We start from the raw sequence: 57,671 nt of genomic DNA, 5'->3' as shown, positions 1-57,671 counted from the left end.
CCAGAACGTCGCCCAAGGGTTGGGGAGCTGACCGACCCGATCGAAGACGGATACTGGACGGCAGCGAGTGTAGTTCCAGTATCATAATCATTATAATCTGGTGTGGGATGACTCAACGTATGACCGGGCAAGCAGCGACCGATGAGTCGTCGGACTGGCGGGAAGCTGTCACTACAATGTTGGATTGGGTTGGAAGGATCGCCCGTCGGATCACACCCGAGTTCGTCCGCCGACGGTACGCCGCGAAGTTCGCCATCTCGATGCTCGTTGTCGTCGTCGTTATCGCCGGGCTCGGCGGCGCGAGCTACGCCGAGATCCAGTCCGAGCTCCACGAGGAGACACAGAACCAACTCCAGTCGCAGGCGTCGATGCAGGCCTCAGCCGTCGGGAGCTGGGTCAGGGAGATGCAGGTCCAGACACGATTCATTTCCGACGCCGAACCGGTACGGACGGGTGACAAACGGGCGGTCGACGGCTATCTCACTACCGCCCAGAACCATGGCACCCTCGATATTGCCGCGGTGCACATCGTAGACACCGAAGCCGGGCAACTCCTGAGCAGCACCGAGTTCGAACTGGATGGGGAGTCGATCGCGGGGGTCGACCGGCCCTGGGCCGATCAGGTGGACTCGGTCGACTGGTACAGTTCGTCGATGGTCACCATCGGCAACACGACCTACGAACAGGACAACGAGACTGTGCTCGCGTTTGTCAGTCCCGTCCCCGACAGCGACCGCGCTGTCGTGGTCGTCGGCTCGATCGAACGCCGAATAACCGGATTCGCCGGGAGCGAAACCGGCTCCCGGATGACCATCGTCGATAAGACGGGTGAGGTGGTGCTCGCACCCGACGGAACCGGGGGGAACGCGGTGTCGAACGGTTCGGCCTTCACCGCGGCTGTCGAGGACGGGAGGGTGGAGTCGCTCGAAACCGACCGAGATGTCCGTGCGTACGCCCCGATCAAACAGACCGACTGGGTCGTCGCAGTCAGCCTCGGAACCCGGGAGGCCTACGCCATCGGACGCTCCGTCGGCACGAACGTGTTGGTCATCATCACCGGGAGCGTCCTCGCGTTGGGTCTCGTGGCTACGGCGCTCGGCCGCCAGACGGTCAGGCCGCTCAAACAGCTCCGACGGCGGGCCGAAGGGATCCAGGATGGCGATCTCGAAACCGAGCTCTCGACGCCACGGGACGACGAGATCGGACGGCTATTCGATCGGTTCGACGACATGCGGCAGTCGCTTCGCGAGCAGTTCACGGAGACGGAGTCAGCGCTGGCCGATGCGCGTGACGCACGCGAAGATGCTGAGAGCGCACGAAACGAGGCGCGAGCACTCTCACAGACGCTTGAAGACCGTGCCAGTCAGTTCGGGTCGACGATGCGTGCCTGTGCGGATGGTGAACTTCACCACCGCCTCGACGAGACCGTCGACAACGAGTCGATGGCCGAGATCGCCGTCGCGTTCAACGAGATGATCGACGACTTCGAGTCGACGATCGCCGATGTCCGGGGGTTCGCCGACGACGTGGCGGCGGCCAGTATCGATGTCGCCGAGCGTGCCGAGGACGTCGAAGCACGCAGCAACCGCGTCAGCCAACGGGTCGACGGGATCTCGGATGCTGCCAGCGAGCAAAGCCAGCGTCTCGATCGGATGACCGAAGAGACCGCAGCGCTCTCGGGGAACATCGAGGAGGTGGCCGCCAGCGCCAGCGAGGTGGCCGACGCCACACAGCGGTCGGTCGACCGCGGCACCGAGGGGCGGGCGGCCACGGAGGACGCCCTCGAAAAGATGGAGGCGTTACGAACTCAGGCGACCGAAACCGTCGATCAGATGAATAGCCTCGACGAACAGGTACGCGCCATCGGTGATGTCGCGGACCTCATCGCCGAGATCGCCGAGCAGACGAACCTGCTGGCGCTGAATGCCAACATCGAGGCCGCCGCGGCCAACGGCGAGGACGACGGGTTCGGCGTCGTCGCCGACGAGGTCAAGCAACTCGCGGCCGAAACCGCCGACGCGACCGACGATATTGCCGACCGGATCGAGGCCGTGCAGACCCAGACAGATCACACTGCCACCGAGATGACCGAGATGCGGGAGGCCGTCGGCGAAGCGTCCTCGACTGTCACCGAGGTGCAGAACGCCCTCGACGAGATCGTCGACAGCGTCGAATCGGCCGACCACAGTGCGGCGGAGATCGATCGGGCGACCGGCGAACAGGCCCGGACCACACAAGAGGTAGCGAGTGACATCGACGACGTCGCCGAGATCAGCCGGACAGTCACCGACCGCGCCCAAGCCGTTGCCGAGACCGCAAGCGAACAGAGTCGGACGATGTCGACGGTGACCGCCCGTGCGGAGGCGTTACGGGACCGTGCGACGACGCTTTCCGAGCGGCTCGCAACGTTCGAAACCGACCGAACCGACGCGACACCGACAGACACGGACGAATCGGCCAGGTAAGGATCCAGTCAGCGTAGCCACACCGGCATCCAAAATTATAATTGAGTGGTGGTCATTGTGACTTTCATGAACCTTTCGGGAACAGTCGTTCCTATGGCGACGCCTACCCACGGCTCCCAGCGATCAATCGATACCGACGCGCTCACACAGTTTACGAACAGGCTCGTGGATGGTGGCGTCCACGGTCTGTTCCCCGGCAGCTCGATCGGTGAGTTTTCGAGCTTGACGACTGCACAGAACCGTCGTGTCGTCGAAACCGTCGTCGAGGCCGCTGCCGACGAGACAACCGTAATGGCGGGCTGTTGCGACACGAGCGTCGACGACGTCTTGGACAACATCGAAGCAGTAGACGATGCTGGTGCCGATGCCGCGGTGGTCGTCTCGCCGTACTATCTCGGGACGACCCAACCGGGCCTTGAACGATTCTTCACCGGGATCGCCGATGGCTCGTCGCTCCCGGTACTGTTGTACAACATTCCGCAGTTGACGGGGAACGAACTCGGTGTCGACCTCGTCAGGAAGCTGGCAGCCCACGACGATATCGTCGGGCTGAAAGACACCTCCGGAGATCTCACCTACCACCACCGGATCGTCACCGAAACGGCGGAGGAGTTCGCCGTCTTCCAAGGTGCAACGGGGTTGGCAACTGCCTCGCTCGAAGTGGGTGCTGACGGTCTCATTGCTGGCCCGGCCAACGTGTTTCCGGGTGCAATGAGGGAACTCTACGAGGCGTACACACGTGAGTCCTTGGGAGAGGCCCAGCGACTGATGCGCGAGGTCGTCACGCCGTTCGTCACCGCCATCAGTGACGTTCCCACCGCAGCGGCGATGAAACATCTCGTCGACCAACACGGGCTAGACATCGGCGAGCCGCTGCCGCCGCTGCCGCAGTTGACCGACGACGAACGGGCCGCACTGACTACCGCCTACCGCGATATCTCCGAGCGGATCACCAAACGGACCGCCTAACAACCAGTCGACGAACGAACTGCCTCACAATCAGTCGACGAACGGTTGCTACTCGTCCGTACGCGTCTGTGAACACCAGCAACGTTCCACGTAATGAATCAGCTCGGTATACAGCGACAGCGCCGTCTCGGCGATCGGACGATGTAAAATCAGGTAGGGATGAGGGATACCGGTCGGTGACCCCGCCGTGCTCTCAGGCGTTGTTGACGTCGCTATCGATCTCTTCTTGGGCGTCGTTGAGCGCCTCCTCGGGGGTTTTGTCCTGAACGAGGGCTGCGTTACAGTTCGAGTAGACGATCTCCGAGAACGTCGAGTACTGCGCCGACGCCGGTCGTGCGCTGGTCTGGTCGACGATCTCCGCGAACGTCTCCAGATGCTCGGCCTGCTCGTAGTACTCGTCGCTGTACAGCTCCTCCCGAACTGGGAGTCGGCTGTGTTCCAGCGCCATGTTCTCCTGGGCCTCCATCGAGGCCATGTAGCTGGCGAACTGCTGGGCGGCCTCGGGGTTCTCCGAGTTGGCGTTGATGAACAGGTTCCAGCCGCCGAGACAGGAGTTGTTCGCGTCGGGATTGCCCTCGGCTTTCGGCAGCGGCGCGACGTCGAAGTTACCCTGCACGGCCGAGCCGTCCTCGTTCATCAGCGAGACCGCGTACGGCCAGTTGCGCATGAAGATCGTATTCCCCTGCTGGAACGTCTGCCGGTTCTGGTCGGTCGCAGACGCTGGGACGGACTCGGGGGTAACCTCGTACTCGTGGATCAGGTCGACGGCGTGCTGCAGTGCGTCGATTCCCTCCTGGGAGTTGACGACGAGGTCGCCGTCCTGCCGGATCGACCCTCCCATCCCCCACAGCCAGTTGAGCCACATGATCGTCAGCCCCTCGTTGGAGCCGCCCTGCCAGATGTAGCCGTTGAGGTCCTCGTCGGACTGGTCCATAATGTCTTGGGCCATGTTAACGAGCTCCATGTAGGTCTCCGGCGGGCTGTCGTAGCCGTACTCCGAGAGCAGGTCGGTCCGGTAGTACAGTGCGTTGGCGTCCGTGTGGATCGGCATCCCGTACATCGTCCCGTCGATGGTCACCGAATCGATGGGTGTCTGGACCATGTTGTCCGTGTGGCCCTGTGGATCCTCGACCTCGGCCGCCCAGCCGTTGTCGACGAACTCGCCGGGCCAGATCACGTCCATGTTCCCGACATCGAACGACGAGGAGCCCGAGACGAACTGGTTGATGTAGTACTCCCGGGTCGAGGACGCATCCGACGGCGTCTGCTGGGAATCGAGGGTGATGTTCTCGGCCTGCTCCTCGAACATCGGAACGAGATCGGAGGCGTCGTTGCTGAAGTAGCCCGGGTAGACGTACGTCATCTCCGCGGATCCGCCACCGCCATCGCCACCCGAACTCGAGCCGTTGTCGGTACAGCCAGCCAGTAGTGCGATACTACCAGTGGCCACTGTTTTAAGCACTCCACGCCTACGTCTATCACTGACATCATCTGTCATACGTGAAACTGTCTATCACATACCCTATTAATTGTTATCGTTTTTCATCGATATTATGATAAATAAAATCAGGTTGGCTCCGTTCGAACGGGTTTCGGAGGGTGCCTCGTTAGGATGGGTTCGACGACTGCACACGTGGACAGTCGTCGTCACCCGGTTGTCTGACCTCGACGGCATTGACGGTTTCAGTCGGCCGTCAAGGGTCGTTCAGTCGCCGTCAGCGAGCGACTGAATCTCTGCCCAGAGGTCGTCCTCGATCTCGACGCGGGTCGCCGTCCGGTCGCGTTCTATCGAGCGTTGCCCGGGTAGACGGATCTCGTCGACGTGGGCAGCCGGTTCTCCCTCGACCAGTCCGGTGAGGAACTCCGAAGCCCGCTGTCCGAACTCGGGAACACCAAGTGCCTCGGGATCGATGACCACGAAAAGGTCCCCTTTCGTACAGGGATCTTCGGTGTGGTAGGTTCCTGTGACGTCGGTCCCCATTGCGGCACCGACGAGCCCCCCCGCAAGCACCTCGACGGCGATGGCTAACCCGGAGCCTTTCGTCCCACCGAAGGGGAGTATCGTTCCATCGAGTGCGGCTTCAGGGTCGGTTGTCGGCTGTCCCTCGGCATCGAGCGCAACGCCCTCAGGCAGTTGTTGGTCAGTCTCCTGGTAGTGCAGCACAGTCCCGCGTGCGATGCCCGAGGTCGACATATCGAGATTGAACGCCGGATCGGTCGGTAGCCCGATAGCGATCGGGTTCGTTCCCAACACCGGTTCGGTGCCGCCGTAGGGCGGCATCGCTGGCTCCGTATTCGTGAGACCGATCCCCACGAACCCCTCTTGGAGCACCTGGTCGGTGTAGTAGCCCAACATCCCGAGGTGGTTCGAGTCGTGGACGCCGACGGCACCGACGCCGAACTCCGCGGCGCGGTCCATCGCCTCGGCGACCGCCACGCTGGCGACGACCGGCCCGAGCCGCGAGCCGCCGCTGAGCGTTGCTGCGCCGCCGTGCTCGGCGACCACCTCGATGCTCCCGTCGGGGTCGACGTTCCCGTGTTCGATACCGCGGACGAACCGTGGGAGTCGGAGCAACCCGTGTGAATGCTTGCCGCGTGCATCGGCACTGACGAGGGCCTCGGCGGTCTGTGTCGCATCGGCCTCGGAGATCCCGTGTGCGCGGAAGGCATCGGCGGCGACCTCGACCGCGCGGTTCCGGTCGACCCGCATTACGTCGAGGGACCGATGCGGTGGATGGCGAACTGACTCTCGCCCATCGTCTCGCTGAGGGTCAGCTTGCCGTTGATGACATCGGTCAGCTCCTCCCACAGCTCGTCGGTGGCCCAGTCGATGGACTCGTCGCCGACCAGCGCCTCGCTGACGTCGACGTCAGTCTGTTCGGGCACTCGCTCGGCGCTGTGTGGGTTGCCGGTGATCTTGATCGTCGGCATCACGGCGTTCGAAAGCGTGTGGCCCTGACCGGTCGAGATAACCATGAAGTGGGCACCGCCGGCACCGATGCCGGTAACCGACTCCGCGCCGTGGCCCGGCGTATCCATGATGTACATCCCTGATTTATCGGGGATCTTCTCACCGTAGTCGATGATGTCCTGGATAGGACCGTCGCCGGATTTCACGAGCGCACCGAGAGACTTCTCCTCGATGGTGGTGAGTCCACCGTCCATGTTGTCCGGGGTCGGCTGGGCACCGCGAACGTCGTATCCGGTCGCCTGCAAGCGGTTGTCCCAGTGTTCGACGCGGTCGAGGATCTCCTGTCTGACCTCGTCGTCGACCGCCCGCTCGGAGAGTTCGTTCTCGCCGCCGAAGAACTCCGGCGTCTCGGCGAAACAACCCCGGCCGCCGTGGTTGTCGATGAGCCGCCAGACCGCACCCGCGGTGGCCTTGTGCTGGCAGAGCCCGCTGGTCGTATCCGAAGTCGCACAGTTGATCCCGAAAGTGAGTTTGGACATGTCGGCCGGCACCCGACGCTGGGCGCTGGCGTCCTGGACCATCTCCTGGGCGGCGTCGACCGCCGAATCCAGCGCGTTCATCACACCCTTCTCCTCGTGGATGTTGATCGAGGCGCTCGGGCGGCCGGTTGCGGCGATGTCTTCGGCCAGCTCGTCGCCGTCGACGATTTCGCCCGCGTGGGCGACGACGACCGCGCCGTAGGTGTTCGGGTGGGTCGCATACCCAAGCAGCGTCCGATAGGTCTGGAACACGTCGGGTTTGGTCTGACACCGACCCAGCGGATGGGTGATCGGAATCGCGTCGTCGACGATGTCCGCCGTGCGCTCGACCGTGTCGTTGGCGTACGGTGCCGTCGAGATGATTACGGTGTGGTTTCGGATGCCGATACTGCCGTCGTCGCGTTCGTAGCCTAGGAATTCGGACATGGATTACTCGCTGATTGCCTCTACGTCTGATTCTTCTGCCAGGTCGCCGCGCCCGTAGTTCGATTCGACGTTGTGGACGTGGACGAAGGAGCCAGCCGGGATCGCTTCGGTGGCGTTCCCGATGGACTTGCCGTACTTCGTGATCGTCTCGCCGTCCGTGATATCCTCGATGGCGATCTTGTGGCCGAATCCGACGTCTTCGGATATTTCGATGGTTCGTTCCTCGTCACCGACGGCGACCGTAACGGTCTCGCCGGCTGTAACGTCACGAAGCGCGGTCGCGACGTTATCTACTGGTTCGACTACCTCTAGGTATCTGTCCGCCATACAGTTTGGATAACGAAAGCCCGTGTTTATAATGCTTTCTCAAATGGACACGATACCCGGTTGTTCGCTCACGACCACGAGGCAAGTATCGGTTCGTGACAGAGACGGGAGTCAGTTCGTGACAGAACAGGACGATCCGCTTACAGCAGCACGGAGACCGCACCGAGGGTCAGCAGGCTGACGGTCACGAGCTGTGCGAGGACGACCAACAGCGGACGCATCCCGGTCGACCGGAGCCGCCGGGGGTTGAGCTCGAAGCCGAGACCGACGAACGCCAGCGCGAACAACCAGTCGCCGACTGTCCCGATGGCCGATTGCGCAGCCGAATCGATGACGCCGAGGTTGGCGAACAGCGCGACGGCGAGGAAGCCGACGAGGAACTTGGGGAACCGATACCAGATTTCGCTGGCACCGGTCTGCTCGTCGCCACTCGTGTAGTAGAGCGCGTAGGCGACCGCCAGCACGCCGATGAACGTGTTCCGGATGAGTTTGGTGATCGTCGCCCACTGGCCCGCGGTCTCGGAGACCGCGAAGCCGACCGCCGCGGCTGGCCCAGTCGAAAAGAGGCTCAACCCGGCCCAGACGCCGAACACGCGGTCACCCAACCCGAGGGCGGTTCCAATGATCGGGAAGGCCACGAGGGTGATCGCATCGAACAGCAGCACTGTCCCCGCCGCGTAGCTGATCTCGGCCTCGTCGCCGTCGATGCTCCCGGCCACCGCGAGGACAGCCGAGACCCCACACACGCTCGCGCCCGCGGCCAACAGCGAGCGCGTTCGGGATTCGATACCGACCTGTCGACCGACGAGCTCGACGAACAGCACACCCACGACGACGACGACGATCGCCAATCCCACGACCAGCGGCCCGGTGGTCACCAACTGCCCGACGGTGAGTTGGGCACCGAGCAGGACGATCCCGGTCTCCAAGAGGAGTTTGTGTCGGTCGACGCCGGGTTCGGCCCACCCGGGAACGCCGACCACGCCCGCGACGACGACACCGATCCCGATCGCGGCGATCAGCGGACTCAGCGGTGTCGCTGCACCCACGGCCTGTGCGACCGCAGCCAGCCCCAGCAGGACCACGATCCCCGGCAACAGCGTTCGGATCGCGGTCATTAGAGGACCATCGACAGGGAGAGAACGATCAGGAGACCGAGGGCAGTCGCCTTCCAGCCCCGATCCGCGGTCATCACGACTCGTCGACAGCGAGTCGACAGGCTATCGGTCCGACTGCGCGAACGGATGCCGATCATCTATGGATGATTCTGCCGGGTAGACGATTAAAAACATACCGGAACGACCGACGAGCCGATACGTCCGCACCCCCGTAGTTTTATAATGAAAGACCACGGCGTTTGAGGTGAATGGCAGAAACAGCAGAGAGTTCGTCCAGATCACCCGACACCGAGGGATCAGGGCGACAGAACAGATTACAGCGGTATCGTGACCTCCAGTTCTCAGAGGAGGAGCTGGCGGTAATCCTGCTGACACCGGTGGTGTCGTTCCTGTTTGCGGTGTCGTTTTATCCGATCTTCGACACCATCGTTGGGAGCCTCCACACGGGCTACGTGTTGGAAATGAACCCGAGACAGTTCGTCGGCCTCGAAAACTACCGGAATCTGTTCGGCGAGGGGCCGTACCTCGATCAGTTGCTCAATGGTGGCGGGATCTGGAACGCGCTGCGTGTCTCGCTCATCTACACGTTCGTCAGCGTGCCGATCGAACTCGCATTGGGGCTGGGGATCGCACTCCTGCTCAATCGGGATTTCAAGGGGAAGTACTTCGCACAGGCGGCGATCCTGTTCCCGTGGGCGATCCCGACGGTGATCAACGCCCGCATCTGGGCGTGGATGTTCAACGGGCAGTACGGCGTCATCAACGACCTGTTGATGCGGGTCGGTATCCTCGAGACGCAGTTCCCGTTTCTGGCGAAGCCGGATACGGCACTGATCGCCATGCTGTTTATCACCATCTGGAAGACGAGTTCGTTCATGGCACTCATCCTGCTGGCTGGCCTCCAGTCGATCCCCGACCACCTCTACGAAGCCGCCCGGATGGACGGTGCCTCGCGTCTCCGGCAGTTCCGGGACATCACGCTCCCGCTACTGAAGCCGACGCTGCTGGTCGCGCTCATCTTCCGGACGCTGCCGGCGTTTCAGGCGTTCGGCCTCCCGTTCGGACTCACCGGCGGCGGCCCGTCGTCGGCGACAACAACGCTCGTCCTGTTCGACCACCAACTGACGTTCAACCGACTCAACTTCGGCGAGGGTGCGGCGACGGCAACGCTCATCACCCTCATCGCGGCCGCAATCGCAATGATATACGTGCAAACACTCTACGAACCGGAGGTACGCTGAGATGAGCAACGATTCGGACGGCTTCGAAATAGAGCGGTTCCAGTGGGTCGGCAAGAAGGTCGGCTTCTACGGAAGCATCTTCATCATCGCCCTGATTTCGGTGTTCCCCATCCTCTGGATGCTGATCACGTCGCTCAAACAGCCGGGTAACGTCGTGGCGTTCCCCGTCGAGTACATCCCTCGCGATCCGACGCTCGAAAACTACCGTGCGGCGATCGAAGGAGCCCCGTTCTTCCGGTACATGCTCAATAGTGCGATCGTGGCCACCGGAACGGCTATCGTCGACGTCTTTTTGGGTGCGTTGGCTGGCTACGCGCTCTCTCGGCTCCGGTTCCGGTTCAAGCTCCCGGTGCTGCTGCTCATCCTCGGGACGGCGATGCTGCCGTTCATCGCCCGGCTGATCCCGCTTTTCAGCCTCGCCCGTTCGTGGGGCCTGTTGAACAGCTATCTGGGGCTGATCATCCCGTACGCCGCCTTCCAGCTACCCTTCGCGGTCTGGATCTTCCAGGCCTACTTCAAGGAGTTACCCGACTCCCTGGAGGAGGCAGGCCTGATGGACGGGCTCTCGCGGGTCGGCGTCCTGTTCCGCATCATCCTTCCGGTCTCGGCACCGGCGATGGCGACAGCGGCTATCATCGTCTTCATCTACGCCTGGAACGAGTTCCTCTTCGCGCTGACGTTCATGACCGAGGACTCGATGCGGACGATCACCGTCGGGATCGCCCTCTACCAGGGTGAGTTCCAGTACCCGTGGGGAACCATCTCCGCGGCCGTCTTCATGTCGGTGATTCCACTGATCCTGTTCATGCTGTTCTTCCAGCGGAAAGTCGTCGAAGGGCTGACTGCCACGGGTAAGGCCTGAATTCGCGCTGATCGTCGTCGTTCCTTTTTTCCCTGATTCAAGTACAAGCACCGGAGCTGTGAGCGGTCTATATTAAAAGTCGACCCAACAGCTGGCGGCTGGCTTCCCTGTGATCCGTAGACAGACGACTACACAACGGATGTCGAACGCCGACAAAAAGGGAGTCGACTACTCGTTGACGACGTTCGTCGGCTCGCCGCCTTCGAGGACGGTCCGCACGATCTCGGTGACGGTACGGCGGCGCTGATCGTTGGCCTCCTCGCTGTACCACGCGACGTGTGGGGTCGTCAGCACCTTGGGGTGGTCACGGAGCGGATCGTCGGCTGCGGGCGGTTCGTCGGGGAAGACGTCGAGGCCCGCACCGGCGATTTTGCCCGCATCGAGTGCCTCGGCGAGCGCCTCGCCGTCGACGATCGGGCCACGGGCGACGTTGACGAAGTACGCCCCCTCGTTCATCCGTTCGAAGGCTTCGGCGTCGAACAGCTCGCGGGTATCGGGCGTCAGTGGGGAGTGGACGGTCACGAAGTCCGAACGCGCCAGCAGCTCCTCGAAGTCGACGAGTTCGGCGGGGTCGTCGGCGACATCAGCCTCGGTGAGGAACGGGTCGCTGGCGACGACATCGGCACCCAGTGCAGCTGCGCGTTTGCCGACCGCCCGACCGATGGCACCGTAACCGACGACGCCGACCGTCCGGGTCGACAGCCGGTGGATCGGCGTCGCCACGTCGCGGTCCCAGCCACCGTCGGCGACATCCGCGTCGTAGCTTTTCAGGCCGCGAGACAGGGCGAGGTAGAGCGTCAGTGCGTGGACCGACACCTCCTCCAGACAGTAGTCCGGGACGTTCGTGACCGGGATTCCGCGTTCGGATGCGGCCTCCACGTCGATGTTGTCGACGCCGATCCCGTACCGGGAGATGACCCGGCAGTCCTCAAGCGCCTCAATGGCCGCCGCATCGAGGTCATACCGGAGGTTGATGACCGCGTCGGCGCGGGCGAGCGTCTCGTGGGCGTCGGCTGCTTCCGTTCCCACGTCGCTGGTCAGTTCGACGACGTCGGCGATCTCCGCCAGCCCGTCGCGTTCGATCGAGAGGTCCGTGAAATCGTGGTCAGTAACGACGACAGTGTACTCGGACATTGTAAGCGCTTAGATGATCAGGTCGTAGCCGTCGACGAGATACCGTTCACAGAGGTCTCGGTTGAGTTCGACGCCCAGTCCGGGGCCCTCGGGGACGTCGATGTAGCCGTCCTCCAGAATTGGGCCCGAACCCTCGACACGAGTGCACATCTCGTTCCACCACGGCACGTCCCGGGAGTGCCACTCCATACAGAGGAAGTTCGGGATCGCCGCCGAGACGTGTGCGCCAGCGACGGTCCCCAGCGGGCTGGAGATATTGTGTGAGGCGACCGGGACGCCGTAGAGGTCACAGATGGTGGCGATGTCGACGTACTCGCCGAGCCCGCCACACTTGTTGATATCCGGGGCGGCGATGTCCATCATCCCCTCGCGGGCGGCCGTGTTGAACTGGTTGGCCTTCACGAGGTTCTCGCCGGTCAGCACGGGCATATCCAGCGCCTCCGTGACGCGTTTCTGGGATTCGGTCTTCTCCGGCGGGACGGGGTCTTCGAGCCACGCGAGGTCGAACCGTTCGAGCTTCTTGCCGAGCCGGATCGCGGTCTCGGTGGTGAAGTTCCAGTGGAGGTCCATTCCGAGGTCGATGTCGTAGCCGATCTCGTCGCGGACGGCTTCGACGAGGCTGACCTTGTGTTCGAGCGCCTCGTTGTCCATCCGGCGGTTGGCCTCGTCGTAGCTCGCGTGGGTCGGTACGTCGAGATCGAACTTCAGTGCCTCGAACCCTTCGTCGACGACCTCGCGGGCCGCACGCGCATACCCCTCGGGCGTGTAGACGTCCTTGGGGTCGTGATCGCGGGCCTCACCCAGCGACTCGCCGCCGTGGGTGTCACAGTAGATCTTGATCTCGTCGCGGTACTTCCCACCGAGCAGTTCGTACACCGGTACGTCGAACAGTTTGCCTTTGATATCGTAACAGGCGGTCTCGATGGCGGTGAATGCCGCCTGCCCGATGCGGCCACAGCCCGTATACCGCTGTTCGAGCAGCTCGCGGATGCGGTCGGTATCCAGCGGGTTCTCGCCTTCGAGGTCGACGTCCATCCGGCCAGCCATATCGAGGGCCGCCTCGGCACGGAACGTCTCGCCGAGCCCGTAGACGCCGGCATCGGTTTCGACCTTCACGATACCCCACGTGAAGTTGCCCGCGATGGCCATCGTCTTGATGTCGGTAATCTTCACGTCCCGTTCGGGGGGTCGGTGTGTCTCCTCCATCCCCATGTCACGCCATGGAACGCCGCCACCCTGTGGGATTCGGTAATCAGGTTGATTGTCCTGTGTCATCGTCTGTCCAGACGGAGAATGCCGGGTTAAAGATTATGGTGATTAGCTGAACGTAACGGTCGACGACGCGATCGGCGGTCGACGCTCCGGCGAAGAGGACCCACCGGTCAGCTCGACCGTCTGGCGCGCACGGAAATCGGCCGATGAGCGCCCGACTGCGAGGTCGATCGCGCCCGGCTCGACGACCAGGTTCCCGGCCGAATCGTGGGTTGCAACCGTCCCCGTCGACAGGTCGAACCCTACAGTCGCCCGTTCGCCAGCCGCCAGTTCGAGCCGCTGGAACCCGACGAGCTCACGGACGGGCCGAACGGTGCGGCCACCGCGATGCTGTGCGTAGAGCTGGACGACCTCCGTTCCCGGCCTGGTGTCGACGTTCTCGACCGGAACCGAGGCCGTCAGCGAACCATCGGTCAAAAGTTGGGACGGCGAGACCGACAGCTCACCGTAGCTGAACGCGGCGTAGCTCTCGCCGTGGCCGAACGGGAACAGCGGCTCGGCGTCGGTAAACACGTACTCGCCATCCGAGACCGGCGGGTGGCGATAGTCGACCGGGAGCTGCCCGACGGTCTGGGGAAGCGAGACCGGGAGGCGGCCGCCGGGGTCCGTCCCCAACAACACGTCGGCGATCCCGGCCCCGCCTGCCTGTCCCGGAAGCCACGCGGCCACCGTCGCGTTGGCGGTCTCGACCACCTCGGGGATCGCCAGCGGTCGACCGCTGACGAGCACGACCGCGACGGACGTCCCGGTCGCGGCAACGCGGCGGACGAGCTCTGCCTGTCGGCCGGGGAGGCTCAGTTCGGCGCGGTCGAGTGCTTCCCCGGCCGTCCCCGAGGAGTCGCGTTCGACATCGATACCGGACTGCCCGCCGACGCAGGCGACGACGACGTCGGCCTCGCGGGCTACCGCGACGGCCGCGTCGAGATCGTCGTCCGGACCGGCACGGATGCCACAGCCGCGGGCGTATCGGAGTTCGTCGACGCGCTCCCGAAGGGCCGCCCGTGGGGTCCGGATGTCGACGCCCCCGTCGGCGTTCTCCGCGCCCGCATACGAATAGTTTCCCAGCAGGTTCCGCGGCGCGTCCGCGTTCGGCCCGACGACGGCCACCGTCGTGTCGGCCGACAGCGGCAACAGGCCGTCGTTGTCGAGGATGACCTGCGAGCGGCGTGCGGCCCTGCGAGCGAGCGACGCGACTTCGGGGGCCTCGAAGGCCTCGGCCACCGTTTCGGGATGGGGATCGGGGTCGTCGAACAGGCCCGCGCGCCGTTTCTGTCGGAGGTGTCGGCCGACCGCGCGGTCGACCACCGACTCTTCGACCAGTCCGTCACGGACGGCGTCGACGAGCCGGTCGCCGAAACACTCGCGTTCGGGGAGTTCGACGTCGACCCCGGCGGTCAGTGCCTCGACGCCAGCAGCCTGTCGGTCCGGGGCGATCCGGTAGTCGTCGGCCAGCATCTCGATACCGCGGCCGTCCGAGACCACGGTGCCGATAAATCCCCACTCCTCGCGCAGCAGCCGGGTGAGCAGCCGTTCGTTCGCGTGGCACGGGACGCCGTCGACGGTGTTGTATGCGGCCATCACCGACGGCGCTCCGGCCTCGATGCCGGCGCGGAAGGGGACGAGATCGGCATCACGCATCTCCTGGAGGGAGCTGGTGGGACGCGCCCGGTTCCGTCCACCTGCGGGCCGACCGTGACCGACGAAGTGTTTCAGCGTCGCGTCGACGCCGCTGTCGGCCAGCCCCGAGACGACGTGGTCGGTCATCGTCGCCGCCAGTGCGGGGTCCTCGCCGAAGGTCTCCTCGATTCGCCCCCAGCGTGGCTCGACGCCGAGATCACACACCGGCGAGAGGGTCAGCTGACAGCCGACCGCGCGCAGCTGATCGCCGACCGCGCTGGCTACAGCCGCTACGAGATCGGGGTCCCAACTGCTCGCCATCCCGATCGCCTGTGGGACCGTCACGCCGCGTCGACCGGCGTATCCACAGAGACTCTCCTCTCTGACGAACGCGGGAATCCCCTCGGGCGTCTCCGAGCGGAGAAACGACTGCAGGTTCGCGATCTCGGTAGCGAGTTGGCGCGGTGGGAGGCCGCTCTCCCGGCCGACACGCGTCACCCGGCCGATGCCGTGGGGGATCGTTTCGCGGGCACGGGCGGGATCGAACGAGCCGTCGTCCAACACCGAGCCGATGCGGATCGTGCCGAGCTGTGCGACTTTCGCTTCGAGCGTCATCCGGTCGACGAGCGCGTCGATACTGTGGGATGTAGTCATGGTCGGAGTCGGTGATAGCTTCCGGTTGGACGACAACCGATAAAAATCCGTGGACGACCACCACCGTGTGCAGTCGAGTCTATGAACGATTGATAAATATTCGAGGGGATGACGGGGTAGTTTTAATAGTGATAGACTACCCCACCCAAGTAGGATGACGAGCGAACGCATTACAGTCGCCGCAGTGACAGAGTACGCCGTCGAAGGCGATTCGATCCACTTCGACTGCGAAATAGCAGCTCCCGAGACCGTCACCCAACGGACGATCCCAGTGACGCTGACCGTCTACGACCCGCGTACCTTCCGGTTCGAACTGCAGGCGAACCCGGAAGTCCCGACCGACAGCGAGTATCCGCCGTTGGACACCGACGCCGTCGCCTCCGACATCGACCTCGAAGTGACCGAGGCCGATGGGGTGCTCACCGTCGACACCGGGCGGCTCGAGATCGCGATCGGCCTCAACGAGTGGTCGTTCGCGGTTCGGGACGCCGAAACGGGTGCGACAGTGTTCGAGGAACAGCGGGCCGACCCCGACGTGTTCGGTCGACAGCGCGTCGACGCGCTGGGGTTCACACAGGAGGAGATCAACCACAATCCCCGACGTGTGGCCGAGACGGGGACCTCCTTCCGGCTCTCGCCCGACGAGAAGATCTACGGCGCAGGCGAGCAGTTCGTGGATTTCGACCGTCGTGGCCGCGAACTCGACCTCTGGCACGAGGAGCCGCTGGGCACCGAGACCGAACGCGCCTACAAGAACATCCCGTTCCACCTCTCGACGAACGGCTACGGGCTCTTGCTCGATACCACCGCCCGCGTTCACTACGACTTCGGGAAGTCCTCGACGGCCTCGGGAACAATGTCGGTCGCGGACGACAAGTTCGCCTTCGTCTTCTTTTACGGCCCGTCGTTCCGAGAGATCATCCAGCGCTACACCGCGATCACGGGCCGTCCCTCGCGGCCGCCGAAATGGTCGTTCGGAACGTGGATGTCCCGGCTGGGCTACGAATCCCGTGAGGAACTGGAGGCGGTCGCCGACCGCCTGCGGGCCGAGGAGATCCCCAGCGACGTTCTCCATCTCGACCCGTTCTGGATGCGTGCGAACAAGTCGACAGATCTGGAGTGGGACACCGAGCAGTTCCCCGACCCCGAAGGGATGATATCGGAACTCCGTGAGGAGGATTTCCGGCTCTCGTTGTGGGAACACCCCCACGTCCCGGTCGGCACCGACGCCTTCGCCGAGGGGTCGGCGGAGGGCTACTTCGTCACCGACGGAACCGGCAGCCCCTACGTAATGGACCACACCTGTCAGGGCGACTACCGTGGAGCGCTCGTCGACTTCACCGATCCCGACGCCGTCGAGTGGTGGAAAGACAAACACCGTCGACTGCTCGAACAGGGCGTGGCCGTCTTCAAAACCGACTACGGGGAGTACGTTCCGGAGGACGCCGTCTTCGCCAACGGCAAGAGCGGAAAAGTGATGCATAACCTCTATCCGTACCTCTACAACGAGGCGGTTTACGAGACCGTCGAGGAGGTAAACGGGCCGGAGGAGGCCGTCGTCTGGGGGCGTGCGGCGTGGACCGGCAGCCAGGCGTTCCCGATGCACTGGGGCGGCGACCCACAGACGAGCTGGAACGGGATGAGTGCAGCACTCCGTGGCGGCCTCTCGGCGTCGCTTTCGGGAATCGCCTTCTGGAGCCATGATATCGGGGGATTCCGCGGCACACCGTCGGACGCGGTGTACACCCGGTGGGCACAGTTCGGGCTGCTGTCCTCGAACAGTCGCTGTCACGGAACGACGCCACGCGAGCCGTGGGAGTTCGGCGAGGACGCCCTCGACATCTTCCGGGAGTACGCTCGCCTGCGCTACCGGCTGCTGCCGTATGTCTACACCTACGCCGAGGTGGCCGCGCGGACCGGTCTCCCGGTCGTCCGACCGCTCGTGCTCGAATATCAGGACGATCCCAGTGTCCACCGGCTGGACACCCAGTTCCTGCTGGGCGAGGACATGCTGGTCGCGCCGGTGTTCACCGAGCGTGGCACGCGGTCGGTGTACCTTCCTGAGGGCCAGTGGCGGGAGTTCCGAACCGACGAGTACTATCCAGGGAACCAAACCGTCGACATCGACGTCGGGCTCGACGAGATGCCGATTTTCGTCCGCGCTGGCAGCGTGATTCCGCAGCGCGAGCCGACCCAGTCGGTCGAGCCGGGAACGCCCGAACGGCTCGAACTGGACGTGCTACTGGCCGACGGTGAGGCGGAAGGCCGGTTCTATGACGCCGATGCTGACGAATTGGAGAACATCTCCGTCGAACTGACGGACGGGACGGTCTTGATCGATCTCGACGGCGCGAGCCCGGACCGCATCCGGCTCGACATCCGTGACGGCAGCACGGACGACGACAGCGAGCCGGACGACGTCGTCGTCGACGGCGAATCGCTCGAACGGGTCGACGCCGACCCAGCCGTCGCCGAGTGGACGATGACCACAACCGGTCTAACGGTCACCGTCTGAGTCAGTATCGAGGGGTGGTTTTATTAGTCGAGATAGTAAACGTACGTATAACCAACATTGGTGAACAATGGGACGCCTACAACTAAACGACCTGACAAAAGTGTTCGAATTGAGCGAAGGACAGATCGTCGCAGTCGACGAGCTAAACATCGACATCAAGGACGGCGAGTTCCTCGTCTTGGTCGGCCCTTCGGGCTGTGGGAAGTCGACGACCCTACGGTGTATCGCGGGGCTCGAACAGACGACCTCCGGGCAGATACGGCTGGATGACCGGGATATCACGCACAACAAGCCGAAAGAGCGGGATATGGCGATGGTGTTCCAGAACTACGCCCTCTACCCGCACATGACCGTCCGGAAAAACATCGGCTATGGACTGAAGATCACGACCGATCTCTCGAAAGACGAGATCAACCAGCGTGTCGAAGAAACCGCCGAACTGCTCGAAATAGAGGAGCTGCTCGAAAAGGAGCCGGGCGACCTCTCCGGCGGGCAGCAACAGCGGGTCGCCCTCGGGCGCGCGATCATCCGCGAGCCGGAGGTATTCCTGATGGACGAACCGCTGTCGAACCTCGATGCGAAGCTCCGGACGACGATGCGGACGGAGATCCAACAACTCCAGCAGGACATGGGGATCTCGACGATTTACGTCACCCACGATCAGACAGAAGCGATGACGATGGGCGATCGGATCGCTATCCTCGACGGCGGCGAACTACAGCAGATCGGCGAACCGCTGGAATGTTATCACCGTCCGGTCAACAAATTCGTCGCCGGATTCATCGGTTCCCCGTCGATGAACTTCCTCTCGGTTCGCCGAGAAGGATCGATGCTCGACCACGAAGCGTTCGACTACCCGATCGACAACAACACTAAAGCGGCCATCGCCGACGCCAGTCGGGAGTTAACGATGGGTATCCGCCCCGAACACATCACGCTCGTCGACCGCGACGAAGACGATGCCATCCCGACGACGATCAAAGTCACTGAACCGATGGGCGAGATAACGCACGTCTACTTCGAGTTGGGTGAGGAAACATACACCGCCAGCGTCGACGGCGAACGCCACGTCAAGGCTGGCCAGGAAGTCGGCGTCATCTTCCCCGAGGAGAAGATCCACATCTTCGATGACAAAACCGGAGACGCCATCAAAAACAGTAAGATCGACGAGACGACCAACGCCATTACGGTCTGAACTGGACGACCCACGTCGTCACTGTTATTCCCGTTTGGTTCTCGCGAACAATTAAGTACCTCTCTGCGCAAGCAGGGTGTATGAACGACACACCGACCGAGGCCCCATCCGGCCGCCGTGTGCAGGCCGTCCAGATATCCTGTAACATACTCGAGGCGGTCCGGGAAATGGATGGGGCGGGTGTCTCGGAACTCGCCGACCGGTTGGATCGCTCGAAGGCAACCATTCACAGCCACCTCGCGACCCTCGTCGACAACGAACTCATCGTCAAACACGACGACAGCTACGAGATCAGCCTCCGATTCGTCGACATCGGGGAGTACGCCAAAAACCGGATTGACATCTACGAGGTGGCCAAAGACGAGGTCGATCGCCTCGCCGAGGAGACCGGAGAAGTCGCCCAGTTCATGGTCGAGGAACACGGTCGAGGAGTATACCTCCACAAGGCATCCGGGGAAAACGCCATCCAGACGGCGTCCTACACCGGGAACCGGAAGGATCTCCACTGTACGGCCCTCGGGAAGTCGATCCTCTCCCAGCTCCCGGACGATCGGGTCGACGAGATAATCGACCGCCACGGGCTTCCACAACGGACCGAAAATACCGTTTCGAGCCGTGAGGAGCTGTTCGATGTGCTCGAAACGATCCGCGAGCGGGGCGTCGCATTTGACGACGAAGAGATCCTCAAAGGGTTGCGCTGTATCGCTGCCCCCATCCAGCATCCGACCGGTGACATCCATGGTGCGATCAGTATCTCGGGCCCCACCAGCCGGTTCAAAGGCGACCGGTTCCACGAGGAACTCCCCGAGGTCGTCAAAGGTGCCGCCAACGTCATCGAGGTCAACGCGACACAGGTCTAACCGTTCAGCTCTTGCGAACGGTGTTCGGTGCTGGTGTGCAGCTATGTCGGCGGATTTCGGAACCTGCAGAGTTTCTCAATGGGATCACCAGCAAAAAGGACACCACACTGCGTTTGCGAGATACAAATGTCAGATACTTACCCCATACCAGTCCGGTACTTGTCCTATACCAGTCCGGTACTTGCCCCATACCAGTCCGTCGACCAGTCAAAACCACTGATAAGCTGTGATAGTACCGGTAGTTGGACCGCCAGTTCCCCCACAATGTGCCACAACCTCAGTTTGAACGGGGGCAAGACGGTGTTTCGGAGCCGAATGCGAATAGGTTCGTGAGTCGCAAACGCGGATAGAACGTTCCGATCGATCCCGATACGATAGCCATCCAGTCTTTTCCCAGTATCGCGTCGACGACGCAACCGGTCAACAGTCGAAACGAGCTGAAAGCGGATAGAACGACGGCTATCTCTCTGGTTTGTGATCGATCTGACGGAGACGAACGCAATCTGGACCGATCAGAACGTCAGCCGAGGTCGAACCATCCAATACGAACAGAATCACAGTTTGACGAACAGGTCACACAGCATTGAATGACGTTTGCAATGGCCAAACAGGTCGGAGGGAATAGAGATGTAGGCAGCCAGTATTCGGGTCGGGAGACTCCAATCGGTCAGTATTAAATGGACTCGATTCGGGGATAGCTGCCTTCTAGGGCCCGTGCATCCTCCTCCAGCAATGCGACGACTAGATAGTCGGAATAGCTGTCGAGGTAGTCGACGAGCCGTGCGATACGATCGGAGTCGATCGCCTCGATGGAGTCAAGCAGCATGAACGGAACGTGGTCGTGTACGTCGTGGACCAGATAGCCAGCCAACGCGAACACGAGGCCGGTCAGTTCCCGTTCGCTCTCGCTGAGGTGATCGACGACATCTTCGTACACCGTTCCCGAGTCGGTACTGCGGACCACGTGCAGCTCAAACTGGTCTTTGGTTACTTTCCGTCGACCCTCCCGAACCTCCGTTTCGGTGCGTTCGATCCAGATGCGTTCGAGGTTCTCGTACCCGAGTCGATCCAAGAGCGCATCCATGTGTGAGTTGAACTCCTCGACTGCCTCGATCTGCAGGTCTTCGATCCTCGTCCGGAGCGCCCCGAGTTCGTCGGTGATCCGGTCGCGCTGTCGTTCGAGGCGTTCGCGGTCGGCGAGTTCCGATTCGGCCTCGTCGATTTCGGCTTCGATGGCTTCGAGATCGGACCGGAGCTGTTCGATCTCAACTTCGATCCGGCTCGTCTCCTTTTGCAGATCGAGTATCTCGCTCTGTTCGATATCTTCGAGCGCTTCAACCTCCGATTCGAGGCTCTCGATCCTCGTTTCGAGTTCCGCTCGTTGTGCTTTGAGATCGTCCAGAGTGTCGGTGCGGTCGTCGATTTCGGCTTCGACGTCTGCGAGTTTCCGCTGGATGCGCTCGTGGGCCTGTTGGGTCCGCGTGAGCGAGGATTTCTCCTCCTGGAGATCGTCGACGCGGCCCTGGAGGGTCTTTCGCTGGTCCATCTTGTCGTTGCGTATCGTCCGGAGTTCGTCGAGCGTGGATTCGATCTGCGTCGTCTCGACGGTACTCCCGCAGGTCCAGCAGGTGACATCGGTCGAATCATTCACCAACTGGTCGGTGATATCGCCCTCCGTCGATCCATCGGTTCCGTCCAACTGCTGGAGAAACGGCGTTTGGCCCTCGTCGAGGAACTCGTCGTTGAACTGAATCACCGACTGGAGATCACTGACAATCGAATCGATCTGTTGCATCTGTCCGCGGAGGCGCTGGACCTCCTGTTCGATCTCCGAGATCCGATTGTCGGGCACCGAGTCGTAGCTATCTACCTCCTCGGCCAACTCTTCGCGGTCGGTTCGGAGACCCTCAATACTCTCCTGTTCGGACGTGATCCGCTTTTCAACCCGCTGGCGCTCCTGACGCGCTTGACGCAACGAGTCGATCTTCGACTCGTACTCGTTTTGTTCCTCTCGGGTTTCATCGACAGTCGTGTCCAACGACTCGATTCGGTCAGTTTTTTCGGCCAGCTCCGCCTTCTTCTCCTCGATCTCGTCTTCGAGTTGGCGCTGGTCTGCCTCCAGCTTCGGGAGCTGCTCTTCGAGCGAATCGAGGCGCTGCAACTGCGTGTCGATCTCGTCGCGTTCCGACTGGAGGGACTCGATCTCCTGTTCGATCTCTACGGTGTCGACGGGCCGCATGAGTATCTCGCGGAGGTCGTCTCCCCTTGCGACAGCTTGACGTGCCTCGTTGTCTTCGAGCAGGAAGGCGAACAGATCGGCGAGGACGGGATCATCGAGATACGGCGTCCCATCGAAGGACACCACGCCGTTTCGTCTCGTGATCGTCCGCGTATACTTATCCTCTCCCATCGTGAGCGTGACCTCCCCGTGATCGGCATCCGCCTTGAGCGATGTCTTTTCGCTCCCACAGACCGCCATAAGGCCTTTGAGAAACGACGTTCGGTTGGTCGCGTTCTTCCCAGTGAGAACGTTCACCCCGGAGTGCAATGTCAACGAGGAGTGATCGATTCCACCGATGTTCGAAATCTCTACCTGAGCAGTTAGTTGATCGTCGTGTAATTGGGTCATCTATAGCTGATCTTGTATGAGCTCACTAAAAGGTTGGTTACTGATCGCGTTCTATGACAGATATAGTCTTGTCATAGATCCAGTCTTCGTTTCCCCATTAGCAGTATTTCAGTTCCGTTCTCAGTTGTATCGGATGTCCCGAAGGCATGTCGGTTCAAGACGCGTTACAGTCACAGCCGCCACGATCCAGCAGTGTGGTGAGTTCGAACTGCCGACCACAGTCCCGACACTGGATCTGAACCGAACTGAGTACTTGAAACTCCCCGAGATCGAGCCGGTCTCCCTTTCGTAAGGTCGCTACCGTCTGCTCGGTCACGGCTCGTTGTCGGCTGCTGAGACGTTGGAGTTCTTCGAGACGCCGTTCGACGACGTCGTCCGTGTCGGGTTTCGTATACGACTCCTGTCGGTCCTTCGTTAGATACGTGTGGATTGCCTGCCGGCTGACGAAATCCGAACGGAGGTCGTCGACATCGATGCCGTACTCGCTGAGGCGGTTCTCCGCCTGAATCCGCGTCCCGCTGGTCACGTCCTCGTCGGTGAGCAACTCGTATATGTTCTCAATTTCTCCGGGGAGCATGTCGACGTGCTGCTGGTCGAGTCGTGTGGTGAGCAGTTCCGTATTAAAATAGTCCGCCAGCTCTCGGAGGCTCATCCGATCGTCCTCGGCAGTCCACCGCGCCACTAACTCTTCGCCGAGGTCCGGAAGACTGTACTCATTTAGAACGCGTGCTACTTTCCCTGTTCGACCGGATGAACCTTCACTCATTACCTGTAAATCGAGCTACGTTCTTAAAAATGATAGTGGTCTATTGGTACTGTCGACTGACTATTCATCCAGTTAGACTGCGGTTATAATACCGGGTTACAGTTGACGCCACTACTCTTGAGGGGCTCGATGGCACTCTTGTCGCGGTCAAGACCAGAAGTCGACACAGTCGCTGATGGCAGTAATTAGCGCGGATAACGAGACGATAGCGCAGGCTTCTGAACGACTGATCCGTGTCGGACAAACCGTTTTCTGTGTCGTATGCAGTCAACCCGTCATACTTTTCGATAAGTGTCGACTGCCGAAATAAATCAGAGTATGTTGATAAACGACTATATTTATAACCATATATAGCAAATTAATACCCAGAATAAGGAATAATATACTCATATAGCAATTAGATAATATCTAATAAACGTGTTTTAACTCAAAATCCGATTAAAACAGCTATTTTCGTATTTCAATAGCGTGTTAATCTTGGTTTCGGATTTTTGGCCCTGGTTTCCACGTATTTCCCTCTAGAACTGCGAGATCATATCGTTTGAGTATTTGCATCGTTTCGACAACGGTCTGTGCATCGAACTCGGCCGACGTTTCAGCAGAAACATTATCCGCGATAACGCTTCGAGTTCCACCATCGATTCGAATGAGTGTATCGAGGACTACTTCGAGGTCACTGATCAACGGTGAGAGTCCCTGTGTACGTTCATGCTCCGGCTTCAATTTCGATACGACGTCATCATACGGACCTGAAATCTCCATCGACACTGATACTGAATCCCGTTTTGGATCTATATTGCCATCCATGGCTCTACTTAGTGAATCAAAGAGAATAAAACTATGCAAATAGATTCATAAGACCATATTTGATGGTAAAACACGGGAAATACTCACCTTTGTGAGTGTCACGAAACAGCTGCATGGATCACGTCCGACCGATGTCAGTCGCCGTTACTCAGTCCGCTAGCTAGCACCGAGTGGGACTTCAGCAGAAGGAACCGTCACTATGTCAGAAATGATCGAAACGCCCGGCGGTTCGTTATCGAGTTGCAGTGTGCAGAATCCGACGAGTCGAACGACAGAACCACATCAGGATAGTCGACCCAGCATGTCTGCGTTAATGATAGACGTCAACCGCCGAGCGACGGCGCCACAGGTAGATCAAACCCGGAACGTCGCAGCACTGAAACGCGCCCGCGATCAAGATTGTCGTCCATCCAGGACAGGATATCGAAACGTATGATCCGTCGTACTACGAGACGTAACTCATCCGCGCTGTCGAAAGTGTCCTTTCGCCGCTTTGGCGGGACCGAACAGACATTCGACGAGAACTCGCTGAGACACAAGAAATGGACCTAATAGAATATGTCAGAGCAGAATAAGAGAAATGGAAAAATCCTCACCTCGTTTAATTATTAGTACTGCTATTCGTCCGAGTCGACTGGTCCTTTGTACTTCGATTTGACACGGTCACCGTCTCTCCACTGCCAGTAGTAGTATCGATTATCGTTGATCTCTTTGACAGTGATAGTTGCCCTCGATGGAACATCATCGGGGAGATCATCAGGACGATCTTTAATTTCATCTTCCTCTGCTTCATCAAGACGTTCCTCTCGTTCTCTATACTCAGCGAGGTCCTTAGCGTACTGAGCTACCTCTCGGAGTATCTCGGGAGAACAATCGTCAAGCGTGTCAACGATGTTTGTCTGGAGTTCTGCTGGAGGCGTTGGTGGCTCGTAAGACATGGCTCTGCCAGTATTAACCAACATAGACGCCAGTATCATAGCTTTGTTGGTTAAGCCGGTGTAGGTGGATTGAGTTCCGATTCCAGTCCTCATCAAAATAAGAGACGGACACACCCCTCGTTGCCGCTGTATCACTTTGTCACTGACCCTACGTTGCCGCTGTATTGCTTCGACAACGACTCCACATTGCCGCTGTATTAGGATGTCGACGATATTCTGTGGGTAGAGTCGAGTTAACCAGAGTCTATTGGGAGTTTGCCACATTTTGATACCATAGTAACACACCCCTCAATACCGCTGTATTCAGTCGTGGGCACATTCTCTCATCGTTTGGAGGAGTAGACTCGTGCAACTGAATGGTACTGTCGAACCTTGTTGTGGATCACCCACGATCTGCCAGCACGTCTTTGATTCCTGTATCAAACAGCTTCCTCGGTCTAGATACAAACCGTGACACCCCACAGTGCCGCTGTAACTAACTACACTTGACAGCCGGTCGACAGCCAGTTTCAACACCAGGGACACACCCCACGTTGCCGCTGTAAATATCACGAGAGTACGGTGAACAGTGTTCAAAACACCAAAATAGCAGTCGACAGTACTGCCATCTATTCGAGCTAAATCTAGTGGTTTCTTATACTAGTGTGTCTTTTGCTACCGTACCACGCTTTTCGCTTACTGAACTGCCGTACTGTTTTCGGCAGTGAAGATACGAAGCTAAGGGGTGTCATTTTTCTCATGAAGAGAGTAAGACCCGTGATAACAGCGATCATAACACCACTCACACGACACACCCTTCATTTCTAACTTCACAGACCGATGGCTGACTTACAGCGGCAACGTGGGGTGGGTGAGTAGACTATCGAGACACGTTACAGCGGCAACGTGGGGTGGGTGAGTAGACTATCGAGACACGTTACAGCGGCAACGGAGGGTCTAGAACTCACGCCACCGCCCAAAGAAGAGCTATTCAACTGTTCTCTCGCCCGTTCACACCGACTCGTAAAATTCAGTGAGTGTTTTACAGAGGCAACGAGGTGGGGTAGATTCATAACCCCACCGTGACAATGCATCTTGTATGTCTGACTCGACGTCCTTCTTTGGCGACCCCGATCCTATATTCGCCAATAAGGATTTGCTTCGGGTTCAACACCTTCCCGACAAAGATCGGATCATCGGCCGTGACGAAGAGCTGACCCAGCTCGCCAACGCGATCAAAGACGCTGCTCATGGACGAACACCGAACAACGTGTTGGTCTATGGAAAGACAGGCACCGGGAAATCACTCTGTACGAAGTACATCACTAACGATCTCGTCTCATCTGCAGAGGAAAACGATGTGTCGGTGGGTGTCGCTTATGTCGACTGCTTCCAGGATTCGACCGAGACACAGACCGTCCGTTCGATTGCTGATTCGCTGAACGATCCCGACGAAACTGACGTGAAGATACCAATGTCGGGACTGAGTACATCCGATTACTATCGTCGCCTGTGGAACATCCTCGAAGATCGATACGACGTAGGACTAGTCATTCTCGACGAAATAGACAAACTCGATAGTGACGATGTCCTCATGCAACTCTCGCGAGCAGCCGAGTCAGGCAAAATCGAGGACAGCACACTGGGAATCATCGGTATCAGTAACAAGATCCGCTACAAGGAGACGTTGAACGAGCGCGTACGGTCGAGTCTCTCTGAGCGAAATCTCGTGTTTGCACCTTACGATGCAAAACAACTGGGTGAAATCCTGAACTCCCGGATCGATGCGTTCCGTGAAGGTGTCGTCGAGGAAGCTGTCATCCCGAAGATCGCCGCACTCGCAGCCCGCGAACACGGGGATGCCCGAAAGGCAATCGATATCCTGCGGTATGCCGGGGAATCTGCCTACGAGCGTGGACACGAGACAGTCCGTGAAACTCACGTCGACGAGGCTCACGAACGTGAGGAGCGAAACCGACTCTCGGAGTTGATTTCAAAGTTGCCGAGCCACTCGAAACACTTGCTCAATGCGCTTGCCCTACAGGCTCAACAGCACGATGATGACGACCCAGAAATCCCGACAGAGGATGTCTATTCGTTGTACGAGATTATGTGCGAGCAGGAAGGAACCGATCCCCTGAAAAATCGACGGGTGCGTGATCTTCTATCAGAGTTAGAATTCTTATCGGTGATCCGCCAGCAGCACAAAGGGCGTGGCCGAGGTCGTGGTGCCCACACCGTGAATCAACTTGTTGATGAGCCAGAACTGGTTATCAAGGCCTGTAAGTCCGCGTAACGCCGCATTTACTGCGGCAACGTGGGGTGTGTTTGCCTACTCTCTCGATTCACTCAGCGGGCCGGACGTCTCGAAGGTATTTCCGTGCGGTCCGTCCCGGTTGGTTGAGAGCGTCGACATCGTTCAAGATTGTTCATTGATTCTTGATCATTGATTCTTGATTGTTCATTGATTCCTTCAACGATCTGTAAGCCCGACACCCTCCGCTAGGAGTTCGTGAGATCGAAGCGTGTCATCGTGGTCGGCAATGACATCCTGGATCATGACTTCGTCGACACCCACTCGATCTGTGAGTTGCTCAAGTAGGCCAGCGAGCGTTTCTGGACTCCCTGAGATTGCTCTGGGCCATTCGTCGGGATCAAGCGTCGCTGGTGTTGGTTCGGGAATGTGTCCTAGTTCTTCAATACTCTCTTCGACCGACGGAACAGTCCCAACAACCCCCCGTTGCATACGTTTAAACGATGCCTCGGCCGAGGCACGGAGCCGTGCTGCCTTCTCGTCTGTTTCTGCACACACTGCGTTGACCGCGACCATCCCTTGTGGGTCAGCGATTCTTCCAGCCTGTTGTGATGGCTGGAACTGCGTGTGATATTCTTCGAAGGCAGAAGTGGCAAACTGTGGCCGAATGAACGCTGCAAAGCAGTAGGGGACGCTAAGCTCGGCTGCGAGTGCTGCACTTGATGGACTCGATCCAAGGGTCCATGGCCTTGGTCGTTCCTCAGATGAGTGTGGGATCTCTATTTCACTGTAGGCGTGTTCATCTGGATAGGCCTCATAGAGGTGATTAATGACCGCAGTGATCTTCTCGGCGTGGTCCTTGTCAGGATTCTCGACGTGACGGTCTGTTCCCAGAGCGTGGTCAACGGCTGGTGATCCGTTCGCCCGCCCCAGTCCAGCGTCGATACGACCTGGTGCGAGTCCATCTAACGTCCCGAACAGCTCTGCGATTTTGAATGGGCTATAGTGGTTGAGTAGAACAGCCCCTGATCCTAGCCGAATCGATTCCGTTTCAGCAGCGAGGTGACCGAGGAGTACCTCAGGGGTTGTTCCTGCAAGAGTGTGTGCCATTCCATGGTGTTCAGCAACCCAGAACCGAGAGTATCCGAGATGTTCGGCCTGCTGGGCAGTCGTGACCGTATTCGAGTAGGCCTCTGTCGCAGTCCCACCGTCGGGAACTGGAGAGAGGTCCACGATAGAAAGTTCCATATCTCATTTCAGTAGGTGGAGCCCATTACAGTTTGTGTGAGCAGATCGAATTAGGTACTGAGAGTTCCGTTAACGTATCTGCGAGATCACGACCGCGTATGCAGCGTTCCCCGATGGTCATATTGCGAAGGGTGACGAGCTGTCAATACAAATCTAGTGTGTATGTCGCTCTGGTCGTCATTACTGTCCATATCTCGCCGGTATTTTTCAAGCAATAAAGACACTCAAGGGTGTTCCAGCGGGGAGATACTGCAGTATCTGCTTGCGTGTTCGAAGTATACTCGTGGATGTTCTGTCGCTCATAGACTATCGATCCGAGCGGAAAGCTTTTTTGCGAACGTGAGCCATCTGAACCCATGCCCTCTCTGTCCGGATCGACGTCGACCCCGTACAACATCTCCACAGTCGATCTTAACGATGATCGCTACGAGGTCAAACAGTCGGCAATCCGGAACAAGTACGTCGTCCGCGACAGCGCTGGTAACGCCGTCCTGCGCGGGAAGCAGAAGATGTTCAAGATGAAAGAGGAGTTCCCGTTCGTGAACGGGAACGACGAGGACGCGTTCACGGTGAAGGCTGGCGGCATTTTGGATGTGGCGGGGAACTATGCGATCACGGACGCGGGTACCGGCGAAGAGGTCGTTGTCCTCGACGAAGACTTCTCGCTGTTCGTGGAGAACTGGACGGTCCGTGACCCCGACACGGGAGAGTCACTAGCGACAATTCGATCGAAGAGCAAACCCTTGGCGGCGCTCCGACACCTCGTCTCCGTTGCGAACCTTATCCCAAACAAGTACGAGATATTCGATGCCAACGGCGATCATGTCGGCGACATCGAAGGGAAGTTTTCGTTGCGAGATACCTACACAGTCAGCATTGACGACGCTAGCACTGTCCCGAAAGAAGCAGTGGTCGTCGCCGCATGCATCCTTGATGCCCTCGAAAACCAGTGAGCTGACATCCCATACGCTGTGATCCTGTCGGACCTTCCTGTTCGTTGTATAATTAATGTGATCGGTCCCAATTATATTATACACTCACAGTCACAGACTCCGTTACAGGTGAGGCTCAAACCGTAGAAGTAGGGATTCTCTGCGCCTGTTCACGATATCTCTGGTAGGTTTCACGACCCAACGCGACTGCATCAGCAGAATCATTAACGATCGTTCCGGCAATCCCGCCAGAATCGTATACTGTAATCCCTGCGTGGTCACCTGTCGGCGTTTCCATTAGCCAAAGAGCATAGGAAAGTAGTATTCGTCCTCTTTGAGTGTGCTACCGGATACAACAGGGATTCCCCACCGAACGAGACGGCAGGCAGGACTAACTGTTAAGCCCCCAGTTGGCCTTCCTATCTGATAGAAACTTGACTCAGTATAATCCCACTCACACTCTCGTTGCGAGTTATCCGATAGAGGGTACGCCACGTCATGGTGCAATACTATTCAAGGCTATCCAGGCCGCGTCGTCCTTCGCGGACCGGCTAGTCCTATTGATCGAGATAGAGACAGTCGCTGACGACTACCCCTCGATGATCCAGGAGCTGGACGACAGCTTTTCACGAACCGGTCGTAATGATGCTGTGAGATACGAAATTGACGTGTCTGATAGTTCATTAGAAGTGATTGAATCACTTTTAGAGATGACTGGAGGTGCCCGTGTCCATGGCGTGCGGAAAATCGAACTCGTACGTGACGCAGAAACGTATCTTCGATACGTTCCTGAACACGAAATATTCACGATTGATAACGAGTTGTCTAATGGAATTATCAACGCTGTCCAGAACGCCATCAATGGCGAACCGGCAGTAGTTCTCCCGAACCGTCCAATGGCGGAATGGGAAGACACCAGTGTGGAATGTAGCATCTCTCCACCGTCCCTCTGTCTTGAGAATGTTTGCCATGACCTCTCTCGACTCGCGTCGGTTGAACCGCGTCCAGGAGAGTTGGCCATCGAACTGCGATGGTACGAGTCAGAGCAGGGTCAAATCGGGCAGGCAGTCAGTTGGGTCTCTTCACGGATCGGCCTGTCACGACCAGACACACTTCATTTCGAATCGACAGCGGAGTTCTCCGCAGCTGAAGAGGCTCTCCAAACGGTGACATCTAGTATCGGGGAAGAGATACTCTAACCGTGATCCACTCTTCGAACAGCCGGTCGCTGTGATGGATATCCAGAGTGGGACGAGTAGTTGCTTCACGACAAAGGAGCGATTCAAGAAGGCTTTTAAAGTGATTTTGAAGCCGAATAGAGACCGATAGGTAACATCCGTTTCGGGTCAGCCCGTCGAGAGAGATATCTTTTCGCAGCCATATATCTTTCACTGTTAGTTTAGTTGTATCTAACAACACTGTTCGAAGAAGCTGATTTCCGCCCGTATTTACCCTTAATCGGGCGTCAACACTGCTGAGAAACCGTCTACCTCGTGAACGTGAGAGCAGTCATTCGCAACATCACTTTGGGGTCAAGTTGCGAATGACACAGAATGTTCTCGACCTATTTTCACAAGTAATTACTGAGATATGATCTACTGAGGCCAGTGTTAATTGAGTACTCAGTCAATAACTCTATATTCATCCAGTGTATCCACTAGGTATGGAATTTCAGGAGATTGCGTTAGAGGTAGAAGATCATGTAGCTGAAATATATGTAACTGGACGGAGTGGAGGTAAAATGCACATCCCATTTGATAATGGCCCATTGTGTGGTGAAAATTCTGCATCAGAGAGAAAATCAATGAAGCTATATCCTTCAGGTCACCGCTCGTGGTGTGAAAACTGTTTGCGTCTTTGGAAAGAGTCTACGCTTGGCCCAGTGTAGTTACGCCAGTTTATCGAGTGTATTTGATGGTGTGAGCTGTCCGGGTTGTATATAGAGATCGAACTCTAATCGAACGCTATCCCAGAGGCCACTAACTAGAGTGCAGTGCCCGTTAATCTCAATTATTAGGAACGTCGACCACAGTAGCTCACAGGAGAACGATCGATGTGACCATAATTGAATCTGAAACGTAATTCGACCTACTACTGTGCTGATCGAAGATGCGCCAATAGATCCCATTGGTGTACTCGTTCCCAGAGCAATACTGCGGGTGGGAGGGCGATTATCGCCATCAGGAACGAATAGGTGACACTCATGGCAATTAAAACCCCGAAGTTGCCGAGAATCGGGGTAATCGCTAATGCGAGTGCACCAGTTCCCAGAGCGGTTGTGAGCATACTTCCGAATAATGCGCCACCAGTCCCTGTCAGTGTTGTCATCATTGCTTCATGTGCACCCGTCGTAGCATCGTATTCATCAATGAACCGATGGGTCGTATGCACTGAATACGCGATTCCAACCCCTACTGAGATAGAGAGAATCGTTGCTGTCAGTGCATTCAGCGTGATGGCCATATATCGCATCGTCCCAAGCAAAAATGCGATTGCAATCAGTATCGGGAAGACATTAACTATCCCAAGCAGTGGTTTCCGTTCCAAGATGCCGTATATAATCACAAGGAAGACAGCAGTTAATACGACTGCAATGACGAGCCCTTGAACCGCCGACTGGAAGATACGGTCCATCACCGTTGTCGTGACGACGACACTCCCTGTCGCCATCGCTTCGCTCCGGAACTGCTCTGCTAACTCAGCTCCATCAGCGGCTGCTTCCGTCTGTGAGACATCAGCGTCAGCCTGATATTCGAGCTGAACGGATTGATAATCCTCAGTGAGGTACTGTTCGGCCTGTGCACTCGCCGAGGAGGCAAACAGTTCGTCGTAAATCCGTCCGAGATTCCGGTCGGGAATTCCGTTGTCGTTCAGGTCATTCCGGGCAACCAAGGCGGCGAATTCATCGTCTTGATTCGCATGAGATTCGATGACGGTCACGATGCTTTGTACTTCTGCTTGCCCGCTCGGTCCAACTGCAAATGACTCTGGCGGATCTTCGTTCGGAACTGCAAGGGCTTCGAGTGCGTGGTCTTCTTTAAAGTTTCCTTGGACATATAATTTTACAGTATCACCCTGACTGTTTCCGAATTTGTTATCAAGCACATTGAGAGTTGATGTGATCGTATACTCGCTCGGACTGAATGGCTCAGGCAACTCCGTGAGGTAGGCTGGAATCTCCTCGGGCGGAAGGAAATCCTCGTTTTCGAATGACGTGTCGACTCCAGCACCATACACGCCGACAACACCCCCTGAGAGGACTAATCCAAAGACGATCACCGTTGGGGCGTACTGACTGACTTGCGCAGGAAAGGCTAACAGCCGACTGAGGAACGACCCTTCCGACGCGATCGGCGTTGAATTGAACTCCGGGATTCCGAGACGTGTACGTATGTCATCGCTCACCAGTTTGGCTGCTGGTAAAAAGAGCCCGAAAATAAGAAACGTGAAGATAATACCGACTGCCGAGGCGATACCCAGGTTCCGGATCGGTGGAAGGTCGGAAATAACGTTTGCACCGAACCCGAACACCGCTGTCACTGTGACAATGATGAACGCGACCATGAGTTGGGTGTTCGCTTCTCGCATCGCCTCGATCGGCTCGAACCCACGTTCGGTTTCCTCTCGATAGCGATTGACGATGTGAATACCGAAGTCGACGCCAACAGCAAGCAGTAACACCGGAACAGAGATCATCTGTTGGCTGAACGGAATCCGTGCATATCCGAGGAACCCAAACGTCCAGACAATCGTCATTACAAGCGCGACCAATCCCAACACCACGTCAATTGGGTCACGATATGCGACCACCAAGAAAAATAGTAACAATAGAACCACTAGTGGCATCACAATGAGGAGCGAATCTGTCATGGATTGAGATATCTCAGCTCGGGTGTTTCCTGACCCGAAGGCACGAATGTCGCCCGGCATATCGTTAGCGATCTCTTGGATATCTGTCTGGATAGCAGTCAGATCATCATTGTCAACATTCGCAGGAAAGCCATGTGATATCGTTGTGATCGATGCAGATGCTGAGACACTGGTCGGATTGAAAGAATCAGATAGAGATCCAGTAAATTGGGAATTTCCTTCGAGCTCTCGAACAGTCTGTCTGATTTCGGACCGGGACGCACGTTCGAGGGTTCGTCGGTACTCTTCCGGTGCCGTCGCTGATGGGTTTAGCTGCTGGGCAATAAGCGGAGCCGGCCCACTAGCCCCCTCCATCCGGAGGTCACCGTGTTCCGCAATGCGTTCCAAAACAAGAGCCTCACGGACCAGTGCCTCTTTGGTTAGGACATTGCTATCCGTCCGAATGAGTTGCGTCGTTTCTGTGTCTGGCTGAAACGGATCCCCGAAATTCTCATTAACGTCATCGAGGGCCTCCTGTTCCGGAAGCCCCTCTGTGAACGCGTCAAGCCCGCCGGCGTCGACCTGTATAGATCCTAGCCCGCCGACGAAGACTCCCGTAAGTAGCAAAAATACGATGATAACTGCACGTGGGCGGTCTACGATTGTATTGTTGAGACGTTCTACCGCCGTTTCAACCCTCTCAGCCAGTGACATCAGCTCCGCCTCCGGTCGACGACTCCTGCACTAACGGATCCCTTGACAAGGATTTCCAGTATCGTGGGGTTACGTTGCTGTCTATGGGGCTGTAAGCGGTTGATCCAATTGAACGTCCATCCGTCAGTATTGATAGACGAGAACATTTTGACTGATTACTCAATAAAATTGGGGGCGGTGGATTAATTTGTCGATTTGACACAGCGGCCGATTGGCCGAAACAGAAGAACTACTAATTAGAAGCAGGAGGAGTTAGACAGTATGGAACAAAGGGACCCTCTCTTTTCCGACGAGCCCGAAGATACCCAGATAGCTATCCTGAAAGCTACGTTTGATGCGCTTGCCGAACACGGATATGCCGACCTCACGATCGACCGAATCGGCCAGTATTTTCCAAAGTCACAGGGACTGATTTTCTACCATTATGATGGAAAAGACGATCTCTTAATAGATCTCCTCGATCACCTCCTTGAACGGTTTGAACAAATAGGAATGCCCGTTTCCGACGAGGGAGACTCGGAAACCCGACTTCGGAGTCTCTTTGATCAAGTCATTCCTGAAACTAGTGAGCAACCAGACCAGAAGTACGAGAAGGTACTGATTGAATTGCGGACACAGGCAGCACAGGACGAAGAATACCAAAAGTGCTTCAATCAATCACATGATATTTTTCGTGAATCAGTACAACAAATAATACAGGATGGTATCGAATCCGGCGATTTTAGGGAGACGGACCCGGATCTGGTTGCGGATTTTTTAGTAACACTTGTTAGTGGCGATATATTTGAACGCGTGACAACAGGGAGCCGTCGATCCATCCTTTCAGAACTAGACAACTACATTGAGTACAGACTCTTAGCCGACAAGGAACATAATGAAGACGAACTAAACAACACTTGATGTATTTTGTTCCCAGTATGTATTGTATAAATAATATTCTCTCGGATATTGTTTTCAATTCGTTTGGTTTGGGGGAAGAACTTGATTGGTAATCGGTCGCAACGTTGTTGGGTCTGTAATTGTCCCCGTCGACGGTGGACAAGCAACTGATTGAGCGACCTGTCGACTATATTGATCCGCTAATTCTGCACAAGATATTCGAGAAAAGTAGGACTGCTATGCGTCCAGTTACGCGGTCCGACGTACTTCACAGGGAAGCGACTCGAGACCGTGGAGGAAGTTCAACGGCTGGAGCTCCGAGAGATCCGCATCCAACCGTTCGAAATGCTCAAGCAGGTAGTTGAGGGCGATGTCTGCTTCCATCCGAGCGAGATGCGCACCTAAACAGAAGTGAACGCCCGTTCCGAACGCTATATGACGGTTTGGATGCCGCTCGGGACGGAATGTCTCGGGTGCGTCGAAGATTTCCGGATCACGGTTTGCAGCACCCAACCAAAGTGTCACGACGTCTCCAGCCTGAACCTGTTGGTTGTTTAGCTCGACATCCTTGGTGGCGATACGCTTCAATGATTGAATTGGAGACCGGTATCGAAGTACCTCCTCGATGGCCAGTTGACGGTCGACCTCTCCCGTCCGAACCGCGTCCGTTACGCCGTGGGCTTCGAAGGCCCAGATCGCGTTGGTGAGGAGATTCGTCGTTGTGATGTTCCCCGCAAGGAGGAGCAACATACAGAATCCGATCCGTTCTCCCCTGTTCAATGCCTCCGTATTTGCTGCCAGCGTGATCAGGTCGTCGCCATTACCTCCCTGACGCTCCGCCAGTAGCGTCGCGAAATACCTACCCATCTCCTTCTGGGCCCGTTCCTGTTCCCGTTGGACCCGTTGGATTTCTTCCGACGTGTCGTCTTCGGGGCGCGCAACGAGTGCATTCGACCACTCCCTGAACTGATCCCGCCGGTCGTCAGGGATTCCCAGCAGTTCGGCGATAACGATTACAGGGAGCGGAATCGAAAACTCGTCGACGAAGTCAAACGTCCCCTCGTCCGGGAGGTCGTTCAATAAATTCTTCGTCATCTCCTCCACTTGCGGTTGGTACTCCCGTACCGCCCCCGGTTGGAATCGGTCATTGACGAACCCTCGAAGGCGGTCATGTTCGGGTGGATCGGTCGTGATCATCGTCTGCAGCATCGGCATATCGTCGCCGCTACCTGCCGACTCGTCGGCTCCGAATGCACGGTTAGCCGTAAACGCGTCGTGATCCTTGAGCACGTGCTTGACGTCTTCGTACCGGAATACATCCCACATCTCTCGTTGTTCGTCGAAATGAACCGGCGCTTCCCGACGCATTTCAGCGTACCACTCGAATGGCGAGAGTTGTCCTTCGCGGTTTCGGATGGCTTCGGGTGACTGGCCCACGCCGACCACTGAATTGGAGGGCTGCATATATTGACTGAGCATTTAGTCAACTATGGCTCTTTTGGCGACACCAGACGGGGATGAGTTTGTTAAAGTTTCTCTTATATTTCCGACGACCTCGATAGGGGTGTGGGATTTACACGGCCTGAATAACAAACCTAGTGACACTTTACTATCTGAGTCTTGTATCTCCGGTATCTGTCAATTCGCAGCTGGGTATGCCAACCGTTCTATCACACCAACTCCTTAGTGTATACCGGGGAACGCCTTAGTATGACAAATCAATTTAAGGGCGACGTTCGTGTATGGCTTGTCGAACGGACGTACTCTGATGACGAGCAAAACTTGATCATCCTCACCTACGCAACGCCCGATGGCGAACAGTACTATCGGAAAGAGCGGGCGCTAACCTCATTTACCGATGTCCGCGATACGACAGCAGCAGTCGATGCTGAACCCGACAATCTCGGCACGGTCGATGACCCCGACCTCCAAGAGCAATACGCGGCCGAAGCGCAGCGAATGCAGGAAGTCCACGATCCGGACGACGTGATTTGATTCCCATCAGTAGACCCGGCCCCGGGATATGGGTTATGTCGTAGTAGGCCTTACAGGGATATATGCGTGAATTCGCCTTCGCCCTCGAATACGTCCCGGGCTGTAACAGGGTAGCAGACGCCCTCTCCGACCACCCCGACGCCCGCGTCCGCTCGCTCTCGCTGCACGCCACTGCCGAGCATCTCTGGCGGGTCGACCATGCTACCGGAACTCCTGAGGCGCTCGACGCCATTGAGGACGCCTTTCTCAACGGCGACTACTACGCTGACTGTCTCGCCACCGAGGGTTGCGGCGCCACGCAGACGACTCGTGTGCTGGATCGGACGGACGACACGCTCGTCCTGTACTCCGACTGGGAGCGTACTCCCACCTGCGCCTCAGTCCCCCATATCGCTCGAGACTACCTCGGCGACGGCGTCCTATTCGAGACCCGCCACGAGGGCCGCCACTACACGTGGCGACTCATCCACTCCGGCGATGGTGACCTGGCGGCGTTCTTCGACACTCTCGAAGTCGCCGTCGGGGAGTGTGCACAAATGGAGATGCTCCGAACCGCAGACACAGCAACATCAGTTGGGGGAAGCGACGGGACACCGAGCGGCCTACCGCCAGCCCAGAAGGCCGCTCTTCAGGCCGCGATCGAACACGGCTATTACGAGTCGCCCCGCGAGGTCGACGCTGGCGAGCTGGCCGAGCATCTCAACGTGCCACGGTCAACACTCACTTACCGGCTCCGTCGGGCGGAAGAATATTTGGCGAAGGAACATGTCGCCGGCGATTGGGTAGCGGAAGAACGGCTGGCATCGCACTGACGCCCGTAGTCGGAATATTCCAACAAAGATATATCGAACTCCCGCTCCTACCGTGACGTGATGACAGAGAACCCGAATGTAGCGGGGGCAGCAAGCGGCGACGGCGGACAGCGACGTGAGCTGACCGCTCGACTCGCCGTCCCCGAGATGGACTGTCCCTCTTGCGCCCAAAAGGTGGACAAGAGCCTCCAGCGTGTCGACGGCATTATCGACGCCACACTTCAGCCGACCACCGGCACTGCCAACGTCACGTACGACCCTGACCGCACCAGCGAAGCCGACGTAGTCAAGGCGATTGAAGGCGCTGGCTACGAGGTCATCGGGGGCTCGGACGCCGGGGGCGATGATGAGGGCAACCAGGCGACAGACGGCGTCGACATCGCGCCACCGTCGGAGGTCTGGATGAGTCCTCGCGCGAAGAAGACGTGGCTCGGCGCGGCGTTCGTCACGCTCGGCCTCCTCTTCGAGTTCCTCTTTATGAGCCAGAACGTCGCGGTGGCGAGCGTCCTCGACTATCCGCTGCACGTCGCGGACGTGCTGTTCCTCGGCGCCGTTGCAGTCAGTGGCGTCCCCGTCGTCCGCAGCGGGTACTACTCCGCGAAGAATCGGAGTCTCGACATCGACCTGCTGATGGGGACGGCGATCATCGCCGCGACCGGTATCGGCTACTTCGTCGAGGCAGCTACCCTCGCGGTGCTGTTTAGCATCGCCGAACTGCTTGAGGACTACGCGATGGACAGGGCACGAGACTCCCTACGCGAGCTGATGGAGCTGTCGCCCGACGAAGCCACCGTCATGCGAGATGGCGAGGAAGTGACGGTGCCCGCTGACGAGGTGGAAGTCGGTGAGACCGTGGTCGTCCGACCGGGCGACAAGATCCCACTCGACGGGACGGTCGTGGAGGGCGAGAGCGCGGTCGACCAGTCGCCGATCACTGGCGAGAGCGTTCCCGTCGACAAGACTGCCGGCGACGAGGTGTACGCCGGTGCAATCAACGAGGAGGGCTACATCGAGGTCGAAGTCACGTCGACGGCAGGTGACTCGACGCTCTCGCGCATCATCGAGATGGTGCAGGGCGCACAGGCGAAGAAGACCGACACCGAGCAGTTCGTCGACCGGTTCTCGGGCTACTACACGCCGCTTGTGGTCGTGCTGGCGATCCTGACTGTCGCCATCCCGCCGCTGGTCATAGCCGACCCCATCTCAGTCCAGGTGGCCGGGTACGGGTTCAGCTTCGCGGGCGACTGGCAGACGTGGTTCATCCGCGGGCTCACCCTGCTGGTGATCGCCTGCCCGTGTGCATTCGTCATCTCGACTCCAGTGTCCGTGGTGTCGGGAATCACCAGCGCCGCCAAGAACGGCGTCCTGATCAAGGGCGGCAACTACCTCGAGGCGATGGGCGAGGTCGACGCCGTCGCCGTTGACAAGACCGGGACGCTCACCAAGGGCGAACTCGCCGTCACAGACGTCGTTCCGGTCGGCGGAACCATTGAGAAAGATCTGCTCCGTCGCGCTGCCGGGCTCGAGCGCCGCAGTGAGCATCCCATCGCTACGGCGATCCTCGCCCGCGCCGATGAGGCGGACGTAGGCGATCTGCCCGACCCCACTGGCTTCGAGAGCCTCACCGGGAAAGGCATCCGTGGAGAAATCGACGGCGAGACGTACTATGCGGGCAAGCTTGCGCTCTTCGAGGAGCTGGGCTTCGATCTCTCTCGGGCACGCCACGAGACGGACGGCGGCGTCATGGCGAACGAGGCGGCCGAGTCCGACGATGGAGCGTTCGCCGAGGAAGCACTCTCCGCGCTGGAGCAGGAGGGTAAAACGGTCGTTATCGTCGGTACGGAGTCGAAATTGTTGGGCGCCATCGCTATCGCCGACGAGGTACGCCCGGCCTCGAAGCGGGCTGTCCAGCGCCTGCATGAGCTGGGCATCGAGCGCGTGGTGATGCTGACCGGCGACAATGAGGGCACCGCGCGGGCCATCGCCGAGCAGGTCGGCGTCGACGAGTACCGTGCCGAACTCCTTCCAGATGAGAAGGTCGATGCAGTTGAGGAGTTGCAGGCGGAGTATGGCGACGTGGCGATGGTCGGCGACGGTATCAACGATGCGCCCGCGCTTGCCACCGCAAAGGTCGGTATCGCGATGGGCGCAGCCGGCACGGACACCGCGTTGGAGACTGCAGACATCGCGCTGATGGGCGACGATGTCGGGAAGCTGCCGTATTTGTACGAGCTATCGCACACGGCCAACGGCGTGATCCGGCAGAACATCTGGGCGAGTCTCGGCGTGAAACTCCTGCTCGCACTCGGCGTGCCACTAGGACTGGTGAGCGTCGCGATTGCGGTTGTTGTCGGTGATATGGGGATGAGCCTTGGCGTGACCGGGAATGCGATGCGGTTGTCGCAAATCGAGCCTAACCACTTCGACTCCTAAATCAAGTCGAAGAGTGAAGCAGTATTCAAAATCGATATTTCTCGGAAGCCTGCTCCAGTAGTCGTATGGGAAGACAACCAGACGCCGGTAGTTGCTGAACGCTGAGTTGGTGACCATATGCGCGGTGTATTCAGCAGTCGATTCCTGCCACATCTCATAGGAGTTGGGTATTCTGGTGCAAGACTCAAAAGAAGGGTCGACCAACCGTGATTAAGCGTACTTCGTTGGAATCCACAGGTTCGGAAGGTAGCACCACCTACAAAACACTAGTCAGTGATATTATTATAATGTAGCTTAATCGAATTTATCCAGTTACAAATGAGGGGGGTGAATTTGGACAGAAATATGATATATTCTATGAATAATTCAGTGAGGCAGTTACTCAATCATTGCTACTATTCCAGTCAGTAACGTTCCGAAAACAAATCCAGTTCCGTGGGCAAATATGTTAACGAAACTCCCCGACTGTATCACATCAATTGGAATCAGTGCGTACACAAATGTACAGACAATTATTCCGAACCCAACGATCACTACGATTGGATCGTTGTATTCATCCATTGTCTTTTTAATCTGACTCCAGCTCTTTATGTCGTCAAATGAGATATACATTGCACTGATCACAGTAAGCCCGAAAATCAGCAGAAGTCCTGTTTGAGCCGATAACGTGCCGTGAAATACTGAGAGGAAGCCCACTGCTGCCAATCCAGTTCCAACTACTGAATGTAGGCCTGGCCAGATACCATATTGTCGTGCGACATATACGCCTATCCCACCGAGTGTCATCCCAGCCAACCCGCCGATTATACCTGAGAACCCCTTTGAATCTGCGTCACTTGGGAACAGCTCATAATACTGGTACACAATACCGTAATCGATAGCAGTTGTGATGAATGGAGTGAGAAGTAACAGGGATACAAAGGAAATCCAAAATACTCTCCGTGCATCAACGAAAACGGTCAATAACCAGTACGCGATGCCGACTGTGAGCGTGTACGAACCCAAATTGTAGAACAAGTGCCCGTTACTTCCATGAGTGTATGCTGCTGTCCATGCTGATTCGATACTGGGATCGTTATAGTAGAACCACAGATCAGTATATATAGAATCAGGTGTTAGAAAGTGCAGTGCAGCGAGAATCATTGGGATACTAATTAATAGTCCAATATCAGACCATGGGAGTTGTTTTACCAGTTGTTTAGTTTGACCCATTTGTGATAGATAGTTGCTAATGAACCTTCTTAAATAGTTATTTGTGGACCAATATTCTATTGATAATATCAACTACATTTTCACTGTTCACCCTGAATAAATTCAGTTATAGCTCTTACCGAAGACGGTGAAACAACGGTACCTATCTCGAAGTTGTAAGGTAGAGCTGTACAAGATATAGTGTGTAGATTCATCACTGCTTTCCAGAGAACACGCGTGAAACCGTCCTTGATTCCGAAACTCATGTTCTGAATTCTCAGACTGGTTCTCTTCACATTCAGGTTTGGCTCTGGTATAGCAATACCATAATCGCAATACCGATGAACAAGTCCGGAAGGAAGCCAAACACGCCGATATTCGGACGAGGACGGAACCCAAACACCACTTGCACGACAGGGTTCGAGGTAAATGCATAGAGCAAAAGCGTGAGGCTAAGCAGAAGGAGACTCAGCGTGTACTTGTTCGGCAAATCCCGATAGAGGGTGGTGTAAATAGCCGTGAGAGTGAGGAGTAAGAGGAAATTGAGTGTCGTGATAAATACCTTAATCTGGAGGAGCACCGCTATTTCAGGCGGAAGCATACCCCAAGGTGGCGTATACAAACGCTCGGGCAACACAAATACGAGGCCGAATGCCAGGATAATCGCTATGCCCGTTACGAGCGCTGTTATTGACCGCGGTTTGAGGTCACGATTCATTGGTATCGAAGTCCGTTTGCTCCACAACCTCTTTGAGGATGTCAAGATTGTTCATCATTCTATCAGTGAGAAAGTACAGTTTTCCGTAGTCATCCCCTTGCGTGGTCACGATGTTGTTCTCCTCCAAGACTTCTAGGTGGTGTTGGACCGTTTTGTAGTTCAGGTCCAATTCATTCGACAGCTGATTGGTGTTCATTGGACGCTCTTCCAGCGTGCGGACGATCCGTAACCGGTTTCGCCCGCCACGGGAGCCCCCAATGAGCCACCATAGCAACTGTCGCATTTAATAAAATCACAGTCTACTCGGCTTATATAGGTTCGTTTTTCTATTCAGTCGTGTTCGGGAATTCGAGATGACTCTGGCCATTTCGGGCTAATTTGTGCCCGACTCGTGTGGGAACAGTGCGTAATTTCGGAAATTGCTGATAAGCGTAGGGCCGCTTCTCCCCTGATATGGAAGCGGAATCCGAGTCCCAACCGAAGGGCAGCGTGAAACGCACGGCACTAGAAGCTTATCTTCGTCGAAAAATCGCAGACGGGCATCACTACTTCAAAAGCAGGAAGATAGCCGCAGAGACAGATCTGTCCGCGAAAGAAATTGGTGCTTTGCTCTTCCAACTCCAAGGTTCAGCGTCCGAGTTTTCCATCACTAAATGGGGTTACAGCGGTGGGACGACGTGGTACATCGAACGGGATTCGGAGTAACCCGAAATAGCCCTCAGTTCCTGTAGTCTCAACAAACCGACTCACCTCATATTTCCAGAGATCCTTCCCACACATGACTCAGTGGCCCGATCAACTCAATTCTGACACGTGACTGCATGGCTCAAAGACCAATACCATATCCCAGCTCTCTTCCTACAGCGAGTCTACTTTCACAGGAATATCTCAGGGGTCGTGGGTGAAGACATTCGAACGCGTGCCGGGCGCAGAGATCCACGGGCAAGCACCGCAAGAAAAACTCTGAAACCCCTATACAGGAGCCTGTTTTCGGTGAGAATTGTGCCTAACTCATGGATAATCAATCCATAAATTCGGGAATTACTCATTAGGTTGGATTCGGTAATCGACCATGTGACTTGCACTGAACACATACCGCGGTTCGACATGCATCGGATGCCAACTATCACCTATCGAATTGTGTGGTGTTTAGCAGGTGGTTCGAATGGCTACTGACAGAAACTGGGCGGATAGTCGATTCCTCCGGGTGACTGTCGTGATGCTGATTCTCGGGAGTGGTCTTTTTGTGTCCGTACAGCCAGGCTTGGCTACTGACCCCCCGATTCAGATCTCGACTAATATCTCACCAGAAGATCCTAAAGTCGGCGAAACGGTCGACATTGAGACGACAGTTTCCAATATTGAAAACAGTGAGAGCCGGAACGTCGACGTGAGATATGTCTATCTTCGCCAGTCAGGAAATACCATCCAACGGTTTGACAACGCCGGAACCATTGGATCGGGTGGCTCTCTCTCGTTGCCGCTTTCTACAACTTTCGATAGTATTGGTCAAAAACAACTAGAAGTCGTGATTACAGCCAGCTATTCTGACGACGACAGTGAGGTTTACACCTACCGTCAGCCTGTATCTGTTGATGTCACTGAGTCTGATACCCGGGGCGACGTGCAGCTAACCAGCACAGAGACCTCCGGTAATGACATTGTGACGATCCAAGGTGATGCCTCGAACATCGGTGGCACGGATGTCCAGTCGGTCCTCTTGAGTGTCGCTGATACCGACACTGTCTCTCCGGTTGCTCCAAACGGTGAATATTTTGTTGGTGAAATTGAGGCCAGCGAGTTCGGGACGTTCGAACTGACCGCCGACGTTGAGTCGGAGGCCGAGACGATACCCGTCGAAATGACCTACATTGTGACCGATCCGAACCGAGATGACGAACGCGTGACAAAAACCCAACAGATAGCTGTCGAGACGACAGATATATCGCAAGGTAGCACTCAAGCGGCTGCAAGTAGTGGTGAACCCCCGGCTGGTGGACGGGGTGGCCCCGGCGGGTTACTAGGTGGGCTGCCAGTAGCAGAAATCGGAATTGTCCTAGCTCTGGCACTACTCGGAGCAACCGGGTATGCAGTGCACCGATGGCGAAATCCATGAGCGTCATCGAACTTGACGACGTCGTGAAGCGCTATCAGAGCGGTGAAGAGACCATTGAGGCGCTCAAGTACGTCGATTTTAGCGCAGAACGCGGTGAAATGGTCACCGTGATTGGTCCGTCAGGGTCCGGAAAGAGTACTATGCTCAACATGATTGGATTGCTCGACAACCCAACTGAAGGCTCGATTCGCCTTGACGGCCGCGACGTGACTGACTTCACGGAGGACGAGCTAACCGAAGAGCGCCGGACTGGCATTGGGTTCGTGTTCCAAGACTTTCACCTCCTGCCGATGCTGACCGCTACCGAGAACGTCGAGCTCCCCTCTATGTGGGATACCTCAGTTGATCGCCACGACCGCGCGGTCGAACTCCTTCGCAGAGTCGGTCTTGGTGACCGGCTAGAACACACGCCCGGACAACTCTCAGGCGGCCAGCAACAGCGGGTTGCCATCGCACGATCACTAATCAACGAACCCGATATCTTGCTCGCCGACGAGCCCACAGGCAATCTTGATCAGGATACTGGAGAGACCATTCTCACAGAACTGACTCGCCTGAAAGAAGACGAGAATGTTGCGATTGTCTCAGTAACGCATGATGAACAAATGCTTGACTATACGGACAGTACAGTCCGGATCGTCGATGGGGTGATTCAGGAGGTGAGCCGCGAGTGAGCGTTGCTGACCTCCTGTGGCGGTTCCCGAGTGCGTTGATGGCGTGGCGTAATCTCGGTCGAAATAAGCTGCGGACGGCACTAGCCGCGCTAGGCATCATTATCGGCGTCGTCGCAATCTGTTCGCTCGGCATGGCCACCGTCGCACTCCAACAGCAGGCGTCGTCGCAACTCGGCGACATCGGGAATGACGTGACCGTCTCCTCGGGTCAAGACAGCGACACTGACGGAGTGACGCAAGATCAGATCGACGAGATACAGAATCTAGTCACCGACGACCAAGTGGTCCCACAGAAGACGAACTCGACGACACTTGAGGCGAGAAACGGGGAAGAGGCGAGGATGAGCGTCACGGGAGTGACAGAGGCGAGTGCGCTGTACAATCTCACGACGGGAGAGGCTCCCGACCGGTTGCAGTCCGGCGCACTGATCAGCAACGATACAGCCAACACGCTCGGACTTGAGATGGGTGATCCAGTAGAATACGACGGGCAGTTCTACCGAGTCCAGGGTTTCATCGAATCGGAGCAGTCGTTCGGTCCCCGTGGCGGTGGCGAACTCGTGATACCGGTGTCAGGTCTCTCTAATCAGGAATATTACGACACGGTGACGATTGTCGCAAGTGACGGGGATGCGGCCACGGAGATCGGGGAGAGGCTGGATAACCAATTCAACACCGAGGAGACCGAAGAGTTGAGTATCCAGGCCTCCAGCGGTGCCCAGAATGTCGGCGGATTCCTTGACACGTTGTCGACTGCCCTTCTGGGTATCGGTGGTATCTCCCTCGTCGTCGCAGGCGTTGCCATTCTCAACGTGATGCTGATGAGCACAGTCGAGCGTCGCGGCGAGATCGGTGTGCTGCGTGCGGTCGGAATCCGTCGAATAGAAGTGTTGCGGATGATTCTGACTGAGGCAGCGCTGATGGGTGCCTTAGGCGGTCTCGTTGGTGTAATTCTATCGCTCGGCACGGGTATGTTGGCCTTCCAGATGCTGACGGGCAATGCGATGGGAGCATTGGATTGGAGCAGCTCAAAGTATCTGGTGTACGGATTCGGATTCGCCGTCTTGGCAAGCGTATTGAGTGGTGTTTACCCAGCGTGGAAAGCAGCTAATGATCGTCCGGTTGAGGCTCTCAGAGGGTGAGTATGCCGTATCTACAATCCCTTCTTCACGCGCTCACGTATTCGTTGTTTCCTCAAGGAAACCAGGTAAATCGGGGATTCCATTTCCGAAGCGGAAGGAAACACGGACTCGAACCAGCCTCCTAGAATTATGACTGTAAGTAGCACAAAAAACAAACGACACTCCTCGTTGGACTAGCTGCCGCCCTCTCGCTAATCGTGATGTACCTTGCTCTACCCACAGTTATCCCGTTTTCCCGAGCCCCGCGACCACGTTTCGAGGTGCTGCTTCAAGTGAAACTCTTTCTATCGACGTTCACGATCTGCCTCCTCGTCATCTTACTGTATAACTACATCAATATGTATCGAGCTATGCCAAATCCATTCACTCGATCCCTAATTGTGTTCACGGTGCTACTCGGCTTCTATGCGCTCTCATCCAACCCTGTCCTCCCACTTCTGTTTGGTTTTAGAGTGATAGAAATTGGTCCTTTTACATATCTTCCAAACTTATTCACCAGTGCTGCAGCTATTATTCTCCTCTCTCATAGCCTGAAGTGAGGGTGTACTCGGCTTTGCATCCGTAGCAGGAGTTATCAGAAATATATACCCCATCATTTTGAGCTCCAATTCAGTGAGTTCGATTGAGAAGGGCTTCCCACAGTTGTAACATTGGTTTCCTTCGATGAGTGGACAGTAACCGTGCGACTATCGAGAACAGCTATTCGTCGATCAAGCAGTGTGCAGCGTGGACGACCTCAAAAGCGTTCGAGGTCCGGTGGTTCCATTTCGCGTTCGCCTGTGTGATCTACAATCTCTGGTTGCTGGTGGACTTTCTGACTCAGGAGCGAATAGGGGTGATCGAGACGAGGACAAAGCCGCGAATCACGCTCAAACGGTTCTTGAAGATGTTTGATCGGGTGTTGACACCCGACAGGTAACATCCGTTTCGGGTTCGCCAGTCGAGAGAGACATCTTTTCGCAGTCAGCTATTTTTCACGTCTGAACCTACTGTATCGAACAATGCCGTTCTGAGAATCTACTTTTCACCCCAATTTCCCCCTAATCGGGCATCAACACTGCCGAGAAAGCGTCTACCTCGTGAACGTGAGAGAGACTATTCGCATCGTCTGGTTTGGGGAAACTATATCGTAACATACGATTTATTCCCATGGTGCATTTAATCGCCAAATCTATCGTGGGTTTAGCAGACTGAATCGGGCAGATGAACTCATAAATTGATAAGATACCTACTGAACGACTGAACAACTAGAATATGAGACTCCCAGAATCACCATACGGGGCAGCGAGCAGGCTTCTCCTCCGAAATCAGCCATTAGGACTTCAAACCGACGAAACAGCCGAGCAGAACCCAATGAGTCAACCTAAGTCCGATCAAGAAAGCGAGGTCGGAACACAGAAGCCCGCATTCGACGATATCTGGTGGTCGACCTATCACTCGAAGACTTTACACAGCTCTACCGGGAACAGGTCGCTCCGTGTCTCGAAGCGGAGGGACTCGATCTCTCTACACGGAGAAACCAACCCACTAGTGGTTCCGTGATCACAGTGTGCGGTCGTTCCTCGCAGCCCTGCGCCGATACCACAACCGGTCTTTCGGGGGAGTTTTGGAGTGAGGATCTCGGACTTGGTGACGACGATGACGGCTACTCTTGGGCGAGCTCCGATGAGCAAACAGTCGACGCACTCGAACGTTTCCTGGATCGACGACAATCGCGGTACGATCTTTCGACGTCTTCTGTCGACACGCTTCGAACGGGGCTGAACCTCTATGTTCGGGCTTACACCGAAGCAAACGGCACAGCTGATCTTCTGACCCCAATTCAACGAGATCGAGACGCACCTGCGTACGAGGCTTTCGACGCGTGCTATGGTGCATTTGACTGGCTGAACGAGGGAGCCGAACACGAGTACAGTGCTCAGACCCTCCAACGTGTCCGACGTATCGTCGACGCCTGGTATCAGCATCTGGTCGGCCGACGAATCGCTTCGGTGAACCCCGCCAGCGGCCTGTATAGAATTCAGGTGGAAGACAGAGGACTTTCCAACCCTCACTGTCAGCAGATCATATCCGTCAGCTGATGGAGGTTGCAACTACTTCAGGAGACCACCTGTTGGTAGTAGCCCTGGCTGGGTGGGGCCTCCGTGCAAGCGAGGTCGCAGCACTTCACATTTTTCGCAGTTCAATCGAGATGTTCCTGATAACGACGTCCCTTATATTCCATTCGAGAGCCGAAAAAACGGTCCTGGAGAGGTCTCTATACTATTCGGTCTCGAAGCACTGGATGCACGAATCGACGAACTGGGAGACGGTGAGACGTGGAATGGATATGTGTTCCCTCATCCCTGGGCGAAACCCCACACGTAACACGAGATACGATCCGAAATTGGCTCCAGAAGCTTGCCTCAGAAGCCGATCTCCCCGACCAGATCGAAGGTGAGCGTCCGAATCCACAACTGTGTCGACGATTCTGGTACGACATCTATACGGCGGTTCTTGAAGGCGTCCTCGAAGGTGTCGAAGAAATCGCTGCAGAACAAGGTAGTAGCGATCCACAGGTCGTCATGCAGAATTATCTCTCTGACTCGCGGTCTCGCCAGTTACGTCGCGAATTCATGCGTGAGCAACTGATGGGAATCTTCAACAGAGAGAGTTAGATTTCATCAAGGTCGCAGCCTCACAGAGCATCCGATGAACACGGGAGCGCTATTGCTGTTTCAGAGGGTGCCGAATCCCTCTTCTGCCATCAGTTCAGCAACACGCTCTGGATGCTGAAACGCCGCGAGAAGGGCAAACTCGCGAGCATCTGTTTTCGAGACCTCGTTCGCATTGAGTTGTTCTGCAAGTTCGTTTCGAAATGCGGCTTCTTGATCTGCTACCCTGTCCCGGACATGGATCTCAAGTCGGGTATCACGCTCATCACCAACGTTACTCCGTCGAATGAAGTACGGATACTGCTCTCTGGCGGTGGTGGCTGGTGTCGACTCCTCTGTGGACTCTCTGTTCTCTTTTTGTGAGCTAGTCGTGCTGTCTGTACCTGGTGAGGTTTTATTTCGTGAGTCTTCCCCGGGTTGTTCGGTTGCTGTTGATTCGTCTCCTTCGTTGCTCTCAGTATCTGTTTGGGTAGTCTTCTCTGTGGGTTCGGGTTCAGGTTCCCCATCGTCCTCGTCACTACCGCCGAAATCGAGATTTCCAGAACCAGATTTGAAATTGCTCATGCTGTTGTTGCCTCCGTTTTGTCGTCTTCTTTCAGATCGATTGTTCTATTCGTATGACCCTGGATATCGAGTTCCAAAACAGGGTCGATATCAGCATCGAACGTAGTCGTCGCAATGAACCACGCTAGTTCATACAGTCTCCGTAGCGTTTCGACCTCTCTATCACGTACCCGTCGTTGACCCGGCTCACTCACCATCTGGCCGTCTTTCTCGAAGGTCTTCCAACGCTCTTCAACTACCTTGAATGCTGAGCCTCTGGCCTCCCACATCGCGTCCATGAGGCTTTCTCGGTTCCCAATAGAGACTGGTGTTGCAAATTCTTCTGTGTTCTCGAACTGTTGTTGGTACTGTTGGTGGGCATTTGTTTGCCCAACCCCCGATGGGACCACACAGGAGAGCCCAATTTCAATATCGAGTTGGTTTTCCATGTTTCCGACGAGTTCCTCGAGCCCTTCGAGGCTCAGGTTCCCCTTGCCAGCTGGCTTGACGGGTGCGACGAGCGTTCGCAGTGCGAAAATAGCATTGTAAAGCAGGTCTTCCGCACGTGCGTTTGGATCAATAAGGATGGCATCGTATTCCTTGTGCAGTTCCTGCTTTTTCCAGAGCAACTCATGGAGGAGTTCGAACCGTGGATACTCCTCTCGGCTCATGTTTTTCATGCCCGTTTCGTAAGAGATCTTCTGTTCTAGGTTCGACGTAAAGTCACCCAGCATGTCGTGGCTCGGGATTATGTCGACGCCTTCCTCGGTGGTTTCGATGAGATCGTGGAACTCCCCGTCCGGCATATCCAGGATGTGTTTGACGAGATTGTCTGCATCTGGATCGCTTCGGTGTTCACCAGCATCAAAGAGGCTGGTCAGATTTCCCTCCTGCGGATCTAGATCCAGCACGAGAGTATTCAGCTCCATTCGCTCCAGTGCCACTGCGACATTGGCTGTCATTGTCGTCTTGTATGTCCCACCGGATTCTGAGTAGACTACAGCCGTAATCATATATACGACATTCACCCTTCTGTACCATAAATCTGTGTCAGACATATGTACTTGAATACTGTAACAGAAATCTGTACCGCTTATCTGTTTCAGTTAGCTGTAATGGCTATCTGTAATCGGTGCTGTCTTTCGATTGGGTTTCTGCGATCCGACAGCAACCTCGATTAAAGAACTCGGTTACAGATAGCTATTACAGATTAAAATTACAGACAATTGGGACAGATATAAGTTACAGATATATATTACAGGATTCTGTAACAATTTTCAGTAGCAGAAAACAATAACAGACTGCACGAGCTTGAATTGTGTCTACCGCCCATTCCCGAATACCTCAGTCACGTTCTCAGCGTTTTGGAGATCGACTGTATACGGTTCGTCATCATAATCTAGCAGTTCAACAGTCAGTCTTGGCCGTAAAATTGTAGCACTACACCCTGATAATGAAGCGATTCCAAGAGACCCTCCTATTTGGAGAGCGTTCCTACGAAATAATTTCACACCAATATCCGATTTTTCATATCAATTAACTTTTTGTATAGTGTTATTAGTTCCCGCCTCCGAACACAGCCGCCAACTCCTCGCGCATGGCCTCTCGTCGGTGCTTCTGTCGTTCATCGTTCGTCGCCGAATACTTCGGTCACGTTTTCGGCGTTCTCGCTCGTCTCGATGTGGGAGTACATCTCCGAGGTCGTCTTCGGATCGGCGTGCCGGAGCGTCCGTTGGGCCGCGGCGGCCCCACGCTCGCGATACAGTTTCTCACCAACCCCACGCCGTGCGCCGTGCAACGTGAGAAACTCTTTGTCGCCCTCAACTTCGATCTCGCCATCCCGGCACAGTCGCTTGAGAACTGACCGAGCTCCGTTTGTAGACAGTGCTGGTGGCACAACCTCAAGGGCCCGACAGTGGTCAATCAGGCTCCGCTCGTCGTCGTCTGGCCGCTCGAAGCCATCAGGTAGAACAGAGTACATCGAGGGTGCGTGCAGCGAGACGAAGACGGGCCACTCCTCGCTGGCTGGCTCGACCACCCGTCGGAGTTGTTTGAGTGGGTGGTGAGTTTGGCCCGGCAGTTGGGCGGGCTCGCGCTGCTGGTTCTTGCCGAGGATCGTAATCTGGTTGTCTTCAATGTCCACGTCGGCCCACCGAAGCCCGACACGCCGATCGTCCCGTGAGTCTTTCAGGATCTCGCCACCACGCACGCCGGTAAACGCGAGCACGTAGGCGAGTGCTTTGTCTCGGAGTTCGACGACGGCCTCGGTGCCGCGGTCGTCGATCGCCGTTGAGGCTCGCCGGTCGACGTGATCCAGGAGCTGTCGGCGTTCGTTGGTCGACCAGAACTGCTGAGACCCACTCACCGTCGACGGTCGTTCGGGGAGCTCGTCTTTGGCGACCTGCTTTTGGGCCGGGTTCTCGTCGATCTTGTCCCACTTGAGGCAGTAATCAAAGAACGCAGAGACGTTATCGTAGTAGGCCCACGCCGTCGAGGCGGCGATCCCACCTTCGACACCAGGGGTTTGGTGTGCATCAACGCGCCGCCGCAGGTAGGTGGCGTACTCGGCCATCACCTCTTTGTCGACGTCGGCCAGCGTCGTGGCTCCTGGAGCGACCTGCTCACGGAAGCCGCTCAGTACGTACGCTAAGTTCGATTTGTAGTTGCCCGACTTCGAGCCCGACTCCAGGAAGTCCTGGATGGCCGCTTCGAGCGTCTGAACCCCCGGAGTAGCCTCTGTCTGAGTGGTGTCCATCTTTCTTGCTTCACGTACAGCGGCGACCCTAGTAAAACTACTGTACACTACTGGACTAATGTACAGTGGCTTAAAATCCAATACTGAGGAAATTAGGATAGAAATAGAGCCTCTCTACTATGAGAATTCGGCGTTTGAGTGGTTTTGGTTAGAGATAGTAAAGTGCATATTGATATATGAAATCTTTCGCTACTGTAACAGCCTAGTGAAGTGGTCGACCGGCTGTGGAATTACTTTCACCACGAACACATGATAGGTTAAAATGAATCAGTTGCTTACGCCGGATCCAGATACCAAATCGCGCCGACGAAGAACAATAGGGGGACCGCAACCCACGCCGGTATCGATCCAATTACACTCCACCTCCACGAGATACCTACCGACTCACGCCAACCACTAAATTCGAGTAGTAATACTGACGTGATGAGGGCTAGACCGAAGACCGTGACGTTCGTCCTAAATCGTCCCATATTGACTTGTATTGGCGAATGTATATTAATTTATCACCGTTCATACCCGTTAAATGAGATAGAAGACGTACGCTAGCAAGCAGAATACGACGATCCCGGCGATTGCGAGCTGACCGTTAGACAACCGCCTAGTGTCGACGTCTTCGTCTGCTCCAACCCTTTCTGCCAGTTCGTCGGTTTTGATTGAGCCGTCGGGATTCACATCAGGCGACGACTCGTATTCAGGTTCGGCAGTGCGGTATACGCGATCCTTACTGACATTAACCGTCTCGTAGTTCGGATTGTCGGCGTTTGCCTCCGCAACAGTGTAATTCTTGTCGGGATCGGGTGTCGGTTCGTCGGACTCAGTGCTGGCGGCATTGATTTCGTCGACAAACTTCGTTGCAGGCCGCTCGCGGTGTTTGTCCTCACCGAGCGTCTCGAATTTCGTATTGAACCACTTACCATCAGTAGTATCGACGTAGAGGGCCACACAGTCGTGGTTCTCCGGTAATATATGAGACTCACAGTGGATCTTACCACACCCACGACAGCGGTGGCCGAGAGTGGTTTCATCACAGACCGTGCATTTGTTCATTCGCGTTGTTCTATTGGTTCGAACAACAGTCACAAATAGCTGTGTGTCCGTAGTGGCCGTAGTCGACCATCTATATTGACTAACCAAGGATAGATATCTGAGACCCCAAACCTTAGTTAGTGAGTGAGGCCGATCAACCTCAAATGCACGCCAGACTGCGAGTGGTAGTCGACGGTTCAACCCCTCTATTTCGAGTACAGATACAGTACGGTTTGTCTGTACTCGCCAGTCGACCATACACTGTTTTTCACGAGCTACCCATCAAGATACACCGACCACACCCCCCTCATTCAAAGTGAGAATATGCTGTTTTCAGTCGTCTGCGCCGATTTTCGGCGAGACCAATTCAGGGTCGTGACCGACGCCTTTCACCACAACGTCGGGATCTTTGAGCAACCGCCACGCCGTAAACGTCCCTTGCTGGTGGCCGCCGCCGGTCCGTCGACTCTCGATGATATCCAGGAACGCCTGTTCGTCCAGGAGCTGCCGCACACGATCGATTTTGAGTTCCTCTGTGCCCTCTTCCTCGCAGACCGTACAGTAGGCGTCGTAAACGTGTGTCGTTCGGTAGCCATCCTCGCCGTCGTCTGGGTCGGCGGTCTTGGTGAGCAACGCCAACGCGAGGAGGATATGCCGGGCGTGGGGCGTCTGGGTGGCGACGTGTTCGGCCACGCGGTCGGCTTCGGCCCGCCGTTTGGCTTCATTCAGGTGAGCTTCCCGAACCTTGCTGTCCTGTTTTTCCTCGGCGATGACGCCTGCATTTTTGAGAATCCGAATCGCTTTCCGGGCATCACCGTGTTCACGGGCCGCCAGCGCCGCCGCCTTCGGAATCACGCTGCCTTCGAGTGCGCCGTCGTAGAACGCATCCTCACGGGCGTGCATAATCTCTCGGAGTTGATTGGCATCATACGGTGGGAACAGCAACTCGGCGTCCCCGAACGACGATCGGACGCGCTGGTTCATTTTGTCTGGGTAATCGAGTTTGTTCGAAATGGCGATGATGCCGATGTTGGTGTCGGTTTTCTGGGCTTCGCGGGCTCGGGAGAGTTGCATGAGGATATTGTCCCGGTTGCCGTCGCTGTCGGGTTGAATCCGATCGATCTCATCGAGGATAACCACAGCGGCATCGAAGTCCTCCAGGAGCTCCCAGATGATCGTATAGTACTGCGAGGCCCCCAGCCCCGTCAGTGGGATATCTTTCGGCGAGCCTGCTGCTTTGTTGATCTCGCGGGCAGTCGCGCACACAGCCCGCGTCTCTGTCGAGTGTTGCGAACAGTCGACGTAGATATCGGCCACCCGGAGATCCTCGCGTTCGGCCACGCTCGTCGCCGTCTGGGCGACATGCCGGGCGACCAGTGATTTCCCGGTGCCGGTTTTGCCGGAGATCAACACGGGCGTCGGTGGATCGCCACGGACAATCGGCTTGAGATTTGAGACGAGCGACTCGATCTCGTTGTCGCGGCCGACGATCCGGTCGCCTTCGGGGACCGCGCCCACTTCGAGCAGTTCGAGATTTTTAATCAATCGGTTCGAATCATCGGCAGCAAACAACTCGCCAGTGTCTCGGCCAGAATCAGACCCCCACGTTCCGGGCGAGTCGTCGGTCATACAGACACACAGTCAGGCGGAGTACAAATAAGTACCCCACCTCGTTCAAAGTGAGATATGCGACAGTGAGGTCAGTAGCGTGGGTATATCGGGGCGACATTGCTGTTGACCACGACTGTTCTGTCGGACCAGATTCAGAGTGAGTTCAAACGGACCCCACCCCTCGTTCAAAGTGAGATCGAAGGCGACACCCCCCTCAGTCAAAGTGAGATATTGAGCGCGTCTGACGTATCGCCGTCGGTGGATTGCACCCCTCCCCTCGTTCAAAGTGAGATTGCTGATAGGTCAGCTGTGGCGACAACCGTTGACGGGATTTCGAACACAGTGGTCGACGGGCGTCTCGGCACCACAACCTCCCACCCCCCTCGTTCAAAGTGAGATCGGCGACAGGTGTGTAGGGGTCAGAGAGCAGTCGAAATGATGGTCGAAAGGACCGTACCACTCGAAAACAGGACCAAGAGACCACAGAACAGCAACACAACCAACCGCTGTTTCGCTTCCTCGACGCCGAAACCACATCGTCGTCTCGGTATGCCGAAACTCTAGTACGGTTGCTAACGGCGACAACCGTTATAAGACTAACGGCAAACGTGTCTGATGAGATGGGTGGTGTGCTGGTGGGGTGTTGGGCAATTGTTGGAACTCACTTTGACTGAGGGGGGCGTCCCCCTCACCAGCGAGTTTATCTACCCGATCTACGACAGCAGTAAGCTATATTCCCCGAGGCTGTCTGGTCAACGTATGGGAATTAAAGACGTGTTGCCAGACCGCGGGCTCACCGATAACGAGTTCCGACAGCTTCAGCAACAAGATACCTACGACGCTGTGCTTCGTGACGACCAGGGTGGTCTTGCGACATTCCTGTTCCTTCAGAAAGATGGTACCGAGACCGGCCTCCATTATAACGAGGAGAGTGGGTGGCACTACCACCACCGAGACAAAGACCTCGACGATCTACACCCACCAACACACGACCACTAATTACAGCGGAACTGTGGTGTGTCCTACTGGTCGGCCACGTCGTTCAACCACGCCCGCTGGTTCCGCGTCAACCCGTGGCGTTCGACCTGCTGGGCTCCGTTCGTCTCCGGCTTGCCGTGCAACCACTTCCGACGGTTGGCCGCCAGCAACTCGACGGCGAGATACAGCAGTGGCTCGTCGTAGGTCTCGGCGAGCCGCTCGGCGTGCTCGGATTTGATCCGGAGGGGCGTCGGCTGGCTGTCGTCGAGCTCGTCGAGAACCCGTTCGGCCATGTCGATCGCCTGTGTGAGTTCCCGATAAGCCTCCAGGAGTTCGGCGTGAGTGTTGCGGAGTTCGATCGTGGGATGGGCGCTGGCGGCGAGGCCGGTCGACTGCTCAAGTGCGGCGGCGATCTCGCGATTCGCCGCGGCGATTCGATTCTGGGCGGCCTCGATCTTGTCTCGGGTGGCTTAGTCGACGTCCTGTTCAGGTAAAACACGTATCATTCAGTATAGGGATTCTACTTTTCAGATTCCGACGAAGTAAGCCCATAGGATCCTGGGTCATACTCATCGGTTACTGATATGACGAATAGCAGTCCGAACAAAATGATTGAGGCGTAGAATATGTCCAACCCTAGTGGATCGACGGAAATGAAATGTTCTCCCGGGCTGGCGAAGATGACTGTTGCCACCATGCCAGCGATTTCAAGAAGCGGATTGTGATTGTGAGTATCATTATAATTATTGCGACCAGCCGATAGCGGCGGCGTATCCACACTCTCGTTCGGACCTCTCTCAGCGGAGAGTCGATCAACGTAACAGTAATCACTAGATTTTATATATAGTTAATAACCATCTACAGGCCGTTCGCATGAGAGATCAGCAACGCGACACAGTCGACAATGCAGGTCGACGACTGTCAGAAGACAACGAGAGCATAGCCGCGTTTCGGACGGCGATGACGACAGCAGCCAACGGAGATCTGACCGAACGGGTCGATCCGCCGAACGACGACCAGCTCGCCGAGTTGGCCCGGTTATACAACACGATGATGGACGAAATCGAGTCGCAGATGTACGATGTGTGGTCGTTCGTTGCGGAGGTCAGCAACACCGGCAGCGAGGTGACCAGCGACTCGATGGTGGTCGAAGCTGCCAGTGAACGTGTCAACGCGGAGTTCGAGGGAATCGTCGACGGAACCGACGAGCAAAATGAACGGCTCCAACAGGCCGCAAACGAGATCGAGACGCTGTCAGCGGGGATCGAACAGATCGCGGCATCGGCGACCGAAGTCGCTGACACGGCTGACGAAGCGGTCCGCCGTGGTGATGAGGGCCGAGAGGCAGCCGAGCGGGCGATCGACGAGATAGAGCGGGTCGAGACGGTCAGTGAGTCGATCGTCGAGAAGATGGAGGCCCTCGAAACGCAGATGACACAGGTCGACGAGATCGTCGAAGTGATTTCGGAGATCGCCGACCAGACGTCGCTGCTCGCGCTGAACGCCAACATCGAGGCTGCTCGGGCCGGCGAGAGCGGTGACGGCTTCGCCGTAGTCGCTAATGAGGTGAAGAAGCTCGCCGAGGAAGCACGGAGTTCGGCGAACGAGATCGAGTCGGTGATAACAACCTCACAGGCCCAGACCGAAGAGACGGTTGCCGAGATTCGAACAGCGAGTGATTCGATCACCTCCAGTGCAGAAACGATCGACAGTGCCCTCGGGGCCCTGACTGACACCGTCGACCATATCCACCAGGTCAACGAATCGATCCAGGAGATCGATGATGTCACTGACCGACAGGCCGAATCAAACGTCACGCTCTCGGCGGAGATCGACGACCTCGCAGAACTCAGCGAGGTCGTCGACACACAGGCCGAGTCGGTCGCTACTGCGACACAGCAACAGACAACCCTGACAAAGCGG

Annotated in this window: 49 protein-coding genes and 2 pseudogenes; 23 read left to right on the top strand and 28 right to left on the bottom strand. The window is 56.7% G+C overall.

Annotation, left to right across the window (positions count from 1 at the left end; all coding sequences use genetic code 11):
• The first annotated feature begins 119 nt into the window (after nucleotides 1–119).
• Both NO877_RS17185 and NO877_RS17180 read left to right on the top strand, forming a co-directional pair.
• Nucleotides 120–2,465, top strand: coding sequence for a methyl-accepting chemotaxis protein (locus tag NO877_RS17185; RefSeq protein WP_256397589.1), 2,346 nt, complete (start codon nucleotides 120–122; stop codon nucleotides 2,463–2,465).
• A 66-nt stretch (nucleotides 2,466–2,531) separates the two neighbouring features.
• Nucleotides 2,532–3,434, top strand: coding sequence for a dihydrodipicolinate synthase family protein (locus tag NO877_RS17180; RefSeq protein WP_256397588.1), 903 nt, complete (start codon nucleotides 2,532–2,534; stop codon nucleotides 3,432–3,434).
• A gap of 193 nt (nucleotides 3,435–3,627) precedes the next feature.
• On the opposite strand, the gene NO877_RS17175 is transcribed toward NO877_RS17180, so the two are convergent.
• From NO877_RS17175 to NO877_RS17150, 6 genes are all read right to left on the bottom strand, one after another.
• On the bottom strand, nucleotides 3,628–4,884 hold the full coding sequence (locus tag NO877_RS17175; RefSeq protein WP_256397587.1) for an ABC transporter substrate-binding protein: 1,257 nt from the start codon (nucleotides 4,882–4,884) through the stop codon (nucleotides 3,628–3,630).
• A 255-nt stretch (nucleotides 4,885–5,139) separates the two neighbouring features.
• Entirely contained in the window at nucleotides 5,140–6,144 is a 1,005-nt protein-coding gene (locus NO877_RS17170) for an Ldh family oxidoreductase (RefSeq protein ID WP_256397586.1), read from the bottom strand.
• A complete protein-coding gene (locus NO877_RS17165; protein WP_256397585.1) occupies nucleotides 6,144–7,310 on the bottom strand; it encodes a UxaA family hydrolase in 1,167 nt (388 codons plus the stop codon). Before NO877_RS17165 ends, NO877_RS17170 begins: the two co-directional genes overlap by 1 nt.
• Nucleotides 7,311–7,313: 3 nt before the next feature.
• Entirely contained in the window at nucleotides 7,314–7,637 is a 324-nt protein-coding gene (locus NO877_RS17160) for a UxaA family hydrolase (protein WP_256397584.1), read from the bottom strand.
• Nucleotides 7,638–7,777: 140 nt separating this feature from the next.
• Complete coding sequence (locus NO877_RS17155; protein WP_256397583.1) at nucleotides 7,778–8,755, bottom strand: YeiH family protein; 978 nt, start codon at nucleotides 8,753–8,755, stop codon at nucleotides 7,778–7,780.
• Nucleotides 8,755–8,892 carry a hypothetical protein gene (locus NO877_RS17150; RefSeq protein ID WP_256397582.1) on the bottom strand — a complete coding sequence of 46 codons (138 nt, stop codon included), beginning with the start codon at nucleotides 8,890–8,892 and terminating at the stop codon, nucleotides 8,755–8,757. The genes NO877_RS17155 and NO877_RS17150 overlap by 1 nt, the downstream gene beginning before the upstream one ends.
• A gap of 111 nt (nucleotides 8,893–9,003) precedes the next feature.
• Between NO877_RS17150 and NO877_RS17145 the strand changes: the two genes are divergently transcribed.
• Both NO877_RS17145 and NO877_RS17140 read left to right on the top strand, forming a co-directional pair.
• The gene (locus NO877_RS17145) at nucleotides 9,004–9,996 is read left to right on the top strand and encodes a carbohydrate ABC transporter permease (RefSeq protein ID WP_256397581.1); all 993 of its coding nucleotides are present in this window, start codon (nucleotides 9,004–9,006) and stop codon (nucleotides 9,994–9,996) included.
• Between the two features lies 1 nt (nucleotide 9,997).
• A complete protein-coding gene (locus tag NO877_RS17140; protein ID WP_256397580.1) occupies nucleotides 9,998–10,858 on the top strand; it encodes a carbohydrate ABC transporter permease in 861 nt (286 codons plus the stop codon).
• A 168-nt stretch (nucleotides 10,859–11,026) separates the two neighbouring features.
• Here NO877_RS17140 and NO877_RS17135 read toward each other — a convergent pair whose 3' ends face one another.
• The 3 genes from NO877_RS17135 to NO877_RS17125 are packed head-to-tail and all read right to left on the bottom strand — an operon-like array spanning nucleotide 11,027 to nucleotide 15,535.
• Complete coding sequence (locus NO877_RS17135) at nucleotides 11,027–11,992, bottom strand: C-terminal binding protein (protein ID WP_256397579.1); 966 nt, start codon at nucleotides 11,990–11,992, stop codon at nucleotides 11,027–11,029.
• 9 nt (nucleotides 11,993–12,001) lie between these two features.
• Entirely contained in the window at nucleotides 12,002–13,267 is a 1,266-nt protein-coding gene (locus NO877_RS17130) for a mandelate racemase/muconate lactonizing enzyme family protein (protein ID WP_256397578.1), read from the bottom strand.
• 42 nt (nucleotides 13,268–13,309) lie between these two features.
• The gene (locus tag NO877_RS17125; RefSeq protein ID WP_256397577.1) at nucleotides 13,310–15,535 is read right to left on the bottom strand and encodes a glycoside hydrolase family 3 N-terminal domain-containing protein; all 2,226 of its coding nucleotides are present in this window, start codon (nucleotides 15,533–15,535) and stop codon (nucleotides 13,310–13,312) included.
• A gap of 154 nt (nucleotides 15,536–15,689) precedes the next feature.
• On the opposite strand from NO877_RS17125, the gene NO877_RS17120 reads away from it, so the two are divergent.
• The 3 genes from NO877_RS17120 (at nucleotide 15,690) to NO877_RS17110 (ending at nucleotide 20,105) form a co-directional block, all read left to right on the top strand.
• A complete protein-coding gene (locus NO877_RS17120; protein WP_256397576.1) occupies nucleotides 15,690–18,050 on the top strand; it encodes a TIM-barrel domain-containing protein in 2,361 nt (786 codons plus the stop codon).
• A gap of 67 nt (nucleotides 18,051–18,117) precedes the next feature.
• The gene (locus NO877_RS17115) at nucleotides 18,118–19,245 is read left to right on the top strand and encodes an ABC transporter ATP-binding protein (protein WP_256397575.1); all 1,128 of its coding nucleotides are present in this window, start codon (nucleotides 18,118–18,120) and stop codon (nucleotides 19,243–19,245) included.
• 80 nt (nucleotides 19,246–19,325) lie between these two features.
• On the top strand, nucleotides 19,326–20,105 hold the full coding sequence (locus tag NO877_RS17110) for an IclR family transcriptional regulator (protein WP_256397574.1): 780 nt from the start codon (nucleotides 19,326–19,328) through the stop codon (nucleotides 20,103–20,105).
• A gap of 673 nt (nucleotides 20,106–20,778) precedes the next feature.
• Here NO877_RS17110 and NO877_RS17105 read toward each other — a convergent pair.
• The 3 genes from NO877_RS17105 to NO877_RS17095 form a co-directional block, all read right to left on the bottom strand.
• Nucleotides 20,779–22,734, bottom strand: a complete 1,956-nt coding sequence (locus NO877_RS17105; RefSeq protein WP_256397573.1) for an archaea-specific SMC-related protein — start codon at nucleotides 22,732–22,734, stop codon at nucleotides 20,779–20,781.
• A gap of 154 nt (nucleotides 22,735–22,888) precedes the next feature.
• Nucleotides 22,889–23,500, bottom strand: a complete 612-nt coding sequence (gene rdfA / locus NO877_RS17100; RefSeq protein WP_256397572.1) for a rod-determining factor RdfA — start codon at nucleotides 23,498–23,500, stop codon at nucleotides 22,889–22,891.
• 471 nt (nucleotides 23,501–23,971) lie between these two features.
• Complete coding sequence (locus tag NO877_RS17095; RefSeq protein WP_256397571.1) at nucleotides 23,972–24,307, bottom strand: hypothetical protein; 336 nt, start codon at nucleotides 24,305–24,307, stop codon at nucleotides 23,972–23,974.
• Nucleotides 24,308–24,665: 358 nt separating this feature from the next.
• On the opposite strand from NO877_RS17095, the pseudogene NO877_RS17090 reads away from it, so the two are divergent.
• Nucleotides 24,666–24,882, top strand: a pseudogene (locus NO877_RS17090) (DNA polymerase domain-containing protein); the annotation flags it as partial.
• Between the two features lie 42 nt (nucleotides 24,883–24,924).
• Here NO877_RS17090 and NO877_RS17085 read toward each other — a convergent pair.
• Nucleotides 24,925–25,245, bottom strand: coding sequence for a DUF6788 family protein (locus tag NO877_RS17085; protein WP_256397635.1), 321 nt, complete (start codon nucleotides 25,243–25,245; stop codon nucleotides 24,925–24,927).
• 1,078 nt (nucleotides 25,246–26,323) lie between these two features.
• On the opposite strand from NO877_RS17085, the gene NO877_RS17080 reads away from it, so the two are divergent.
• Nucleotides 26,324–27,520, top strand: coding sequence for a Cdc6/Cdc18 family protein (locus NO877_RS17080; protein WP_256397570.1), 1,197 nt, complete (start codon nucleotides 26,324–26,326; stop codon nucleotides 27,518–27,520).
• Nucleotides 27,521–27,574: 54 nt separating this feature from the next.
• Here NO877_RS17080 and NO877_RS19945 read toward each other — a convergent pair.
• Both NO877_RS19945 and NO877_RS17075 read right to left on the bottom strand, forming a co-directional pair.
• Nucleotides 27,575–27,653: pseudogene (locus NO877_RS19945) on the bottom strand (fumarylacetoacetate hydrolase family protein); the annotation flags it as partial.
• Between the two features lie 44 nt (nucleotides 27,654–27,697).
• The gene (locus tag NO877_RS17075) at nucleotides 27,698–28,726 is read right to left on the bottom strand and encodes an LLM class flavin-dependent oxidoreductase (RefSeq protein WP_256397569.1); all 1,029 of its coding nucleotides are present in this window, start codon (nucleotides 28,724–28,726) and stop codon (nucleotides 27,698–27,700) included.
• 356 nt (nucleotides 28,727–29,082) lie between these two features.
• Between NO877_RS17075 and NO877_RS17070 the strand changes: the two genes are divergently transcribed.
• Nucleotides 29,083–29,679: an LURP-one-related/scramblase family protein gene (locus NO877_RS17070; protein ID WP_256397568.1), complete on the top strand. Its 597-nt coding sequence runs from the start codon at nucleotides 29,083–29,085 to the stop codon at nucleotides 29,677–29,679.
• Between the two features lie 115 nt (nucleotides 29,680–29,794).
• Here NO877_RS17070 and NO877_RS19940 read toward each other — a convergent pair whose 3' ends face one another.
• Nucleotides 29,795–29,983: a transcriptional regulator FilR1 domain-containing protein gene (locus NO877_RS19940; protein ID WP_425492964.1), complete on the bottom strand. Its 189-nt coding sequence runs from the start codon at nucleotides 29,981–29,983 to the stop codon at nucleotides 29,795–29,797.
• 274 nt (nucleotides 29,984–30,257) lie between these two features.
• Here NO877_RS19940 and NO877_RS17065 point away from each other — a divergent pair, with 274 nt between their 5' ends.
• Nucleotides 30,258–30,857 carry a hypothetical protein gene (locus NO877_RS17065; protein ID WP_256397567.1) on the top strand — a complete coding sequence of 200 codons (600 nt, stop codon included), beginning with the start codon at nucleotides 30,258–30,260 and terminating at the stop codon, nucleotides 30,855–30,857.
• Nucleotides 30,858–31,749: 892 nt separating this feature from the next.
• On the opposite strand, the gene NO877_RS17060 is transcribed toward NO877_RS17065, so the two are convergent.
• Entirely contained in the window at nucleotides 31,750–34,221 is a 2,472-nt protein-coding gene (locus tag NO877_RS17060; protein ID WP_256397566.1) for an efflux RND transporter permease subunit, read from the bottom strand.
• Nucleotides 34,222–34,482: 261 nt separating this feature from the next.
• On the opposite strand from NO877_RS17060, the gene NO877_RS17055 reads away from it, so the two are divergent.
• On the top strand, nucleotides 34,483–35,121 hold the full coding sequence (locus tag NO877_RS17055; RefSeq protein WP_256397565.1) for a TetR/AcrR family transcriptional regulator: 639 nt from the start codon (nucleotides 34,483–34,485) through the stop codon (nucleotides 35,119–35,121).
• Between the two features lie 228 nt (nucleotides 35,122–35,349).
• Here NO877_RS17055 and NO877_RS17050 read toward each other — a convergent pair whose 3' ends face one another.
• Nucleotides 35,350–36,564, bottom strand: coding sequence for a cytochrome P450 (locus NO877_RS17050; protein ID WP_256397564.1), 1,215 nt, complete (start codon nucleotides 36,562–36,564; stop codon nucleotides 35,350–35,352).
• Between the two features lie 246 nt (nucleotides 36,565–36,810).
• Between NO877_RS17050 and NO877_RS17045 the strand changes: the two genes are divergently transcribed.
• The 3 genes from NO877_RS17045 to NO877_RS17035 all read left to right on the top strand — a co-directional run bounded on the left by NO877_RS17045 (nucleotide 36,811) and on the right by NO877_RS17035 (nucleotide 40,340).
• Nucleotides 36,811–37,095 carry a DUF7967 family protein gene (locus tag NO877_RS17045; RefSeq protein WP_256397563.1) on the top strand — a complete coding sequence of 95 codons (285 nt, stop codon included), beginning with the start codon at nucleotides 36,811–36,813 and terminating at the stop codon, nucleotides 37,093–37,095.
• 62 nt (nucleotides 37,096–37,157) lie between these two features.
• Nucleotides 37,158–37,907, top strand: a complete 750-nt coding sequence (locus NO877_RS17040) for a helix-turn-helix domain-containing protein (RefSeq protein WP_256397562.1) — start codon at nucleotides 37,158–37,160, stop codon at nucleotides 37,905–37,907.
• Between the two features lie 60 nt (nucleotides 37,908–37,967).
• Complete coding sequence (locus NO877_RS17035; RefSeq protein WP_256397561.1) at nucleotides 37,968–40,340, top strand: heavy metal translocating P-type ATPase; 2,373 nt, start codon at nucleotides 37,968–37,970, stop codon at nucleotides 40,338–40,340.
• Between the two features lie 378 nt (nucleotides 40,341–40,718).
• On the opposite strand, the gene NO877_RS17030 is transcribed toward NO877_RS17035, so the two are convergent.
• The 3 genes from NO877_RS17030 to NO877_RS17020 all read right to left on the bottom strand — a co-directional run bounded on the left by NO877_RS17030 (nucleotide 40,719) and on the right by NO877_RS17020 (nucleotide 42,532).
• Entirely contained in the window at nucleotides 40,719–41,483 is a 765-nt protein-coding gene (locus NO877_RS17030) for a hypothetical protein (RefSeq protein ID WP_256397560.1), read from the bottom strand.
• A 346-nt stretch (nucleotides 41,484–41,829) separates the two neighbouring features.
• A complete protein-coding gene (locus NO877_RS17025) occupies nucleotides 41,830–42,249 on the bottom strand; it encodes a DUF8036 family membrane protein (RefSeq protein WP_256397559.1) in 420 nt (139 codons plus the stop codon).
• Nucleotides 42,239–42,532, bottom strand: coding sequence for an ArsR/SmtB family transcription factor (locus NO877_RS17020; RefSeq protein WP_256397558.1), 294 nt, complete (start codon nucleotides 42,530–42,532; stop codon nucleotides 42,239–42,241). The genes NO877_RS17025 and NO877_RS17020 overlap by 11 nt, the downstream gene beginning before the upstream one ends.
• A 170-nt stretch (nucleotides 42,533–42,702) precedes the next feature.
• On the opposite strand from NO877_RS17020, the gene NO877_RS19935 reads away from it, so the two are divergent.
• From NO877_RS19935 to NO877_RS20030, 5 genes are all read left to right on the top strand, one after another.
• The gene (locus NO877_RS19935) at nucleotides 42,703–42,954 is read left to right on the top strand and encodes a DUF7123 family protein (RefSeq protein WP_425492961.1); all 252 of its coding nucleotides are present in this window, start codon (nucleotides 42,703–42,705) and stop codon (nucleotides 42,952–42,954) included.
• A gap of 460 nt (nucleotides 42,955–43,414) precedes the next feature.
• Nucleotides 43,415–44,365 (top strand): COG1361 family protein, encoded by a 951-nt coding sequence (locus tag NO877_RS17015; RefSeq protein ID WP_256397557.1) that lies wholly within the window; start codon nucleotides 43,415–43,417, stop codon nucleotides 44,363–44,365.
• A complete protein-coding gene (locus NO877_RS17010; RefSeq protein ID WP_256397556.1) occupies nucleotides 44,362–45,039 on the top strand; it encodes an ABC transporter ATP-binding protein in 678 nt (225 codons plus the stop codon). The genes NO877_RS17015 and NO877_RS17010 overlap by 4 nt, the downstream gene beginning before the upstream one ends.
• On the top strand, nucleotides 45,036–46,181 hold the full coding sequence (locus tag NO877_RS17005) for an ABC transporter permease (RefSeq protein ID WP_256397555.1): 1,146 nt from the start codon (nucleotides 45,036–45,038) through the stop codon (nucleotides 46,179–46,181). The genes NO877_RS17010 and NO877_RS17005 overlap by 4 nt, the downstream gene beginning before the upstream one ends.
• Nucleotides 46,182–46,381: 200 nt before the next feature.
• Complete coding sequence (locus tag NO877_RS20030) at nucleotides 46,382–46,720, top strand: DUF8036 family membrane protein (protein ID WP_465262062.1); 339 nt, start codon at nucleotides 46,382–46,384, stop codon at nucleotides 46,718–46,720.
• A 1,866-nt stretch (nucleotides 46,721–48,586) separates the two neighbouring features.
• Here NO877_RS20030 and NO877_RS17000 read toward each other — a convergent pair.
• From NO877_RS17000 to NO877_RS16975, 6 genes are all read right to left on the bottom strand, one after another.
• Nucleotides 48,587–48,721 (bottom strand): hypothetical protein, encoded by a 135-nt coding sequence (locus NO877_RS17000; RefSeq protein ID WP_256397554.1) that lies wholly within the window; start codon nucleotides 48,719–48,721, stop codon nucleotides 48,587–48,589.
• Between the two features lie 177 nt (nucleotides 48,722–48,898).
• Nucleotides 48,899–49,399, bottom strand: a complete 501-nt coding sequence (locus tag NO877_RS16995; RefSeq protein WP_256397553.1) for a DUF7970 domain-containing protein — start codon at nucleotides 49,397–49,399, stop codon at nucleotides 48,899–48,901.
• Entirely contained in the window at nucleotides 49,396–50,391 is a 996-nt protein-coding gene (locus NO877_RS16990) for a ParA family protein (protein WP_379827587.1), read from the bottom strand. Before NO877_RS16990 ends, NO877_RS16995 begins: the two co-directional genes overlap by 4 nt.
• A gap of 611 nt (nucleotides 50,392–51,002) precedes the next feature.
• Nucleotides 51,003–52,133 carry a tyrosine-type recombinase/integrase gene (locus tag NO877_RS16985; protein WP_256397551.1) on the bottom strand — a complete coding sequence of 377 codons (1,131 nt, stop codon included), beginning with the start codon at nucleotides 52,131–52,133 and terminating at the stop codon, nucleotides 51,003–51,005.
• 519 nt (nucleotides 52,134–52,652) lie between these two features.
• On the bottom strand, nucleotides 52,653–53,075 hold the full coding sequence (locus tag NO877_RS16980; protein WP_256397550.1) for a hypothetical protein: 423 nt from the start codon (nucleotides 53,073–53,075) through the stop codon (nucleotides 52,653–52,655).
• Between the two features lie 417 nt (nucleotides 53,076–53,492).
• Nucleotides 53,493–54,788: a Cdc6/Cdc18 family protein gene (locus NO877_RS16975; protein ID WP_256397549.1), complete on the bottom strand. Its 1,296-nt coding sequence runs from the start codon at nucleotides 54,786–54,788 to the stop codon at nucleotides 53,493–53,495.
• A 741-nt stretch (nucleotides 54,789–55,529) separates the two neighbouring features.
• Between NO877_RS16975 and NO877_RS16970 the strand changes: the two genes are divergently transcribed.
• On the top strand, nucleotides 55,530–55,769 hold the full coding sequence (locus NO877_RS16970) for a DUF7964 domain-containing protein (protein ID WP_256397548.1): 240 nt from the start codon (nucleotides 55,530–55,532) through the stop codon (nucleotides 55,767–55,769).
• Between the two features lie 23 nt (nucleotides 55,770–55,792).
• On the opposite strand, the gene NO877_RS16965 is transcribed toward NO877_RS16970, so the two are convergent.
• Nucleotides 55,793–56,041: a bifunctional adenosylcobinamide kinase/adenosylcobinamide-phosphate guanylyltransferase gene (locus tag NO877_RS16965; RefSeq protein ID WP_256397547.1), complete on the bottom strand. Its 249-nt coding sequence runs from the start codon at nucleotides 56,039–56,041 to the stop codon at nucleotides 55,793–55,795.
• Between the two features lie 45 nt (nucleotides 56,042–56,086).
• Here NO877_RS16965 and NO877_RS16960 point away from each other — a divergent pair, with 45 nt between their 5' ends.
• Both NO877_RS16960 and NO877_RS16955 read left to right on the top strand, forming a co-directional pair.
• Entirely contained in the window at nucleotides 56,087–56,242 is a 156-nt protein-coding gene (locus NO877_RS16960) for a hypothetical protein (protein ID WP_256397546.1), read from the top strand.
• A gap of 379 nt (nucleotides 56,243–56,621) precedes the next feature.
• The coding region (locus tag NO877_RS16955) for a methyl-accepting chemotaxis protein (RefSeq protein WP_256397545.1) at nucleotides 56,622–57,671 on the top strand (1,050 nt) is incomplete at its 3' end.

The sequence above is a fragment of the Halohasta litorea genome, assembly GCF_024494645.1.
In the GTDB taxonomy this organism is placed as follows: Archaea; Halobacteriota; Halobacteria; order Halobacteriales; family Haloferacaceae; genus Halohasta; species Halohasta litorea.
The sequence above is the reverse complement of the archived record's forward strand: the minus strand, read 5'-3'. Positions and strand labels throughout refer to the sequence as shown.

Coding starts and splice junctions, on each gene's coding strand:
- NO877_RS17165 (WP_256397585.1), bottom strand. CDS start 7,310: ATGTCCGAATTCCTAGGCTACGAACGCGACGACGGCAGTATCGGCATC.
- NO877_RS17045 (WP_256397563.1), top strand. CDS start 36,811: ATGACAAATCAATTTAAGGGCGACGTTCGTGTATGGCTTGTCGAACGG.
- NO877_RS17010 (WP_256397556.1), top strand. CDS start 44,362: ATGAGCGTCATCGAACTTGACGACGTCGTGAAGCGCTATCAGAGCGGT.
- NO877_RS17135 (WP_256397579.1), bottom strand. CDS start 11,992: ATGTCCGAGTACACTGTCGTCGTTACTGACCACGATTTCACGGACCTC.
- NO877_RS17110 (WP_256397574.1), top strand. CDS start 19,326: ATGAACGACACACCGACCGAGGCCCCATCCGGCCGCCGTGTGCAGGCC.
- NO877_RS17055 (WP_256397565.1), top strand. CDS start 34,483: ATGGAACAAAGGGACCCTCTCTTTTCCGACGAGCCCGAAGATACCCAG.
- NO877_RS17075 (WP_256397569.1), bottom strand. CDS start 28,726: ATGGAACTTTCTATCGTGGACCTCTCTCCAGTTCCCGACGGTGGGACT.
- NO877_RS17035 (WP_256397561.1), top strand. CDS start 37,968: ATGACAGAGAACCCGAATGTAGCGGGGGCAGCAAGCGGCGACGGCGGA.
- NO877_RS16975 (WP_256397549.1), bottom strand. CDS start 54,788: ATGACCGACGACTCGCCCGGAACGTGGGGGTCTGATTCTGGCCGAGAC.
- NO877_RS20030 (WP_465262062.1), top strand. CDS start 46,382: ATGTACCTTGCTCTACCCACAGTTATCCCGTTTTCCCGAGCCCCGCGA.
- NO877_RS17065 (WP_256397567.1), top strand. CDS start 30,258: ATGATCCAGGAGCTGGACGACAGCTTTTCACGAACCGGTCGTAATGAT.
- NO877_RS17170 (WP_256397586.1), bottom strand. CDS start 6,144: ATGCGGGTCGACCGGAACCGCGCGGTCGAGGTCGCCGCCGATGCCTTC.
- NO877_RS17105 (WP_256397573.1), bottom strand. CDS start 22,734: ATGACCCAATTACACGACGATCAACTAACTGCTCAGGTAGAGATTTCG.
- NO877_RS17130 (WP_256397578.1), bottom strand. CDS start 13,267: ATGACACAGGACAATCAACCTGATTACCGAATCCCACAGGGTGGCGGC.
- NO877_RS16970 (WP_256397548.1), top strand. CDS start 55,530: ATGGGAATTAAAGACGTGTTGCCAGACCGCGGGCTCACCGATAACGAG.
- NO877_RS17020 (WP_256397558.1), bottom strand. CDS start 42,532: ATGCGACAGTTGCTATGGTGGCTCATTGGGGGCTCCCGTGGCGGGCGA.
- NO877_RS17050 (WP_256397564.1), bottom strand. CDS start 36,564: ATGCAGCCCTCCAATTCAGTGGTCGGCGTGGGCCAGTCACCCGAAGCC.
- rdfA (WP_256397572.1), bottom strand. CDS start 23,500: ATGAGTGAAGGTTCATCCGGTCGAACAGGGAAAGTAGCACGCGTTCTA.
- NO877_RS17125 (WP_256397577.1), bottom strand. CDS start 15,535: ATGACTACATCCCACAGTATCGACGCGCTCGTCGACCGGATGACGCTC.
- NO877_RS17160 (WP_256397584.1), bottom strand. CDS start 7,637: ATGGCGGACAGATACCTAGAGGTAGTCGAACCAGTAGATAACGTCGCG.
- NO877_RS17145 (WP_256397581.1), top strand. CDS start 9,004: ATGGCAGAAACAGCAGAGAGTTCGTCCAGATCACCCGACACCGAGGGA.
- NO877_RS17120 (WP_256397576.1), top strand. CDS start 15,690: ATGACGAGCGAACGCATTACAGTCGCCGCAGTGACAGAGTACGCCGTC.
- NO877_RS17095 (WP_256397571.1), bottom strand. CDS start 24,307: ATGGATGGCAATATAGATCCAAAACGGGATTCAGTATCAGTGTCGATG.
- NO877_RS17140 (WP_256397580.1), top strand. CDS start 9,998: ATGAGCAACGATTCGGACGGCTTCGAAATAGAGCGGTTCCAGTGGGTC.
- NO877_RS17180 (WP_256397588.1), top strand. CDS start 2,532: ATGAACCTTTCGGGAACAGTCGTTCCTATGGCGACGCCTACCCACGGC.
- NO877_RS16995 (WP_256397553.1), bottom strand. CDS start 49,399: ATGAGCAATTTCAAATCTGGTTCTGGAAATCTCGATTTCGGCGGTAGT.
- NO877_RS17015 (WP_256397557.1), top strand. CDS start 43,415: ATGGCTACTGACAGAAACTGGGCGGATAGTCGATTCCTCCGGGTGACT.
- NO877_RS17085 (WP_256397635.1), bottom strand. CDS start 25,245: ATGTCTTACGAGCCACCAACGCCTCCAGCAGAACTCCAGACAAACATC.
- NO877_RS17070 (WP_256397568.1), top strand. CDS start 29,083: ATGCCCTCTCTGTCCGGATCGACGTCGACCCCGTACAACATCTCCACA.
- NO877_RS17150 (WP_256397582.1), bottom strand. CDS start 8,892: ATGATCGGCATCCGTTCGCGCAGTCGGACCGATAGCCTGTCGACTCGC.
- NO877_RS17155 (WP_256397583.1), bottom strand. CDS start 8,755: ATGACCGCGATCCGAACGCTGTTGCCGGGGATCGTGGTCCTGCTGGGG.
- NO877_RS17060 (WP_256397566.1), bottom strand. CDS start 34,221: ATGTCACTGGCTGAGAGGGTTGAAACGGCGGTAGAACGTCTCAACAAT.
- NO877_RS16990 (WP_379827587.1), bottom strand. CDS start 50,391: ATGATTACGGCTGTAGTCTACTCAGAATCCGGTGGGACATACAAGACG.
- NO877_RS17080 (WP_256397570.1), top strand. CDS start 26,324: ATGTCTGACTCGACGTCCTTCTTTGGCGACCCCGATCCTATATTCGCC.
- NO877_RS17185 (WP_256397589.1), top strand. CDS start 120: ATGACCGGGCAAGCAGCGACCGATGAGTCGTCGGACTGGCGGGAAGCT.
- NO877_RS17040 (WP_256397562.1), top strand. CDS start 37,158: ATGCGTGAATTCGCCTTCGCCCTCGAATACGTCCCGGGCTGTAACAGG.
- NO877_RS17115 (WP_256397575.1), top strand. CDS start 18,118: ATGGGACGCCTACAACTAAACGACCTGACAAAAGTGTTCGAATTGAGC.
- NO877_RS19935 (WP_425492961.1), top strand. CDS start 42,703: ATGGAAGCGGAATCCGAGTCCCAACCGAAGGGCAGCGTGAAACGCACG.
- NO877_RS17025 (WP_256397559.1), bottom strand. CDS start 42,249: ATGAATCGTGACCTCAAACCGCGGTCAATAACAGCGCTCGTAACGGGC.
- NO877_RS16965 (WP_256397547.1), bottom strand. CDS start 56,041: ATGGCCGAACGGGTTCTCGACGAGCTCGACGACAGCCAGCCGACGCCC.
- NO877_RS16985 (WP_256397551.1), bottom strand. CDS start 52,133: ATGGACACCACTCAGACAGAGGCTACTCCGGGGGTTCAGACGCTCGAA.
- NO877_RS17030 (WP_256397560.1), bottom strand. CDS start 41,483: ATGATTCTCGCTGCACTGCACTTTCTAACACCTGATTCTATATATACT.